Origin of the sequence: Aquabacterium sp., from assembly GCF_049274795.1 — a bacterium.
In the GTDB taxonomy this organism is placed as follows: domain Bacteria; phylum Pseudomonadota; class Gammaproteobacteria; order Burkholderiales; family Burkholderiaceae_C; genus Aquabacterium.
Map to the genome: position 1 here is coordinate 1 of NZ_JBASTH010000070.1, position 56,474 is coordinate 56,474.

Here is a 56,474-nt window from a genome sequence, read left to right on the forward strand (position 1 = left end):
AGCGTGAGCCTGACCCTGCGCAGGCGCCCATCGGCTCGGCCCACATGCGCCCCGACGGCACCCTGGAACTGCGCCTGAGCGCCGAAGGCCCCGGTGGCATCCGTGGTGAAGCCTTCTTCACCGTCGCGCCAGGCGATCCCCGCTATCCTGGGCTGGTCGACCACCTGGGCGGCATCGGGCCCGGTGCCTACGCGGCCGTGCCGCCGATGACCTCGGGCCTGCTCTGATCTGGCCGGAAAACCCGCAAGGGTGTCCCATTTTCATGGGAAATCGGCCGTCATAGGGCTTTCTCATGACAGGGGCATAGCGATTCCCAATCAGGCGAATTTGTTCAATCAATTCGCCATATGGCATGCGCTGGCCTAAGATTCATCCATCACTTCTTCACACCACCAACTGGATACAAGCCATGAGCCTGATCAACACACAAGTGCAGCCCTTCAAGACCGAAGCCTTCGTGAACCGCGGCGGCAAGGGTGAGTTCATTACCGTGACCAACGAAAGCCTGAAGGGCAAGTGGTCCGTCCTGATCTTCATGCCGGCTGCCTTCACCTTCAACTGCCCGACCGAGATCGAAGACGCCGCCAACAGCTACGAAGAGTTCCAGAAGGCCGGTGCCGAGGTCTACATCGTGACCACCGACACCCACTTCTCGCACAAGGTGTGGCACGAGACCTCCGACGCCGTCGGCAAGGCCAAGTTCCCCCTGGTCGGCGATCCCACGCACCAACTGACCAACGCCTTCGGCGTGCACATCCCCGAAGAAGGCCTGGCCCTGCGCGGCACCTTCGTGATCAACCCCGATGGCGTGATCAAGACCGCTGAAATCCACAGCAACGAAATCGCCCGTGACGTGGCCGAAACCGTGCGCAAGCTCAAGGCTGCTCAGTTCACCGCCGCCAACCCCGGCCAGGTGTGCCCTGCCAAGTGGAAGGAAGGCGCCAAGACCCTGACGCCTTCGCTGGACCTGGTCGGCAAGATCTGATCGAGCCTTCGATCCGTTGAAACTCCGGTGCTGAGGCTTCACCTCGACATCACGAACCCCCAGGGGTTGTCCCTGCAGGCCCACAAGGCCTGCCGGGGAGCCCCGCCTCAGCCCTTCGCAGGCCTCCCATCACACCCCGGGAGGCCAGCTGCCAAAGTCGCTTGAACCGCGCACCATCATCTAGAAGAAAGGATGCACACCATGCTGGACGACACCCTCAAGGCCCAACTCGGCGCCTATTTGGAGCGGGTAACGCAACCCTTCGAGATCGTGGCCTCGCTGAGCGACTCTGAGAGCTCCCGCGACACCCTTGAGCTGCTGCAGACCATCGTGGGCCTGCGCAGCGACAAGATCACCCTGCGCACCGACGGGCAGGACGCGCGCAAGCCGTCCTTCACGCTGCAGCGCACGGGCACCGACACGCAACTGCGCTTCGCCGGCCTGCCGCTGGGCCACGAGTTCACCTCGCTGGTGCTGGCGCTGCTGTGGACCGGCGGCCACCCGCCCAAGGTCGAGCAGCCCATCATCGACCAGATCAAGGCCCTGGACCGCGACCTCGACTTCGAGGTCTACATGTCCCTGACCTGCCACAACTGCCCGGACGTGGTGCAGGCGCTCAGCCTGATGGCTGTGCTCAACCCGCGCATCAAGACCACCGTCATCGAAGGCGGCACCTTCCAGGAAGAGGTCGAACGGCGCGAAGTCATGGCCGTGCCCATGGTCTACCTGGACGCCCAGGTGTTCGGCTCGGGCCGCATGACCATCGAAGAGATCCTGGCCAAGGTGGACACCGGGGCTTCCGATCGCCTGGCGACCGAGTTGTCGGCCAAGGCCCCCTATGACGTGCTGATCGTCGGTGGTGGCCCGGCTGGCGCTGCCGCCGCCGTGTACGCCGCCCGCAAGGGCATCCGCACCGGCGTGGCCGCCGAGCGCTTCGGCGGGCAGGTCAACGACACGCTGGCCATCGAGAACTACATTTCGGTGCTCGAAACCGACGGTCCCAAGTTCGCCATGGGCCTGGAAGCCCACGCCCGTGCCTACGACGTGGACATCATGAATCTGCAGCGCGCCGAGAAGATCATCCCGGCCGCTGAGCCGGGTGGCCTGATCGACGTGCAGCTGGCCAATGGCGCCACGCTCCAGGGCAAGACGGTGATCCTGTCCACCGGCGCGCGGTGGCGCAACGTGAACGTGCCCGGCGAGCAGGAGTACAAGAACAAGGGTGTGGCCTACTGCCCGCACTGTGATGGCCCGCTGTTCAAGGGCAAGCGCACGGCCGTGATCGGCGGCGGCAACTCGGGTGTCGAGGCCGCCATCGACCTGGCCGGCATCGTGGCCCACGTGACGCTGATCGAGTTCGCCGACCAGCTCAAGGCCGACGCCGTGCTGGTCAAGAAGCTGCAGAGCCTGCCCAACGTGACCATCCACACCAACGCCCAGACCACTGAGATCACGGGCGAAGGTGGCAAGGTCAACGGCCTGAAGTACAAGGATCGCGCCACGAATGTGGAGCACCTGGTGCCGCTGGAAGGCGTCTTCGTGCAGATCGGCCTGGTGCCCAACACCGAGTTCCTCAAGGGCACGGTCGAGCTTTCTCGCTTCGGCGAGATCATCGTCGACGCCAAGGGCGCGACCAACGTGCCGGGCGTGTTCGCCGCCGGCGACGCGACCACGGTGCCCTACAAGCAGATCGTGATCGCGGCGGGTGACGGGGCCAAGGCGGCGCTGTCGGCCTTCGACCACCTGATCCGCCACAGTTGAGGCCTCAGGGTCTGTACGCAGGCCCTGCATGAAAAGAGCCCGGTCGCAAGCCGGGCTTTTTTCACTTTGGAGGCCCTGAAGCACATTGTCTAGGGTTATCCCGAATAACGATGTCCGTTATTTGGTGATCGAAAACATCCAAAGCGGACAATCCGTGCAGAAAACACAGTGCTTTCCCTGAACTGAGGGGGAGGCACGCCCCCGGCCCTGTTCCGATAATTGAATCATTCACCTGAATTGCCGAGAGGAGGCATCCGTGTTCAAGAACTCCAAGTCGATCGCGCTGGCCCTGACCCTGGCTGGCTCCCTGGCGGTGTCGGGCGCGCAGGCTGCCTCGGCCAGCTTTGATTTCTACAAGAACGGTGGCGGGCTGGGGGATTCCAGCTCCACGTTGCTGAGCTTCACCTCCAATGGCGTCGGTGTGACGATCACGCCCGTGTCCACCAGCGACAGCGCCAAGGTCACCTACCGCTGGGACGGCATCGGCGTGAGCACGGGCTTTCTGGAAGCTGGCGAACTCAACAGCTCGCTGCTGAACTCGCCCGGCGATGCCCTGCTGCTGTCGTTCAGCGAAGCCGTCACGCTGGACAAGATCGCCTTCTCGCAATGGGAGAACGGCCTGTTCGGCGCACTGGACAAGGCGACCATCACCACCGGTGGCCAGACCTACGCCCTGAGCAACTCCCTCAATGACAACGGCCTGCTGGTCAAGACCTTCTCGCTGGGTTCCGTGATCCCGGCCGGACAGTTCTTCCTGCTGCAGGCCACCGGGGATGTCTCGGCCTTCCGTCTGGCCGGTCTGAACGTCACGACCGTTGCCGCCGTGCCCGAAGCCAGCACCGTGGCCATGTTCGGCCTGGGCCTGCTGGGTGTGGCCACCGTGGCCCGCCGTCGCATCAAGGGTTAACCCTCAGCGTTGAACGTTCCTCGGGTTATGCCGGGGGGCGTTCAATGGAATGCAATAGAATTCTTTGGCTTATTCGGACATTTTTGTCCTGAAACGTGGGTTTTGCCCCCTGTCTGCGGGGGGCGCCGCAGACACCCCCTCGGCATAATTTTCCTCAAATCCCTTCAAGGCGCGAGGAGAAGCCCATGTCCCAGTTCATCAAGTCGAGCCTGCTGGCCACCGCCGCAGTGCTGAGCCTGGTCGCTTCCAGCGCCCATGCTGAATCCTTCAACTTTTACCAGTCCAAGACACTGAGCAATTTGGTGGATACCAACTCGAGCGTGATCAACGTCACCTCGGGCAACATCGGCTTGGCGCTCAGCGCCGTGTCGACCAGTTCGAGCGCCAAGGTGACGCGCCGCTGGGATGGTGTCGGCGTGAACTCGGGTCTGGGCGATCTCGGTGACCTCAACAGCACGCTGTTGAGTTCCAACACCCTGCAGCTGACCTTCAATCAGGTCGTGTCGCTCAACTCCCTCGGCTTCTCGTCGTGGGACAACGGCATTTTCGGTATCGGCGCGGACAAGGTGTCCATCACCACCGGCGGCAAGACCTACAACCTGAGCTCGAACGATGGCAAGTCGCCCATCACCACGTTCAGCCTGGGTAGCCTGGGCCTGCAAGGCAAGACTTTCCTGATCACCGCACAGGGCGTCACCTCGTCCTTCCGCCTGGCCAACGTGAACGCCACGCTGGCGGTTCCGGAAGCCGGCACCTCGGCCATGCTGGGCCTGGGCTTGGCTGGTATCGCCCTGGTGGCATATCGGAAATCCCGCAAGGCCTGATTCAAGGCCAAGTCCGTGCAGGGAGCGCCTGCCGTGCCAAAGAGCCCGCCACTGGCGGGCTTTTTTCATGGTTTTGCCACTCGGTGCGGTCATCCATAACTCAATCCGCCGCGTTGATCTCCGAAGACAGGGCCGTGTCCCTGTTGCTTGATGATTGACGGAGCTAGCGCGATGACCACCATTGCTTCTTCCCAGGATCTGCATGCCAAGCTGATGGCCCCCGAGGCCATGAAGCGTGTGCTGGCGCTGCACGCCGTGGAAGTCGAGGCCGACAAGGCCACTGCCACGGCCGTGGCCAAGGCTTTCAACGATTTCGCAGCCCGCGGCATCCCGTTCTACTCGCCGCAGGATCCCCACTACCAGGAATGGGTGGGCAAGGCCGTGGGTTACTGGGAGCAGCTGCACGGTGGCGCCAAGGCGCCCCGCCGTGCCGCCGCCAAGCGCCACGCCTGAGTGCTGACCCCCACCCTGCGGGCCCGCCCGGTGTGTGGCGGGCTTGGCATGCGCCGGGTGCCGGTCTGCCGTATGCTCCCAGTGAGCCCTGACGGTACCTACTGGCCATGCATGCATTTCTTCTTGCCCATATCCAGGTTCTGGAACGGGGCTGGCTCTCGTCCAACAACATCGTTTTCGCCCAGGCGGACGTGCCCACGGTGGTCGACACCGGCTATGTCTCCCACGGCGAGGCCACCGAGCGCCTGCTGGACGAGGCCCTGGGCGGGCGCCCCCTGGCCCGCATCGTCAACACCCACCTGCACTCTGACCACGCTGGCGGCAACGCGCGCCTGCAGCGCCGCCATGGCTGCCGGGTCGTCATCCCGCCGGGCCTGCGCGAGGCGGTCGATGCCTGGGACGAGGAGCGCCTGAGCTATACCCCGTCCGGGCAGGAGTGCGAGCGCTTCACCTACGACGAGGTGCTCGCCATTGGCCGGCGCATCGAACTGGGTGGCCAGGAGTGGGATGTGCTGCCCGCCGGCGGGCACGATGCCGACATGGTGATGCTGTGGAACCCGCACGAAGGCGTGCTGATCTCGGCGGACGCACTGTGGCGCAACGGTTTCGGGGTGATCTTTCCGGAACTGGCGGGCGAATCGGGTTTTGCCGAGCAGCAGGCCACGCTGGATTTGATCTCGCAGCTGGCGCCGCGCGTGGTGATCCCGGGCCATGGCGCGCCCTTCACCGAGGTTCAGGATGCGCTGTCGATCGCGCATGCCCGCATCCGCTGGCTGGCCGAGGACCCGAAACGCAATGTGGACAACGCCCTCAAGGGCCTGGTGGCCTTCAAGCTGCTGGACCGGGGGCGCATGCCGCGTGCGGAGGTGCAGACCTTGATCGAGCGCCACCTGTTGACGCAGCGGGGCATCCGGGCCGTGATCGGCGACGACACCGAACCGCTGACCGATTGGGTGATCAGCCAGTTGGTGCGGGTGGGCGCCGCGCGGTTGGAGGATGGCGCCTTGGTGGCGGGCTGAGGGCGCTTCCCGGGCAAGCACGCCGCCCGGCTGGCGGACAATGTCGGCCTGGCTCTTCTGTTGCCACCTTCATCACTTCTTCTGGCCGTTGTGTGCCGATTGTCTTGCCGTGACGTCTTCTCCCGCCTCTTCCGAATCAGCCGATCCTGCCCTGACCCGCTTCATGGGCCTGCTGTCGCGCGCATTGACTGAAGGGCGCTGCGAGAAGCTCATGCTGGCCAGCTACCACGGCGATGAGCCACAGCTCGAGCGCGTACTGGCCCGCCCGATCGAGCTGCGCGGCCAGCCCCACCTGAGCCTGGTGTGGCGCTACAAGACGCGCGACATCACCAAGAACCTGCCGCTGGACGAGGCCTTGGCCACCTTGCCAGGCCTGCTGGGCCCTGCGGGATTCCGCAACGCGCACCTGCACACACCCGGTGAAGAGGTGCAGCTGGCCTTCAGCAAGAAGGGCAAGGGCTCGGTGCGGGTGGGCAAGGTGGCGGGCGCCGCGGATGCCGAGGCCGACGAGGCCAAAGCTTTGCCGGGCGGACACAACCGCGAAAAGCACCGCTACCTCGAACTCTCGCGCCCCTTCCTGCGCGAGCTGGGCGTGACGGATGGGCAGGGCCGCCTGGTGCCGGCCATGTCGCGCAAGTGGAAGCAGATCAACAAGTTCGTGGAGGTGCTGGCCGGTGCGCTGGCCGCATCGCCTCTGGCTGAGGCCAGCGAGGTGAACGTGGTCGACTTCGGTTCCGGCAAGGGCTACCTGACCTTCGCAGTGCACGACTGGCTGCGCCACACCCGTGGTGTCGACGCCCGCGTGACGGGCGTGGAGCTGCGCCAGGATCTGGTCGCCCTGTGCGGCGGCGTGATCGAGCGCCTGGGCCTGCAAGGCATGGCCTACGAACAAGGCGATGTGCGCGATTACCACCCGGCCGCGCTCAACGTGATGATCGCGCTGCACGCCTGCGACATCGCCACGGACTACGCCATCCACCTGGGCATCCGCGCCGGGGCCGAGATCATCCTGTCCTCGCCGTGCTGCCACAAGCAGGTGCGCCCGCAGCTGCTGAGCCCGCATCCGCTGCGCCCCATCCTGCAGCATGGCATCCACCTGGGCCAGGAGGCCGAGATGCTGACCGACGGCCTGCGCGCCCTGCTGCTCGATGCGGCGGGCTACGACACGCAGGTGTTCGAGTTCATCTCGCTGGAGCACACCAACAAGAACAAGATGATCCTGGCCGTCAAGCGCGCCAAGCCGCGCGACAACGCCGAAGTGCTGGCGCAGATCCGCGAGATCAAGGCCTTCTACGGCATCCGCGAACAGGCGCTGGAAAGCCTGCTGGTCGCCGATGGGCGGCTGGCGGCATGATCTGCGCATGAGCGCCCAACGCCTGCTGCTGCTGGAAGACGATCCCGCCATCGCGCGGACGGTGGCCTATGCGCTGGAGCGCGAAGGCTTCGCCGTCGACCACGTGCTGCTGGTGCGCGAGGCCGCCGCCAGGCTGGCGCAGGCCCGCCATGGCTATGCCCTCGCGATCATGGACGTGGGCCTGCCCGATGGCAGCGGCCTGGACCTGTGCCGCGACCTGCGCCGTGGTGATGCCGCGCAGGCCAGCGCCGCCGCCGACAACCGCGCCCTGCCCATCGTGATGCTGACGGCGCGCGGCGAAGAGCTCGACCGCGTGCTGGGCCTGGAGCTGGGCGCCGACGACTACATCACCAAGCCCTTCAGCCCGCGCGAGCTGTGCGCCCGCGTGCGCTCGCTGCTGCGCCGGGCCGCGCTGTCGCCCGCACAGGCGGTTGCGGCGCCTGCCCATGGTTTCGACTGCGATGACGCTGCCCAGCGCGTGAGCTATGCCGGCATGCCCCTGCCGCTGACCCGCCGCGAGCTGGGCCTGCTCAACGCCCTGCTGCGCACGCCCGGTCGCATTTGGAGCCGTGAGGCCCTGCTGGACACCGTCTGGGGCCAGGATGCGGACAGCACCGACCGCACGGTGGACACGCACATCAAGACCCTGCGCGCCAAGCTGCGTGAGGCCTGTGGCGACGTGGAACTGATCGTCACGCACCGGGGCCTGGGCTACGCCATCGACCTGAGCCGGCTGCCTGCGCCATGAAGCTCGGTCTGCGGCTGCTGCTGGGCTTCTTCCTGATCACCGGCATCGCTGCCTTCTTCGTGCTGCGCGTGTTCTCGGCTGAGATCCGGCCCAGCGTGGCCCGGGTGGTGGAAGACATGCTGGTGGACACGGCCAACATCCTGGCCGAACTGGTCGAAGATGATCTGGCGGCCATGCCACCCGGCGGCACGCTCGAAGCCAGCCCCTTCGCCCAGCGCGTGCGCGATTACGCCGAGCGGCCCGTGGATGCGCGCATCTGGGGCATGAGCAAGCAGTCGCTGGATTACCGGGTGTACGTGACCGATGCGCAGGGCCGCGTGGTGCTGGACACCGGCGCGCGACCCGGTGGCGTGGCCGTGGGCCAGGATTATTCGCGCTGGCGCGACGTGGCGCTCACCCTCAAGGGCCAGTACGGCGCGCGCGCCACGCGCGAGGTCGAGATGGAAGGCCGGCCTTCGGTGCTCTACGTGGCCGCCCCCATCCGCCAGGGCACGCACACCATCGGCGTGCTGACCGTGGCCAAGCCCATGAGCACGGTGCAGAAGTTCATCGACCGGGCCGAGCGCGAGATCCTGGTCAAGGGCCTGTGGCTGATGGGGCTGTCGCTGGGCGTGGGCGTGCTGGTCACGGCGTGGATCGTGTGGTCCGTGCGGCGCCTGCGGCATTTCGCGCAGCATGTGGAGCTGGGCCAGCGCGGTGGTGAGCGTGTGCAGGCGCCGGTGCTGTCGGGCGAGCTGGGCGATCTGGCCCGCGCGATGGAGGCCATGCGTGATCGGCTGGAGGGCCATGAGCACGTGGAGGACATGGTGCGCGCGCTCACCCATGAGCTCAAAAGCCCGCTGGCCGCCATCGGTGGTGCGGCCGAGCTGCTGCATGATGATCTGCCCGCCGCTGATCGCCAGGCCTTCGCCACCCAGGTGCAGGAGCAGGCGGCCCGCATGCAGCGCCTGGTCGAGCGCTTGCTGGAGCTGTCCAAGCTGGAGCACCGCCAGCGTCTTGAACACCTGGCCGTGGTGGACGTGGCCGACAGCCTGGACACCGCTTTGGCACAGGCCAGGGGCCGCGCCGAACAACGCGGGCTGACCCTTCAGTGGCAGCAGCGTGACACCGCGCCCGTCCTGGGCGAGCCCGAGTTGATGGTGCTGGCCATGAGCAACCTGCTGGACAACGCCATCGAGTTCTCGGCCCCCGGCGGCCGCATCGACCTGACGGTGCGGTGCGATGGCCCACAGGCCCTGCTCACGGTGCGTGACCATGGCCCCGGCGTGCCTGACTACGCCCTGGCCCGGCTGGGCGAGCGCTTCTATTCCACACCCCGCCCTGCCGAGGCGGGCGAGCCGCCGCGCAAGGGCTCCGGCCTGGGCCTGGCCATCGTGCGGCAGGTGATGCAGCTGCACGGTGGCACGGTGGCCTGGGCACCGGCCGAGCCGGGCCTGGCCGTCATCCTGCGCTGGCCCCTGGCCCCGCCGGGCGGACCTTCCGCCAATCCCCGCTGAGCACTTCACCCTCGCTTCACACAGCTCATCAAGACCTCACCGTCGGTTCCGACACTGGCCGTGTTTCATGGGAACACACAGGAGAACACGATGAGATTTCCCTTGTTGAGCAAGTCGGTCGCGCTGGGGGCGGTGGTGGCCGGGCTGCTGGTGGCGCTGGGCTCGGTGCGCGGCGTGGTCGAGGAGCGCCAGGAACGCCGTGACGAGGCCGAACAGAATGTGGCCGACAGCCTGGCCGCCAGCCAGGTGCTGATGGGCCCGGTGCTGCTGCGCCGTTGTACGGAGACCTGGCCGGTCGAGCAACGCGAAGGCCCCGTGCTCAAGGTGCTGACCGAACGCCGTGACTTCCGCCTGGTGCAGGCGCCGCAGACCCTGAAGGTGGACAGCGGCGCCCGCATGGCACCCCGCTACCGTGGCCTGTTCAAGGTCAACGGTTATGAGATGACGGCCAAGGTCGACGCCCAGTGGGCCGATCTCAAGGGGCTGCAGGCCGTGCCCGAACACACGGGCGGGCAGGTCAGCTGCGATGCGCCGGTGGTGTCCATGGTGCTGGGCGATGCGCGCGGCATCCGCACCGTGCGCGTGAATGTGCAGGGGCAGACACTGGCCGTGAACCCGGGCTCGGGCAATCCGGTGCAGCGCAAGGGCTTTCACGCCCAGATGCCCGAGGCGATGCTGACGGCGCCAGGCCCCTTGCGGGTCTCGCTGGCGCTGGAGCTGGCCGGCACGCAGTCGCTGGCCTTCGCGCCGGTGGCCGACAGCACCGAGGTGACGCTCAAGTCCGAGTGGCCGCACCCCTCTTTCGGCGGGCGCTTCCTGCCGGCCGAGCGCGAGGTGGGCAGCCAGGGCTTCCAGGCCAGCTGGCGCATGACCTCGCTGGCCACCACGGCCCAGCAGGAGCTGATCAAGGGCGCGCCCCTGTGTCCCGTGGGCGTGGTGATCCCTGTGCGTGATGAGGACATCTCTGCGGCAGGCCAGCCGTCCACCGGCTGCATCGAGACCTTCAACGTGTCCTTCATGGACCCGGTGAACCCTTACGTGCTGTCGGACCGCGCCAGCAAGTACGGCCTGCTCTTCATCGCGCTGACCTTTTTGGGCGTGATCCTGGTGGAGGTGCTTAACCGCCTGCGCGTGCACCCCATCCAGTACCTGCTGGTGGGCTCGGCGCTGATCGTGTTCTTCCTGCTGCTGGTGAGCCTGTCCGAGCACCTGCCGTTCGCGGTGGCCTATACGGCCGCGAGCAGCGCCTGCACGGGGCTGCTGATGTTCTATGGCAGCCATGTGCTGGGCGGCTGGCGGCGGGGCCTGGTGTTCGGCGCGGCGCTGGCGCTGCTCTACGGCACGTTGTACCTGCTGCTGCAGATGGAGCAGACCTCGCTGGTGCTGGGCTCGGTGATGCTGTTCACGGTGCTGGCGGCCATCATGGTGGTGACGCGTCGCCTGGATTGGTATGCGCTGATCGAGGGTGTGCGGGGTGCGGCCAATGCGACCCGGCCGGAGCCTGTCACCCCAGCGGGCTGGCCGGGTGACAAGCCTGTGGCCCACAAGCCGCCTGGCGCTTGATGCCTGCTTGATGCATCAGGCTGAATGAAGGCAGGGCCACCCAGGTGGCCCTGTTGGCTTTGGCGCGTGCGCCAAGGCTGAGGCTCAGCCCGGCAGCCCCTGCAGGCACACGCGCCAAAACGCCTGCCCATAGCCCGAGGCCGGATCCTGCGGGAACACGCGCAGCCCGATGTGCAGGCCCAGCTGCCGGTAGCTTTCCCACTGGGCCTCGTCGAAGAACTGGTCACCCGTGGTCTGCTGCGGGAAGCCGTCGTGCGTGCTCTGGTAGTGGCTCAGGTCCACGGGGACGTCGCTGATCAGGACGGGCTTGAGCAGCACGATGCGCGCGACCACGCTGCCCGGCGGGCGCGGGGGCTGGGCCGCATCACGGCTGGTGGCCAGCACATCGAGCAGGATGGCGCAACGCGTGCCGGCCGGCGGCAGGCTGCCATCGGGGCGGCGGCGGAAATCGGCCGGGCGGCCGAAGCGCTCGGACAGCAGCGGATCGTCCGCGGCTTCTTCATTGACGCGGATCTCCAGCCCGTGGTCGATGCGGGCCAGGCGGATCAGGTTGGCCAGGTCGCGGAAATCGTTGTCCACGTCCTGTCCGCAGTCGCACAGCACGATCAGGCGCACGCCGCGGTCGCGCTCGGGCTTGAGCAGTTCGTAGATGCCGGTGTTGTCGAAGTGCCCGCCATCGGACAGGTACTGGTAGGCGCGGTGGCTGCCGTAGAACAGGCCGCGGATCTCGTCGATCAGATAGGTCTGCGTGGTGAACACGCGCCGCACCCAGTGGCTGCGCATGCCCTTGTGCTCGGGCACGCCGGGCCACCAGCGGCCCAGGCGCAGGTTGGCGAAGCCGATGATCAGCGAGAAGCCCAGCCCGCTGTTGCGCCCCAGCCCGGTGGAGATGGCTGCGCCTGACACGCCGATCCATTCACCGAAGTTCAGCGGGTAGCTCAGCTCGTTGCGGGGGCCGTGCATGCGCATGGCGTAGGCGCCCTGGTCCAGGTAGTAGCCCTTGGGCGCGATCACCAGCGGCTTGCCCTTGCGGTCGCGCTGCACCAGCTGTTCGCCGGGGCTCACCGTCTGGTTCACGCAGACGTTGACGAAGTGCACCGGCGCCAGCGGATTGGCGTAGGGTGCGATGGTGTCCAGGCTGTCGCCCTCAATGGGCTCGGCCACATCACGGTGGCGGCTGCGTGCATCGGCGCAAAAGCGGCGGTGGTTGGTGGCGCCCAGGTAGGCCCGCGTGAGCCGTGCGGCGTACAGGCTCTGGAAGGTCGACAGGTTCAGAAAGCCCGGAAAGCGCCCCACCACCAGGGCCAGGCCCATGGCCACCAGCAAGGTGCCCAGGGCGTAGCACAGCAGGGCGTGCACGGTAGTGGGATCGCTCAGGCTGGCCGCGACCGTGTAGGGCTCGAAGCCGAACCACACCACCTGCAGCAGCAGCATGCCGAAGGCCGAGGCCACGGCGATCCACAGGGCGATGCCCAGCAGGCCGGCGATCAGGTCCAGCGGCAGGCGCTCGACCAGGGCCACGGTGGACTTGTCGGCCAGTTTGAGCAGGCCTGTGCGCAGCAGCCACACCAGGCCGCCCAGCACCGCGCCGCCGATCACGCCGGATTGCACGTGCCAGCCCAGCCAGAGGGTCTGCGCCAGGGTCTCGATGGCGGCCAGCAGCCCGATCACGATCAGCACCATCAGCGACTGCGCCAGGCAGCGCGTGAGGATGACGCGCTGGCGCGCGATGCTGCTGTCGCGCAGCGCGATGGCACTGAGGCCGTAGATCACCACCGACCAGGCCGCGAACACCCCGCAGCCCGACACGATGAGGCCCAATGGCCAGCGCGGCCCTTCCGACCACCCCACGCCCAGCCCGCCGACCAGGATCAGGCCCACGGCGATCACCCCGCCCAGGAAGGAGGCCCAGGTCACGGGCAAAGGTTTCATGGCGATCGGATCGCCATCCTGCGCGGTGCGGCGGCCCTTGTCGCGCGCCGGGTGGCTGAACCAGAAGGCCATGCCCACCGGCCCCAGGGCCACGACCACCACCACGGCGCACAAGGCCCAGGTGGGGCTCCACCAGATGCCGCGGCCCTGCGAACCGGCGGCGGCGCACAGCTCGGCCTCCCATTGGGCATAAGCAGGAAAGGTCAATGCCAGGGCCAGCCGGATCGACAGCAGCAGGGCCAGGCCCATCAGGATCACGGTGCCGGTGGCATAGTGGGTGGCCATCCAGTTGCGCAGCGCCACGCCCATGCCGTAGAGCACGTCGCCCGTACCGTGAGGGGCCAGGTAGCGGCCGTTGTCGCGCAGCCAGGCCAGCGCGGCGCGGCCGGGGTGGGCCGGATCGTACCGGGTGGTGGTGTGGATGCGGGCTGGCGGTTCGTCCTGCAGGGCGCGGTAGGCGCGCCAGGTGACGGCGGCCGGGTCTTCGCCGGGGCCCTGGCCGGACAGACGCCCGGGCACGAACAGGCTGGTGAAGAAGCTGCCGATGTAGCCTCCGCCGCTGACGGTGGACAGGTAATCGAACTGGGCGATCAATGGGTCGATCGTGCCGGCGCGCAGGGGCTTGGTGGTCGATGTACCTGGCGCAGCCTGCGGGCCGCTGGTCGTTTGTGCGGGCGATGGCGTGGCAGGAGGTGTGGAGGGCAGCGTGGGTGAGGCCGCAGGGGCCGCCGTGCCACCGCTGGACGCCAAGGGCCCCGGGTTGTGCGCCAGCGCCTGCAGCGCGCCCAGGCAGAAGGTGGCGCTGCGAATGCCGCCGCCCGACAGCGCGATGCCCCATTGCGCCTGGTCCTGTCCGTGAGGTCGGACGATGTTCAGGGTCTGCCGGCGCTGGAGGGCGCGCTCGCGTTCCTGCTGCGGGCTGGGCGGTGTCTCGGGTGCTGCCATGTCATCTCCGGTGATCCCTGATGCTAGGCGGGGAGCGGGCCTGGCCTTATCCCTAGATTGAGGTCGCCGACAGCCGGAAGCGAAGGGCGTGGCCAGCCCGGGGCTCTGTTAGTGTGGTGCGGCCATAACCCGCTCCTAGGAAATCACCATGTCAGATGGAATCACCAGCCAGGACGTGGTCCTGCTCGTCAAGGTCCTGACCAAGATCGAGGAGAACTTCCTCGAGCGCCTGAGCCCCGAGGAGCTCAAGGGCTTCAAGAAGCTGCAGACGGTGTCCGATGCCTTGCTCACCGATGTCGAGAAGGCCGGCAAGGGCGGCAAGGCCCCCAACCGCACGGCCTACGACGCGGCCTTGAAGACGGCCTCGGCCTTGCTCAAGGAGGTGAGCGCCCGCAAGACCAAGCCGGAGGTCAAGCAGGAGGCCAAGCCGGGCAAGGTTGAATGGGAGGTGACGGGCTTCGACGATGAGGGCGACTGCGAGGCCGCCGCCAAGGCCAGCGGGGCCTCGGTCAAGAAGGGCTTCGACCGGGACAAGGCCAAGTACCTCAAGCGCGACATCAAGGAAGGCGACCTGGGTGTGCTCTACGAGACCAACCTGACCACCGAGGGCGACAAGTACTCGCTGTTCTTCAAGTACGTTCGCCAATCCGAGGGCAAGGCCTCGATGGTAGGCGTGGCGATCGGCAGCCACAGCGGGACAGGCAACAAGTACTACGTCGTCAAGAAGGACGGCGGCAAGTCCAAGAACCAGGTGTCCGCCATGAAGAAGCTCTGAGCCAGGTGCCCGGGGGCGGTCAGCCCGCCAGCCGCCGCTGCAGGTGGAAGGGCCGTTCGCTGATGCCGCAGCAGAAGGCGCCGATCCAGGGGCGCAGGGCCTGGGCCAGGGTCCTGCCTTCGGCATTGAGCGCATCCAGCCGTTCGGCGGCGGCCTGAGCCTTGCGGCGCAGCGCGGCCTCATCGACCGTGAGCAGGCGGCCGTGCTCGACCACCAGCCGGCCGCCCACCAGCACGTGCGTCACGGCCGCACCGTTCTCGCCATGCACCAGTTGGCGCAGCGCATGGCGCAGCGGCACGTAGATGGGCTGGGCCAGGTCCAGCAGCACGATGTCGGCCTGGTAGCCTGGGGCCAGCTTGCCCAGGCGATCACCCCAGCCCAGCGCATGCGCGCTGTTGACGGTGCCCATGTGCAGCGCCTCGCCGGCGTTGACCCAGCGGGTTTCGTCAGAGCCCACGATGCGTGACAGGTAAGCTGCCAGGCGCGCCACCTCGAACAGGTTCTGCGTGTCCGAGGTGTTGGCGCCGTCGCTGCCCAGGCCCACGCGCAGGCCGCGCTCCAGCATGCGGCGCACGGGCGCCACGCCCGAGCCCAGGCGCAGGTTGCTCAAGGGGTTGTGGATGGCGGTGACGCCGGCGGCGGCCAATTGGTCGATGTCGTCGTCGCTGATCCAGATCGAATGCGCCACGCTCAGGCGCTCGCTGAGCATGCCCAGGCGCTTGAGGTGCGAGACCAGGCTCATGCCGTAGCGCTGCTCGCCGAACACGGCCTGCTGCTTGCTCTCGGCCAGGTGGATCTGCATGGGCAGGCCGAACTCGGCAGACAGCTGCTCGCAGTTCTGCATGAAGGCATCTGAGCAATGCAGCGGGATGGTGGGCGCGATGCCCAGGCGCACGCGTGTGGGGTCGAAAGGCCAGCCTTGCGCGGCAGTGCGCACATTGGCCAGGCAGGCCTCAGGGTCGGCGGCGCGGGCTTGGGCGGCCTGGGCCTTGAGCGACGCGGGCAGGCTGTCGAGTAGCTCGGGGTAGGCCTGGTAGAGCGAGCGGTCGGCCATCATGGGCGCGACCACGGCGCGAATGCCCACGGTGTCGTAGGCATGGGCCACGGCGTGCAGGCCGGCCACGGTGGGCAGCGGGAACTCGCTGGTCATGTCGAACAGCGCGGTGCAGCCCTTCTTGAGCAGTTCGGCGGCAGTGAGCGTGGCGCTCAGGGCCAGGTCATCCAGGCCGCGCTGGCCGTTGATGGAGGGCGAGGCGGCGAGGAAGCCTTCCAGGCCCGTGTCGGCCACGGCACCACGGCCCAGGCCGCCGTGGGCGTGCGTGTGGCCGTTGACCCAGGCGGGCATCACCAGGCGGTCGCTGGCATCCAGGCGTTGCAGGCCTTCAAATGCATCGAACTGGCCAGGCGCGCCGATCTCGGCGATGGCGCCGTCGATGATCAGCAGGTCGGCGGGGCGGGCCTGGGTCTCTCCATCAGGCAGCACGAGGCCGCCGTGGATCAGCAATCGTGGGGTGGTCATGGTGGGGCGTGGGCTGTTCGCGAGCAGGGCTGATGTGGTGGCTATGCGGTGATGCGGTGCTGATCAGGCCAGCTCGAACACCACGTCCTGTGCGCCTTCCCACAGCGTCTTCACGCCCAGGGCGCGCAGGTTCTCCTTGCTTTCGGTGATGGTGAGGAAGTGATTGCCGGCCAGTTGGCCCATCTTGCTGGCGAAGCTGCAGCTGCCGTAGGCCAGGATGATCTCGGTCTCGCTGTAGCCACCGGGGTAGAACAGGATGTCGCCCACCGAGGGGTGGCTGGTGTGGTTCTCGAAGCCCACCTTGCGGCCATCGTTTTCTAGCACGAACTCGCCTAGCGGCACCCAGCAGCCTTCACCGCTCCAGCGCACGTGGATGAGCTTCTGGTGATAAGGCAGCAGCTTGAGGAAGGCGGCGACGGTGTCGGGCGCGTCGGGGTGGGTCTCGGCCAGGAAGCTGTGGCCACCGGCGGTGATGCGGATCTTGGGCATGAGGAAGCTTGTAGAAAAAGAGAGGATCAGGAACCGGGCTGGCCGATCCATTTGGTGACGGTGGGCGCGCGCCAGGCGGCCAGGCCGTCGAGCAGCGCATCCGGCCGGCCTTCGACCACGATCATGTCGCGGTGCTCGGGCTTCAAGAAGCCCTCGTCGGTGGCGGTGGTCAGCATGGCGCGCATGGGCTCGTAGAAGCCGCGCGTGTTGAGCACGCCGCAGGCTTTCACGTGGTCGCCCAGCTGCGTGAGCGTGGCCACCTCGAACAGCTCTTCGAGCGTGCCCAGGCCGCCGGGCAGCGCGATGAAGGCATCGGCCAGTTCGGCCATGCGGGCCTTGCGTTCGCGCATGTGCGGCGCCACCTCGTGGCGGCTCAGGCCCGGGTGCAGGTGGCCGCGGTCGTGCAGGCGCTGGTTGATCACGCCGACCACGGTGCCGCCCGCGGCCAGGGCTGCATCGGCCACCACGCCCATCAGGCCTTTGCTGGTGCCGCCGTAGACCAGGGTGATGCCACGTGCGGCGATGGCCGTGCCCAAGGCCTTGGCGGCCTCGGCGTAGTCGGGCGAGACGCCGAAGTTGGAGCTGCAGAAGACGGCGACGTTGCGCAGCGGGGGGAGGGTGTTGTTGTCGAGTTCGCTCATCGGTGGTGTGGTGGAACTAGGAGGCCATGCCCAGATCGGTCTTGCGCTGGGCCCAGCCCGTCATGCGGCGCTCGACCAGCGAGGACAGAGCGTACAGCGCCACGCCCAGCACCGCCAGGATCAGCAAGCCCGCGAACACCATGGGCACGTCGAAGTTGCCGCTGGCCAGCATCATCACGGTGCCGATGCCCTTGTTGGCGGCCACCGTCTCGGCCAGCACCGTGCCCACGAAGGCCAGGGTGATGGCGATCTTGAGCGAGGCGAACAGGTAGGGCAGCGCGCGCGGCAGAGCCACGTTCCACAGGATGTCGCGCTTCTTGGCGCCCAGCACGCGCAGCACGTCTTCCAGCTCGGGTTCGGTGCTGGCCAGGCCCGTGGCCACGTTCACCACCACCGGGAAGATGCTGATGACCAGCGAGGTGAGGATGGCCGGTACCGTGCCCGCGCCGAACCACACCACGAAGATCGGCACCACGGCCACCTTGGGGATGCTGGAAAAGCCCACCAGCAGCGGGTAGGCCACGTCATAGGCTGTGCGTGAGGAGCCGATCAGCAAGCCCAGCACGATGCCCACCGCGACGCCCAGGGCAAAGCCCACGAGGGTGGTGTAGAGCGTCTGCACGGTGTGCGGCCACAGCAGCGGCATCTTCTCGAACAGCACGTGCAGGATCTGGCTGGGGCGGGGCAGGATCAGGTCGGACACGCCGGTGGCCACGCAGGCCAGCTCCCACAGCAGGAAGAAGCCGATGAAGGCCGAGCCCGAGAGCAGGCGTTGTCGCAGCAGCGGCGAGATCATGGGGGTGGTGTTGCTCATGCGGCTTTCCTCGCGGGCGTGGATTCGTTGTCAGCGCTCGCTTGCACGGCATCACCGGCGGTGCGGGCCTCGGCGATGCGCATCCGCAGTTCCTGCACCAGGGTGGAGAAATCAGGCGCGTAGCTCATGGGCAGGGTGCGCGGGCGCTCGAAAGGCACTTCGCGGTCTTCAAGGATGCGGCCGGGGCGCGAGCTCATCACGCAGATGCGCGTGGCCAGATACGCCGCTTCGCGCAGGTCGTGCGTGACCAGCAACACCGTGGGCTTCTTGTCCATCCACAGTTGCTGCGTCAGTGACCACAGCTCTTCACGCGTGAAAGAGTCAAGCGCGCCGAAGGGCTCGTCGAGCAGCAGCAGTTGCGGTTCGTGGATCAGTGCGCGGCACAGCGAGGCGCGCTGCAGCATGCCGCCTGACAGTTGCCAGGGGCGCTTGTCGCCGAAGCCTTTCAAACCGACTTGCGCCAGCAGGGCTTCGGCGCGCTCGGCGTATTCACCGCGCTTCTTCTTCGCGTAGTCCTGCCGGAAGGGCTCGACGATCTTGAGCGGGATCATCACGTTGTCGCGAATGCTCAGCCACGGCAGCATGGTCGGGTTCTGGAAGGCCAGGCCGATGCGGATCTTGCCCGACTGCTGGCTGCTGGGGCTTTCGCGCCCGCCCACGATCAGTCCGCCCGAGCTGGGCTGCAGCAGCCCGGCCACGAGTTTCAGGATGGTGGACTTGCCGCAGCCGCTGGGGCCGACCAGCGCGACGAAATCGCCCTGCTCGATGCGCAGGTTGGTGCGGTCCAGCGCGATCGTGGCATTGGCCTGCGCGCCGTAGCGCACGGTCACGTCGGCCAGGTCGATGAAGGCTTGGGTCATACGGTGTCCTCTACATGCAAGATGGCGGCCACGGGGCCACCGCCGGCCGGGCCCTGGTGCTCGGCGCCGCCCGAGACGTACAGCGCGGTGTGGCCGGCAATGGAGGCCAGCACGCCGCCCACCACGGCGCGGGCGTGGCGCGTGGCGTTGATGTCGGAGTCGTTGAGCATGGTGTGGCGCTGGCCGCGCACCAGGCCGTCGGGGCTGGCCTCGGCCTTGGCCAGCAGATTGACCAAGCGGCCCGACAGGGCCTCGTCGTCCTCATCGGGGTCGATGGCGAAGCACTCGCGCAGCAGGCCGCGCACCGAGGCGGCATCGACCGCGTCGCGCATCACCGTGTGGGCGATGCGGTAGGGCGATGCAGCGCCGGGCGCCTCGCCCAGCACGATCACCACGTTGTGGTCCAGCTCGATGCCGGCCGAGGCCGAGGCGCGGCCGGAGTACAACGACCAGTCGCGTAGCACGGCGGCATCGTTCATCTTGGTGGCGGGCACTTCTTCGAGCGCCAAGGCCACGCCCAGGGCCGAGGCGCCGCGCGAATAGCCCATGGATTCGTAGGTGTCGCGCGTGGCGGGCTCGATCTTTTGTGAAAGTGCCTGCTGCACTTTGGTGGAGGTGAGCAGCGGGCATTTGACCTGCACGAAGTGCACATCCTCTACGCGCTGGATGCCGGCCTGCAGCATCGCCTCGCGCACGGCTTTGGCCGTGGCCTCGATCTGCGCCGTGCGGCCGATCTCGTGCGGTGCGAAATCACGCGTGTGCGCGGTGCCGATCACCAGGCGCGGTGCGTTGTGGCGCACGGGCGCGGCATCTTCAAGCCAGCGGCGCGTGAACACGGTGAAGTGCGGCGACAGCACGCCCTCGGTGCCGCCGGACATCACCAGTGCCACGCGCTGTGCAGCCTCCGCAGGCGTGCAACCCAGGTGCGGTGCCAGCAGGTGGCTCCAGGCCATGCTGGCGTACTCGCGCGTGTGGTCGTTGACGCAGCCATTGCCTTCGGTCTTGCCCATCACGGCGACGATGTCGGCCGGCACCAGCGTGCCCGCGTCGATCAGGGCCTGCACGCCCGAGAGGTCACCCGGGCCGCGGCAGTCGATGCGGTGCACGCCGACGAGCTGCGGGCGTGCGGCCGCGGGGGCCGGCTGATTCATGCGGCCTCCTTCGGCGCGGGCGGCACGTAGCCGCTGCCCTCGAAGGCGCTCAGGTCTGTCGGCACGGCCGTGCGCGGCACACCGGCCGGCGTCTTCAGCACGGCGCTGGTGTAGTGCTCGGTGTTGCGCGGCTTGGGCGTGGGCATGCGCTGCACGCCCTTGACCGACTGGCCCCAGCCCGAGGCATCCACCACCAGCTGGCCGTCGCGCATCACGAAGCGGCCGCGCACCAGCGTGTGGATGGGCGCGCCATGCACGGTGCGGCCGTTCCACGGCGAAATCTTGCTGATGGATTGCAGGCGCCCTTGCGACAGCACGGCGCGGCGGTCCATGTCCACCACGGCGATGTCGGCGTGTGCGCCCACGGCCAGCACGCCCTTGGTGCCGTACAGGCCCCAGGCCTTGGCGGGCGCAGCAGCGCTCCATTTCACGTAGTCCATCAAGGTGGCGCGCTGGCGGTTCACTTCGGTGAGCATCAGCGGCATCTGCGTTTCCACGCCGGGGAAGCCGCAGTCGCATTGCCAGATGCTTTCGCGTGTCTTCTCCTCGGGCGTGTGCGGCGCGTGGTCGGTGGCGATCATGTCGATCGTGCCGTCCATCAGCGCGTCCCACAGCGGCTGGTTGTGGCGCTCTTCGCGGATGGGCGGGTTCAGGCGCAGGATGCCACCCAGGCGCAGCATGTCGTTGGTGTTGAGCAGCAGGTACTGCGGGCAGGTTTCCACCGTCACGTCCACGCCGCGCAGCTTGGCCGCGCGCAGCACGAACAGCGAATCGGCCGCGCTGTGGTGGGCGATGTGCACGCGCGCACCTGTCCATTCGGCCAGGGCCAGCACGCGGCCGATGGCCTCGATCTCGGCCACGGCCGGGCGTGAGGCCAGGTGGGCCAGCGGGTCGGTGCGGCCAGCTTCTTGCAGCCGGTGCTGGCGACGCGCCATGATCGACGAGTTCTCGGCGTGCACCACGGTGCGGATGCCCAGGGGCGCGAGCTTCTCGAAACCTTCCAGCAGCGCGCCATCGGTGGGTGCGGGCAGGTTGCCGAAGGTGTTGCCCACGAAGGCCTTGAAGCTGGTCACGCCGGCGTCCAGCAGGTCTTCCAGCCGGTCGATGGTGTCGTCGCCCAGCAGGCCGTGGATGCCGTAGTCCACGTAGGAGGACTCGGCTGCCTTCTGCTTGAGCCGCAGCGCTTCGATCGTGCCCGTGGGCGGGTTGGTGTTGGGCATCTCGAACACCGTGGTCACGCCCCCGCAGGCGGCGGCAGCGGAGCCGGTCTTCCAGGTTTCCTTGTGGGGGTAGCCCGGGTCACGGAAGTGCACGTGGCTGTCGATGGCGCCGGGCAGCAGGTACTGGCCGTCGGCGCGCAGCTCTTCCCGCGCGGATGGCATCAGGTCGTCATGGCCGATGGCCACGATCTTGCCGTCAGCAATGGCGATGGAGGCGTCGATGATCTGCTCGGGCGAGACGATCTTGCCGCCGCGGATGACGAGGTCTGCGTTGCTCATGATGGATCGCTCCTTACAGCATGGCCCAGCCGCCATCGACGGGCAGGTCGACACCGGTGATCTGGCGTGACACGTCGCTGGCCATGAACAGGCAGGCGTTGGCGACGTCTTCATCGAGTGTCACGCGCTTGAGGGCGTAGTCGTCGGCATGGCGCTTCATCGCTTCTTCCAGCGTCATGCCCAGCTTGGCGGCCATGTTGGCGCACACCTTCTCGCGGAAACGCGGGCCATCGACCATGCCGGGCGCCACGCAGTTCACGTTGACGTTGTGCGGGCCGGCCTCCAGCGCGAAGCTCTTGGTGATGCCGCGCAGGCCCCACTTCGAGGCCGAGTAGGCCACGCGGCCCGCGCGTCCGCGCATGCCGAAGGTGCCGCCCACGTTGACGATCTTGCCGCCACCCTGCTCGATCATCGCGGGCAGCACGGCGTGCATGGTGTTGAAGCAGCCGGTCATGTTGAGCTCGACGATCTCGTTGAACTCGTCCATGCTGGTCTCCCAGCCGGTCTTGCCGATGGGGCCGGAGCCGCCGGCCACGTTGACCAGGATGTCGATGCGGCCGAAGTGTTCCAAAGCCTGTCGGGCCAGGGCCTCGGTCTGCTGGTCATCGACCAGGTTGCAGGGCACGACGATGGCGGGCACGCCCATCGCACGGGCCTCGTCGGCCACGGGCTCGATGGCGGCGGTGTCACGGCCAGCCAGCACCAGGCGGCAGCCTTCCTGCGCGAAGGCCAGCGTCACGGCGCGGCCCATGCCCTTGGCGGGACCGGTGATCACGGCCACCTTGTTGTTGAGTTTCAGATCCATGGTGTTTCCTTCAGAGCGGGGGCGGGATCGTGCGACTGTTCAGCAGCGGGGCTTAGAACAGCTTGCTGGGGCGCTGGTCGCGCGGGGGCAGGAAGCTGCGGTTGAACACCTCGCCAGGGGTGGGCGTGCGGGCCAGTTGGTTGGCATCGACCAGGATCTCGATGCTGCGCTCCAGGCGCTTGTCGTCCACGTCGCCCAGGCCGATGCGGGCCACCTCAGGGTGGCTCATGTCATTGCGCAGGGCCGACAGCAGGCGCTCCTTCTCGACCTCACGCTTGAGCAGGGGCTCGCGCTTCATCACGGCGTCCATCGCCATTTCCGGGTCGGCCAGCACGTCCTTGATGGCGCGGTTCAGGGCCTTCACGAAGCCGGCGACGGCCTTGGGGTTCTCCTGCACGAACTTGCGCGAGAAGAACACGGCGTTGGAGTACAGGTCCATGCCGTAATCACCGTAGCGGATGAAGCGCAGGTCCTTGGCGGCATCGATGCCCATGGCCTTGGCGCTGAAGGTCACCGTGTTCACATAGCCGAAGGTGGCATCGACCTGGCCGCGCATCAGCATCTGCTCGCGCAGGTTGGGCGCCATGTTGGTGATGTTGACCTTGCTGGTGTCGACCTTGGCGATCTTGGCCAGGGCGGGGAAGAGCTTGAGGGCGCCATCATTGGCCGGGCCGCCGATGGTCTTGCCTTCCAGGTCCTTCGGGGTCTTGATCGGGCTGTCCTTCTTGACGATCAGCGTGAAGGGCGGCGTGTTGTAGAGCATGTAGACGCCCACGGGTGCGTCGGCCGGGCGCTTGGCGGCCAGGTCGATCACGGCGTTCAGATCGCCGAAGCCGGCGTCATAGGCGCCCGAGGCCACCTTGGGGATGGAGGCGGCCGAGCCTTCGCCCTGGTCGATGCTCACGTCCAGGCCTTCGGCCTTGAAGTAGCCCTTGTCCTGCGCCACGAAGAACCAGGCCTGCGAGCCTTCGAACTTCCACTGCAGCACGAACTTGATCTTGGTCTGGGCCTGTGCGGCCAGCGGCATGGCCGTGAGGGCGAAGGCGGCGGCCAGCGCGGCGGCGGGGGCCGCCAGGGGGCGCAGGGCGGCACGAAGCGAGAAGGATGTCATGCGTGGAACTCCGTTGGGTGAGAGGCAGAAAGGGAAGGCGTGAGAGAAGTCGGTTGCAAGAGCACCGGCGGCTGCGGGGTGGTCAGCACGCCGTAGCTGCCGGGCAGGCGGTTGCGCAGCATGTCGACGCCGGGCTCCATGCACTTCTGGCGCGCGAGCGCGAGTTCGGCATACAGCGGCATCACGGCACCCCAGCGCGGGTTGGCGGGCGCGTTGACGTTGAGGTCCCAGTGGGGCAGGCCGCTGGGTGGCACGACGAACGAGCCGCCGGGGGCAGGTGCATCGGCGCGGTTGGCGCAGACCAGGTAGACACGGTTGTCGGCCGCCTTGGTGGCGGTGAGCAGGCGGCGCTCATCGGGGTGCGACCAGGCCGAGGCCCAGACCACGATGTCGGCGCCCTGCAGGGCCAGCACGCGGGTGCTTTCGGGGAACAGGCCGTCGGCGCCCAGCAGCATGCCGATGCGGCCGCGCGGCGTGTCGAACACCTGCAGGCCGGTGCTGGCAGGGGCGGCCCAGCTGCGTTCGTGCGCACCCAGGTGAACCTGGTGCTGGCGCCCGATCACGCCTTGCGAGCCGATCAGGAGGGCGCTGGAGTGCAGGCCGTGGGCATCGGCCTCGACGCTGGGCAGCACGACCAGCGCATCGTGCTCCGCGCACAGGGCATGCAGGGCATCGATCAGGGCCGGGGTGCGCTCGGCCAGGGCGCGGGCGGCAGTGGCATCCAGCACGGGGCGGTCGGCACCGGCGTACAGCGGCAGCGCCAGCAGCTTGGTGCCGAGCAGCGCGGCATGGCGGGCCATGGTCAGCAGGTCGTCCACGCTGTGCGTGCGGTCGGCATGGGCCTGCACCGCACCGACCTTCACGCAGCAGGCTTCGGGCCGCAGCGTCTTCGCCAGTGCGGGTGCCAAGGGTGTGTTCTCGAAAGGCTGGGTCAGCAGCGTGTAGGCCTGGGGCTGGCGGTCGGCCCACTTGCCGGTGCCATCGGCCCAGCAGGCGCCTGGCGTATCCAGCTCGATCTCCGCGCAGGCGATGCCTTCGGTGTCGTTGGCGATGCGGGCGCGCACCTCACCCGTGGGCGCCACGATCAGGCTGCCGCCCGGGTAGTAGATGCTGCGCTCCACGCCGGCCTTGGTGGCGGCCAGGAACCACACGCCGTTTTCCATCGCGCGGGCCGGCACCCACTGGTCGGCCTGGCCCATCACGAAGAAGTTGGCCATGTCCAGGATGACCTCGGCGCCGTTGGCGGCCAGGCAGCGCGAGACCTCGGGGATGCGCCCGTCGAAGCACACCAGCATGCCGATGCGGCCCAGGGCCGTGTCGAACACCGGCATGCCCGTGTCGCCCACCGAGAACCAGTTCTGGTCCTGCGCCGGCAGGAACTGCTTGCGATAGCAGCCGATCAGCTCGCCTTGCGGGCCGAACAGGATCGCGCTGTTGTAGATGAGGCCGTCATCGCCCAGCTCCGTCAGGCCGGCACCGATGTGGATGCCGTGCGTGCGTGCGAGCTCGGCCAGGGCCTGGCCGTAGGGGCCATCCACCGGCTCGGCCAGTGTGCGGGCGTGCTCCAGGGAATTGAACAGGTAGCCGCTGTTCATGCACTCGGGCAGCACCACGAGCTGGGCGCCTTGCCGCACGGCCTCGTCGACATGGCGGCGCGTGCGTTCGATGTTGGCGGGCAGGTCACCGAGGTCGGCGTAGGTCTGCACGACGGCAGCGCGGAAACGGCGGGGGCTCATGCGCGGGCTCCTCGTCGTGCAGGGGCCTTCTTGGCCGTGGAGGCGGCCAGGGCGCTGCCCACGGCCTTCGCGGTGGTGTTGAAGCCGTGCAGCTGCTGCACCAGGAAGTGGATGGCCCGGCTCACGTAGGCCGGCGACGGCGTGCCACAGGCGTCGGTGAGCAGCAGGTTGTCGTAGCCCAGGAAGCCTGCGTCCTGCAGCGAGGAGAACACGCAGCGGTCGGTGTTCACGCCGGCCCACAGCAGGGTCTGCACGCCGCCCAGGCGCAGCAGGCTGTCCAACTCGTTGTCCTGGAAGCCGCTCAGGCGGTGCTTGTAGACGATGATGTCGGTGGGCGCCACGGCCAGCTCGTCGATCACCTGGGCGCCCCAGTGGCCGGGCACCACGCTCGGGCCGTGGTCCAGCGGCGAGGCCTCGGCGTAGCCGACGGCGTCCAGGCTGCGCTTGCCCTTGTAGAGCACGGTGGGCGGCAGGTTCAGGCGGTCGGCCCGCACGCCCCAGTTCAGCCACACCACGCGGCCACCGGCGGCGCGCCAGACGGGCAACAACTGCGCGATCGCCGGGATGGGCTTGCGCATGGGGCCGACCTTGATGCCCTTCTGGCCGAACCAGCCCTGGGGGTGGCAGAAATCGTTCTGCATGTCGACGATGACCAGGGCCGCCCGTGCCAGGTCGATCTCGACCGGCTGGGGCTGGGCCTCCAGGCGCAGCGGGCGCGGGGCCAGCGGGGCGCGTACCAGGCTGAGGTGGTCGTCCTGCTGGGTCCAGGCGTTGTGCGGCACGGGGCCGAAGGCCGGGGCCTTCGCGGATGCCTTGGGCGTGGTCTTGCGGGTCATCGCCGTGGGCCCGTCACTTGAGCTTGAACTGGCGCTCGGCCAGCGGCGGCAGGAAGCGGCGGTCGAAGACCTCGCCGGGCGCGGGCTGCCTGCTCAGGTCGAAGGCCTGGGCCACCTGGCCGATGGCACGCTGCAGGCGTTCGTCCTGCACGTCGCCCACGCCGCTGCGCTGGGCTTCGGGCGTCAGCACCACCTGGCGCAGGGCGTAGAGCAGGCGCTGCTTTTCCAGGGCCTTGTTGACCAGGGGCTCGGCCTTGCTCAGGGCGGCGATGGCCGCGTCCGGATCGGCCACGGCGTCGCGCAGGCCCTTGTTGATGGCGCGCACCAGGCCGGCCACCACCTGTGGCTTGTCCTTGATCAGCGCGGGCGAGACCAGCACGCCGTTGCCGTACAGCGCGATGCCGTGGTCGGCGTAGTGGAACCAGCGGATGTCCTTGTCCGGGTCCACGCGCTGGCCCACCAGGTTCATGTAGCTGGTCACCGAGAACACGGCCGAAGCCTCGACCTGGTCGTTCAGCAGCATCTGCTCCTGCAGATTGGGCGCCATGTGGCTCCACTTCACCTTGCTCGCGTCGATGCCGTTCAGCTCGGCCAGGGCAGGGAACATCTTCATCGCGGCGCCGCCGGCCGGCGAGCCGATGGTGCGGCCCTCCAGGTCCTTGACCGTCTTGATGGGGCTGCCCGCCTTGGTCATGATCGCGAAGGGCGCGCGGTTGTAGATCATGTAGACCATGACCGGCACCGTGCCGGCCGGGCGCGTGGCGGCGTTCTGGATGATGGCGTTGATGTCGCCGAAGCCGGCCTGGTAGCTGCCGGCCATCACCTTGGTCACCGTGTTGGCCGAGCCGTCGCCGGTGTCGATCTGCAGGTCGATCTTTTCCTGGGCGAAGTAGCCGCGCTCCTGCGCCAGGTAGTACCAGCTGTGCACGCCCTGCAGCTTCCAGTCGAGCACGAACCTGATGGGGGTGGTCTGCGCCTGGGCGGCGGTGGCGCCCAGCAGGGCCAGGGCGGTGGCGGCCGCGAAGCGGTGCAGGGTGGCGCGCCGGGAAGGGGTGGACAGTGTGGTCTGGGCTGCTTGGGCAGAGGTGCGGGTCAGGGACACGGGTAAAGCTCCGTCATCGTCGATGAACGGGGTATTGCATTGGCCGTGCCGGATGCGGTGCCCGGGGCGTGCTTAAGTCATGCTTTTTCGGGCGTTCTGCGTTGCCGAAAGGGCAACGGTTGGCGGCAAGGCCTGTGTTCACGGGGCGTGCGGAGCCATCGGCCTTGCGGCAGCCCCTGCGGTTGCATCAGCAGAACCGTTCGATCTCAGGCCCGGTCTGTCCGAAAGCACCCCGTCGAGCCCTCCGGGCCGGCCGGTGCGATGCCCCAAATTGGTTCTTTTCTGTATCGGAGGCGGGCTGATCGTGGTGCATCGCCGTTGCCGTTTTGTGTGCACGGCGGCTTGTGCTGTTGCTGTTGCGGCAACGATGGCCGCGCGTGCCATGGCATCGAAACTGCTCGCTGACGTCCGCATGAACCACCTTCGATTCCTGCGCTACGTCGATGAAGTCGCGCGCGCCGGCTCCATCCGCCAGGCGGCCGAACGCCTGCACGTGGCGCCTTCCGCCGTCAACCGCCGCATCCTCGATCTGGAGGACGAGCTGGGCACGCCCATCTTCGAGCGCCTGCCGCGCGGCATGCGCCTGACGGCCGCGGGCGAGCTGTTCGTGCGCTACATCCGCGGCCGCACGGCCGAGCTGGATGAAGTGCGCTCGCAGATCGAGGAGCTGAGGGGCCTGCGGCGCGGGCGGGTCAGCCTGGTGGCCAGCCAGGCCCTGGCGCCCGTCTTTCTGCCCGGGGTGGTGGCGAGCTTCCGCGAGGCGCACCCCCTGGTCGTGCACCAGGTGCGCATCGGCGACCACCTGCAGGCGCTGGACGCCCTGCGCGCTTTCGAGGCCGATCTGGCCCTGGTGTTCAATCTCGCGCCCGAGGCCGACATCGAGGTGCTGGCCGAGTTCGAGCAGCGCCTGGTGGCCGTGATGCACCGCGACCACCCGCTGGCCGCCCGGCCCAGCGTGCGCGTGCGTGATTGCGCCGACTACCCGCTGATGCTGCCCAACCGCGACATCGGCGGGCGGCAGTTGCTGGAGAAGTTTCTGGTGCGCAGCTCCGTCAAGCTGCGGCCGGTGGTCGAGAGCAACTCCTTCGAGTTCCTGCGCGGCTGCCTGTACCACGGCCAGGCCGTGTCCTTCCAGATCGCCATCGGCACGGTGGAGGATGGCGGCGAGCTGGTGGCCCGGCCGCTGGAGGACCGCAACTTCCCGCACGGGCGCCTGGTGCTGGCCGGACTGCGCGGGCGGCAACTGCCGGTGATCGCGCATGCCTTTGCCGAGCACTTGAAGGTGGCCTTGCAAGGGCTGGGGCAGTTGGCGGCTTGATCTGCGCGTGCTGATGGCGCCGATGCCGTGCGACGCGCGTGGCGCAGCCTGGGGGCCCGTGGCGCGATACTCCTGCCATGCCCACGCTGCGCCCTCTTGCCTCTTCGTCGTCCACCGAGCCCCCGGCCGAGCCTGGGCATGACACCGCCGAAGCCAACAAAGACGCTGCTGCCGACACGCAAGCACCTGCCACTCCCCGCCCACGCGGCACGCCAGCGGATCCGCAGAAGTACGCCGTCATCGCCGCCCCCAGCGCCATCGACGGCCTGGGTGCCTTCGCGGCCGAGTTCATCCCCGCGCGCCGCAAGATCGGCGAGATCCGCGGCGAATCCATCCTCACCACCGAGGCCTATGCCCGCGCCCGGGCCGCAGCCCGTGAGGGCGGCCGCATCTACATGATCGCCCTGTCCGAGCGCCGCACGCTGGACGCCACCGCGGGCACCGACGTGCTGCGCCATGTCAACCATGCCTGCGAGCCCAACACCGTGCTCAAGGTGCAGCAGGGCCGCGTGGCCTTCTACGCGCTGCGCGACATCCAGCCCGGTGAGGAACTCACCGCGCGCTATGGCCCCACCCACCATGGCGGCAAGCTGGTGTGCCGCTGCGGCTCGCCGCGTTGCATCGGCCGGCTTTGACACGGATCAGCCGCTGGGGTGTCCGCCAAGGCCAGCCCTGTAACGCCTCTCCACGACTGTTGCATCCTCTTGTCCCAGGATCTAGGGGGCCTGGGTTGACGCTGGCCGCCGCCCTGCCTAGCCTCGTTGTTGGGTCGGCAACCCAAAAATCCCGCTGAGAGGCCATCCATCCTTCAACCGGAGAAGACACCATGCAGGAACTCGACAAGTCCCAGGCAGAACACGTGGGCGGCGCGCGCATCCGCCCGCCCGTCACCACCCTGGCCCTGGGTGAAGAAGGCGGTGGCGTGACCACCAAGGCCCTGGGCGAGGAAGGCCCGATCTATACCACGCTCGCCCTGGGCGAAGAGGGCGGTGGCGGCGCCACCACCAGCAGCACCGGCGGCGCCTTCGGCTCGTTCTGAGGCGCAGATGAGGGCGGCTGCCTCGATGCTGTTGATCGCCGGAGGCCAGGCCGATCCCAGCCTGCACGCGCTGGCCGAGGCGGCTCAGGCCCTGGGCTGCCCCTGGGTGGACCTGCGTGTGCCCACGGGCAGCAGCCCGCCCTTTCACTGGGATCTGGAGGCTGATCCTTCCCCGGATGCGCCTCAACCACCTTCACCGCCCTGGGGCGACGGACCGCCACCACGCGGCGCCTTCATCCGCCAGGACGTTTTCGCGCCGCTGGACGACCCGCGCCCCGAGGTGTCCACCCGGGCCCTGGGCTGGTACAGCGCCGTGCAAGGCTGGTTGCTGGCCCACCCCGAGGTGCGGCTGTTCAACCGCGACATCACCCCGGTGCCGTTCAACAAGCCGGCCGCCCTGCTGCGTGCCCGCGCCAACGGCCTGCGCGTGCCGCCCACCTGGGTCAGCAACGATGCCGCGCAACTGGCGCCGCGCCTGAGCGAGGCCTGCATCGCCAAGCCCGTGGCCGGTGGCGGCCTGTGCCAGACGCTGGACGAGGCCCTGCAGGCCGCGCCGCGTCCCGTACATGGCCAGCCCGCCTTCCTGGCCATGCCCGCGCTGGTGCAGCCCCGCCTGGTGGCGCCCGAGCTGCGCATCTTTGTCGTCGGGGCCCAGACCTTCGCCTTCGAGGTGCGCAGCCCCTCGCTCGATTACCGCGCCCTGCAGGATGCCGACGTGCAGCCTGTGCCCGTGCCCTCGCGCGCGGCCCAGCCGCTGCATGCGCTGATGCGCGAGTTCCGCATGGATTTCGGTGCCGCCGACTTCAAGACCGACCCTGACGACGGCGACCTCGTCTTCCTAGAGCTCAACACCTCGCCCATGTTCGCGCGCTTTGATGCCGCCTGCGGTGGTGCGCTGTGCCACGCCATGGCCGAGCACCTAAGCAGCGGCGCCTGAGCCCACGGTTCAGGGCCCGTGCGCAAGGCCCGTGGCCTCTGAAAGCACGCCAACCCCCGCATTCGAGGGGGTGCCTGACGCCATCTCCGCACGTCTTTGCACCCCATCTGGGCACAAACCCGAAGGGGCGATGTCGGGTCGTGTCCGGATACTGGTCCGCAGTGCCACGCAACAGTCCCAGAGACATTCCAAGATGCTGTCACTGCAAGAACAGGCCGGCCTGGAAGACCAGGTGCGCGCCGCCCGACTGCGCATGCTGCTTGACCATGTCGAAGTGGCCTTGCTGGCTTCGGGCGTGTTCGCGGCCATCGTGGCCTGGCTGATCCATCACCTGGTGCCCGAGGCGCGGCTGTGGCCCTGGCTGATCATCAAGCTGGCGTGCCTGCTGCCGCGTCTGGCGCAGGCCAAGTGGCTGATGCGCCGCATCGGCGAGCCCGGTGTCGATGTGGCGCGGGGGCGCCAACTGATGCTGGTTTTCATTGCGCTCGACAGCCTGGCCTGGGGCGCCGTCTGCTGGTGGCTCACCCCCCTGTATAACCTGGATCTGGCCGTGGTCACCATCAGCTCGCTGATGGGCCTGGCCGCCATCGGCGCCTTCATGAACTCGGTGGACACGCGCGCCGTGGCCTGCTTCACGCTGCCCATGCTGCTGCCCAACATCGCCTATGTGCTGTGGCGCCAAGATTCGCTGGGCCTGTTCGGCGCGGTCTCCATGCTCGGCTTCATGGCGGTGATCATGCTGGAGACGGTGCGCAGCCAGCGCCGCATCACCGAGCTGCTGCGTCTGCGTTTCATGCACGAGCATGTGGCCGGCGAGCGCGCCCGTGCGCTGGAGCAGGCCCGCCACCACAGCGATGCGCGCAGCCGCTTCCTGGCCACCGTGAGCCACGAGATGCGCACGCCGCTGCACGGCATCCTGGGCCTGGCCCGTGTGCTGCAGCAGGACAAGCCCCGTGCTGACCAGCGCCAGCGCCTGGCGCTGATGGAGCGCTCTGGCGAGCACCTGCTCACCGTGATCAACGACATCCTCGATTTCTCCAAGATCGAGGCCGGCCGCATGAGCATCGAGGCGCGGCCCTTCGAGCTGGGCGAGGTGCTGGACGATGTCACCGGCGTGTTCCAGGTGCTGGCCCAGCGCAAGCAGGTGCCGCTGCGCCAGTTGCGCCATTGGCACGGGCCCTGCCCGGTGGTGGGCGATGCCGCCCGCGTGCGTCAGGTGCTGCACAACCTGCTGGGCAATGCCGTCAAGTTCACCGATCACGGCAGCATCCAGCTGATTGCGCGCCGCCATGACGATGGCCTGGTCGAGCTGCAGGTGCGCGACACCGGCGTGGGCATCGCCGAGGCCGACCGCGAGCGCATCTTCGATGCCTTCACCCAGTCGCACGCGGCCTCCAGCGCGGTGCTCGACCGCCAGCATGGCGGCACCGGGCTGGGCCTGGCCATCGCGCGCCAACTCTGCCGCTCGATGGGCGGCGATCTGGTGTGCGACAGCGCCGTGGGCGTGGGCTCGATCTTCCGGGCCACGATGATGATGCCGGCGCAGTCCGACGTGGCCGGGCCCGAGCAGGATCTGCAGGCGGGCAGTGATGGCCAAGCCCCGGCCGAAGGCGGCCTGACCGGCCTGCGCGTGCTGCTGGCCGAGGACAACGCCGTCAACATCCTGGTGGCCGAAGCCGTGCTGGGCCACCTGGGCTGCGAGGTGCACACCGTCACCGACGGGCAGCAGGCCGTGGCCTGGCTGTCGCAGCACCGCTGCGACGTGGTGCTGATGGACTGTGCCATGCCGGTGATGAACGGGCTGGAGGCCACGCGCGAGATCCGCCGCATGGAGCAGGCCAAGGGCCAGGCCCGCGTGGCCATCGTGGCCCTCACGGCCAACTCCCTGCTCGATGAGCGTGCGCAATGCCTGGCGGCGGGCATGGACGAGCACCTGGCCAAGCCCTTCGGCCCCGACGACATCCGCGCCGTGCTGGAGCGTGTGTTGCTCCAGCGCGCCGTCCATGTGTCCTAATGGCATCCATGCGCCATGAGGCGCCCCACAAGAACGACCGAGGAGACCCCGCTTGAACGTGATGAAGACCGTGTGCGCAGCAGCCCTGCTGGCGCTGCTGGCCCCCCTGGCCCAGGCCAAACAACGCATCTGCATCTACGACCCGCTGGGCACCAGCGGTGAGGGCTACAGCGCCGCCCGTGACTACGTCATCGCCATGCAGCGCCATGGCGTGGACCTGGAGATCAAGGCTTTCATCGACGAGCGCGTGGCGGTGGAGGATTTCCGCACCGGCCAGTGCGATGCCGTGAGCGCCACGGCCTTGCGCACGCGCCAGTTCATCTCCTTGCCCACCGCGCTCGATTCGGTGGGCGCCTCGTCCATCGTCAAGCAAGGCAAGCTGGACCTGACGGCCAGCTACGAGGTGGTGCGCCGCTTCATCCAGACGCTCAGCTCACCCAAGGCGGCCGAGCTGATGAACGCCGGCAACTACGAGGTCGGCGGCATCATCCCGCTGGGAGCGGCGTATGCCTTCGTCAATGACCGCAGCATCAGCACGCTGGAGGCCGCGGCCGGCAAGCGCGTGGCCGCGATGGATTACGACAAATCCCAGGCGGCGCTGATCCAGCGCGTGGGCGCGCGCCCCGTGGCGGCCGATGTCACCAACTTCGGCACCATGTTCAACAACGGCAATGTGGACGTGATCATCGCGCCGTCCATCGTCTACCGGCCGCTGGAGCTGCACAAGGGCATCGGCAGCAAGGGCGGGGTGTCCAGCTTCCCGCTGGCCATGCTCACCTACCAGATGGTCTTCAAGAAGGACAAGTTCCCGGCGGGCTTTGGCCAGAAATCGCGTGACTACTGGCTCGCCAACTACGACCGCGTCATGGAGATCGTGGCCCGCTCCGACAAGGAGGTGCCGGCCAAGCTGTGGATGGAGCCGACGCCGGCCGATGCCGAGCGCTATGTGGTGCTGATGCGCGAGGGCCGCATCGACATGGCCGAGAAAGGCCTGTACGACAAGCGCGGCCTCAAGCTGATCAAGAAGATCCGCTGCAGCGTCTACGCCGAGGCGGCCGAGTGCGCCCAGGCCACCGAGAACTGGTGAAGCACATGGGGCGGTCTGCCCCGGCCGCAAACAACAACGCCCGCATCATGCGGGCGTTTTTCCTGGGGCTGCAGCCGGCGGGTCAAGCCCAGGCCGGCGCGCCAGGCACCGGGATCAGGCCAGGGCCTTCAGGTCGGCGTCAACCTTCTGCAGCAGGTCGTCGGTGATCAGGCCACCGGAGAACTTGGCGACCATCGACAGGGCGAAACCCTTGCCCATGCCGATTTGCGGGTGGGTGGAGATGCCGGGCAGGTGCTTTTCCAGGATGGCCTTGGTTTGTTCGTTGTCCAGCAGATCGCCAAGCTTGGATTCGATCGAGAAGCTCATGGATTTGTCTCTCAGGTAATGGTGGATAAAACACGCGGACAGCCGGGAGCTTCCTGCGCAGGCTAAAGCATAACTCGCCTCGCTGGCATTTCAAACGAACGTTGGGCCCCACGCGGGCAGGGTATTCGGGCGTGCGGACGTTTGCGGAAAACGCCTGACGCACCTGCCGATCCACAACCCCCTGACGGTGCCCGAGAGGCCTGGGAAAACCCCTTGGGCCGACCCAATGCGGTGCACTTATCCCCACCGCGCGCAGAGCGAGCGTGATGGCGGACGCCTTGTCAAGAGGGCCTGGAAACACACGGAGATGTGTCGCAAGTGATTGATTTGAATCAATAAATTGAACACTGATGCCTGAGGGGTGTTTGGGGGAAACCCCAGGGACATCGTTGCACACGCACAGGTGTGCATATTTTTCCCACAAAGTTATCCACAGGCTGTGGGGCGATGTGCGGGCCAATCGAATCAAGCACTTAGAGGCCATAGCTGGGCCGTGACTTTGAGGCCGTCGGCTAACTGCCGCGGTGGGCGCCGGCGGGGCCCGTCGCGCTCATGAAACAATGCAGGCCCGGGCCCGGTGCGAGCCGACTCGGCGTCAGTCAGGGAGTTCGGCCATTTCGTGAAGGACTACACACCCTGTAAGGTAAATGGAAACTAGGGTAAATACTTAAAATTCAGAATCCAGACCTCGGTTATCCCCATCTTGGACATCCCATACCGCCCAGAGTCGGTGCGTACGTCCGGGATTGCAGAAACACCCGCAAAGTGTGCTAAGTAATTGATTTATATAGAGCGAACGGGCGTGCTCAAATCTGAGGCAATCTAGCCCAAACGACCACCTGACAAGCAGTTAGCGCGTGTTTGCAAGCCTTGCCCACAAAGTTATCCACAAACCCCGGGGATAAGGGGGAAGCTCCTTTGGATCAAGGACTTAGCGCATTCTTTTCATCGATTTGTAGGAATAACGGAGACAAAACGTAGGTGCCTGCCAAGCCCCGCTCCCCGGCCCCAGAGCCTGCCGCTGTACCGGACGCCGCGCCCGAGGTGCGGGTGCGCGTGCTGGTGGAGGCCCCGCAGCACAGTGGCCTGACCGGCCCGCTGAACTACCTGGCCCACCAGCTTCTGCTGCCGGGTACGGTGGTGCGCGTGCCGCTGGGGCGCCGCACTGTCACCGGTGTGGTGTGGGATGCGCTGGCCGATGAGGCCGCGCAGGCCTGGGACCTGGCACAGCTCAAACCGGTGATCGAGGTGCTGCCCGATCTGCCGCCTCTGCCCCTGGCCTGGCGGCAATTGATCAAGTTTGCGAGCGCTTACTACCAAAGAGGCCTCGGTGAAATGGCGATGATGGTGCTGCCACCGGAGCTGCGTCAGCTGGATGCCGTGCAGTGGGCGCGGCGCTTCAAGCGCCTGAACAAGGCCCTGGCCCAGCCGGCCGATGCCGTTGACGCGCCTGAGGCCCTGCCCGAGCTCACGCCGGAGCAGCAGGTGGTGCTGGACGCGCTGGCACCCCCCGCATCCCTGCTGCCGAGCCCAGGCGGCGGGGCGGCGGCGCCGTCATCGACCTTCCTGCTGTGGGGCAGCACCGGCAGCGGCAAGACCGAGGTCTACCTGCGCCAGGCCGACCGTGCCCTGCAGGCCGGCCGCCAGGTGCTGCTGATGGTGCCGGAGATCAACCTCACGCCCCAGTTGGAAGCCCGCGTGGCGGCGCGCTTCGCCGGCCGCCACATCGTGTCGCTGCACAGCGGCCTGACGCCGGCCCAGCGCCTGCGCAACTGGATGCTGGCCCACCTGGGCCTGGCCGACATCGTGCTGGGCACACGCCTGGCCGTGTTCACGCCCATGCCGCGCCTGGGGCTGGTGGTGGTCGATGAGGAGCATGACCCGTCCTACAAGCAGCAGGACGGCGCGCGCTATTCCGCCCGCGACCTGGCCGTGTACCGGGGCCTGCTGGAAAAGGTGCCCGTGATCCTGGGCTCGGCCACGCCCAGCCTGGAGACCTGGTTCAACGCCCTGCCCGTGGCCGACGGTGGCGCGGGCCGCTACCAGCGCCTGACCATGCCCTCGCGCGTGGGCCAGGGCAGCATGCCGCGCGTGCGCCGGCTGGACCTGTCACGCGAGCCCAAGCCCCGCCCCGGCCAGGAGGCGCCGCCGCTGGCCCAGGCCCTGCTGGACGCCATCGCCGAGCGCATCGAGCGTGGCGAGCAGAGCCTGGTGTTGCTCAACCGGCGTGGCTATGCCCCGGTGCTGCAATGCAGTGACTGCGGCTGGAAGAGCGAGTGCCCGCAGTGCAGTGCCTGGCGCGTCTTCCACAAGGTGGACCGCACTCTGCGTTGCCACCATTGCGGCCTGACCGACCGCGTGCCGCGTGCTTGCCCGAACTGTGGCAACCTGGACATCCACCCCGTGGGCCGAGGCACCGAGAAGCTCGAAGAGCAACTGGCTCAGGCCCTGCCCGCCGCCCGCGTGGGCCGCATCGACGCCGACGTGACCAAGCTCAAAGGGGCGCTGGAAGACAAGCTGGCCAGCGTGCACGCTGGCGAGGTGGACATCCTGGTGGGTACGCAGATGGTGGCCAAGGGGCACGATTTCCGCCGTATCACCCTGGTGGCGGCCGTGAACCCCGATGCGGCGCTGTTCGCCAGCGATTTCCGCGCGGCCGAGCGCCAGTTCGCGCTGCTGCTGCAGGCGGCCGGGCGCGCCGGGCGCGATGCCAGCGTGGCCCACAGCAGCGAGATGTGGGTGCAGACCTGGCACCCCGATCACCCGTTGTATGCAGCCCTGGCCCGCTATGACTACGAATCCTTTGCCAGGCAGCAGCTCAAGGAGCGCCAGTCGGCGGGCCTGCCGCCCTACGCTCACCTGGCCATGCTGCGCGCCGAGGGCAAGACGCAGGAGGCCGCGCAGGGCTTCCTGGAAGATGCCGCGAAACTGGTGGAGGAACTGGCGGCCGAGCTGGGCGGCATCCTGCTCTACCCGCCGGTGCCCACGGCCGTGCAGCGCGTGGCCAACATCGAGCGGGCGCAGATGCTGATCGAGGCCGATTCCCGCCCCGCCTTGCAGCGCCTGCTGTCACGCTCCACGGAAACTTGGCTGGCCCTGGCGCAACAACACCGCCCGCGCGGGTTGGTGCGCTGGGCGGTGGATGTGGACCCGCTGGCGATCTGAAAAGAGGTTCAGCCCAGCAGCGCTTCCATGCCCTCGCACAACTCGCTCATCGGCGGCATGTCGGCCAGGAACTTCTTGGGATCGAGCTTGAGCGCCGTGGCCACTTCGGCCGGCACCGTGGCGGCCAGCTCGCTCTCGCTCAGGCCGTTGTGCTCGGCACGGGCGCGCCAGGCGGCCAGGTGCAGCACGGCCGCGATCGGGTCCACGGGCTTGCTGGTCAGCGGCTCGGGGAACTTGGCGATGGCGTCGGAGAAGGCGGTGGGGAACTTCCACTGGCGGGCCAGCTCGGCGCCCACGGTGGCGAAGTTGTAGCCGAAGGAGGCCTTTTCCATGTCCAGGCGGCGCGGGTCCATCGGGCCGGCCTGCTTGTCCAGCTGCAGCATGGGCTCGGGCATGCCGGCGTGCATCACCAGCTGGCCGATGCCATGCATCATGCCCACGGTGAAGGCCAGGTCGGCGTTGTGGCCGGCGGTCTTGGCCAGCCAGCGCGACACCACGGCGGCGTGCAGGCTGTACTTCCAGAACTTGCCCAGATCCATGCCCGGCATGGCCTTGAAGCCGCTGGTCAGGCCCGAGCTGATCACCAGCGTGCGCACGGTGACGAAGCCCAGCATCATCACGGCGTCATCGACGGTGCCCACGGTGCGGGACACGTGGTAGTAGGCCGAGTTGGCCAGGCGCAGCAGGCGCGCGGAGAGCACCGGATCGGCCTGGATCTTCTTGGCGATCTCGTCGATCGAAATGTCCTCGGCATTGAAGCTGTCGATCAGCTCATGGACGATCTTGGGCACGGCCGGCAGGGCCTGGGGTTGCTTGAAAAGGGCTTCGAGCTGCATGAGTCAGCCTCCAAATTTGATGAAACCAATACGCCACCGATCCCCCGCAGGACGTGGCAGAGTTCACTGAATATCGACCCGCCGGGAGCACGACTTGAGCATCCCAGATCGTGGGAATTTCAAACAACGGAAATAAAGGGTGCGAAACCGCACAGTTTGTTCGCTAGGACGGACGGGGAAACCCCGGGTCAGCCGTCATGCTGAGGGATCCAACGAGGAGCGCACGATGAAGCAGCAAGCGGCCCTTGGGGCGACAGTGGGCGTGACCGGGGCGACAACCGGGACGTCCAGGCCGATGACTCGGCGCGGGTTGGGCCAGGTGGTCGGCCTGGCCATGGGGTGTGCGCTGGCGCTGGCCGATCTGGCGGCGGGCCTGCAGGTGGCCTCGGCCCAGGTGCCCGCGCGCAACCTGCTGGTGTCGTGGCGGGTGGTGTCCTCGGTGGATGCGCAGCAGTCGCGCGCCGGGGTGCGCCAGGGGGGCCTGGTGATCGATAGCCGCCGCGGGGTGATTGGCCAGGGCGGGGTGGAGTTGTCCACCCGCCAGCTTGAGCGCGATCAGCAGACGCACCAGCAGATACTGGTGCTCAACGGCCGCAAGGCGCGGCTGGATCTGCGCCAGCAGCGCCCGATCACGCAGTGGCAGTGGGTGGCCCAGTTGGGCTCCAGCGGCCAAGGTGGCGCCGGCGGCTGGGGCAACGGCCAGCAAGGTGGCCAGGGCGTGCAGCCCCAGGTCGGCCTGGTGGCGCAGACCCTGTGGGTGGACGCTGGCCAGGGTCTCACGGCCACGCCGCGCTGGTCTGGCGGCAAATCTGCCACCGTCGAGCTGGAGGCCGAAGCGCCAGCCCACCCCGATCGCCCCTTCACGCAGGACGCCCAGGGCACGCCCCCGGCGCGCCTGGTGGTGCAGACCGCGCTGAGCGTGCCGCTGGGCGAATGGGTGCCCGTGGCCCAGACCAACCGCCAGGAAGAGGTGCAGCGCCGCGGCATGCTGAGTACACAGAGCGTCAGCAGCGACGAGCAGGCTGTGCTGGAGATCCGCGTCAGCCTGCCGTGAGGGTGTTGCAAGGGGCTTGAGGCTTCTTGCTACAGTCAAAGGCGCATCAGTTCAAACGGAGACACATCCTCATGCCCACCCCCCTGGACCAGCTGAACCAGGCCACCCGTGCCCTGATCGAGAACGTCAAGCGCGCGGGCTTCCCGCCCATGAGTTCCCTGCCGGTCGACCAGGCCCGGCAGGCCTACCGCATGGGCGTGGGCGTGAGCACGATCCAGCCGGTGGCGCTGCCCCGGGTGGAGGACTTCACCATCCCCACCCCGGATGGCTACGCGATCCGCGCGCGCCTGTGGGCGCCCGCCACGGAGGCCGGCCTGCCCGTGCTGCTCTATGTGCATGGCGGCGGCTTCGTCGTGGGCGGCATCGACACCTGCGAAGCCATGTGCCGTTCGGTGGCGGCGCAAAGCGGCGTGGCCGTGGTCGCCATCGAGTACCGCCTGGCGCCCGAGCACAAATACCCCGCCTGCCTGGACGACACCTGGACAGCGCTGCAGTGGCTGGCCAACCAGGGCCACACCCTGGGTCTGAACGGCAGCCGCCTGGCCGTGGCCGGTGACAGCGCGGGCGGCACCCTGTCGGCCGCCGTGTCACTGCTGGCACGCGATGCCGGCATCCCCGTGGCGCTGCAGGGCCTGATCTACCCCTCGGTGCAGGTGGGCGTGGCCACGCAATCGTTCAAGACCTACGCCTCGGCCGGCCTGATGCTGGACCAGGCCCTGATGAACTGGTTCGAGGCCCAGGCCACCGGCGGCGACCTGAAGGAGCCCTGGCACCGCCAGCCCCTGATCGCGCCCAGCCATGCCGGCGTGGCCCCGGCCTGGATCGCCCTGGCCGAATGCGACCCGCTGGCCGACGACGGCCGCCTCTATGCCCAGGCGCTGGAGCAAGCCGGCGTGCCGGTGCAGCTCACGGTGTACGCGGGCACGGTGCATGACTTCATCAACATGGGGCGCTTCCTGCCCCAGGCGGCCGAGATGCACACCGCCTTGGCGCAGGCCGTGCAACGCGCCCTGTTGCCGGGCTGAGCCAACCCGGGGAAATCACCGGCCCTGTGACGACATTTCGTTGCACAGGGCCCGGCTGATCCGGCACGGGGCTTGCAAGGCAGGCGTCAACCGACGCTGTCATGAGTGCCCTGCCTTCACCCGCCCTGCTGGCCAACGGCCAGCCCCTCAGTGGTTCCAAGCCACCCCTGGTCGCGCCCGAGCGCGTGGCCGAGGTGTGGCGCGACCGCCTGAACCTCCTGCTGGAATCCACCGGCGAGGGGGTGTTCGGCATCGACATGGACGGGCGCTGTACCTTCATCAACCGCGCCGGGGCCCAGATGCTGGGCCACGACCCCGAGGAGGTGCTGGGCCGCGACATGCACGCCCTGGCCCACCACACCCACCCGGACGGCCAGCACTACCCGGCCGAACAGTGTCCGATCTTCAATGCCTTCCGTGCCGGCGTGCACTGCCGCATCGACAGCGAGGTGCTGTGGCGGCGTGATGGCACGGCCTTTCCGGCCGAGTACTCGTCCTACCCCATCCTGGACGAAGGCGTGGTGCACGGGGCGGTCGTCACCTTCGTGGACATCACCAAGCGCAAGCTCCACGAGGAGCAACTGCGCGCCGCGCACGAACTGCTCGAACGCCGCGTGGCCGAGCGCACCCGCATCGCCCGCGAGATCCATGACGAGCTTGGCAGCCTGCTCGTCGGGTTGAAGATGGACGTGAGCTGGCTGGAGAAACGCCTGGACGACAGGCTCAACCTGCGCTGCAAGTGCCAAGACATGCGCGGCCTGATCGACATGGCGGTGGACAACGTGGGACGCATCATCACGGACCTCAGACCTTCCATCCTGGACCACCAGGGCCTGTGGGCCACGCTGGAGTGGCAGGCCCAGGATTTCGCCGACAGCGGCGAGCTGCGCTGCCTGTGGTCCATGGACATCGCGCCCAACCTGACAGCGCCCGAAGGCCCGCTGGCCACCGCCGTGTTCCGAATCTTCCAGGAGCTGCTGAGCAACGTGGCGCGCCACGCCAATGCCACCCAGGTGGAGATGCGCATCAGCGCCACGCCCAGCGACATCACCCTGCTGGTCAAAGACAACGGCCGGGGCGCCCCGCCCAGCGCCTTCGACAGCACCGATGCCTACGGCGTGATGGGCATGCGCGAGCGCGCCGGCCACTTCGGCGGCTGGCTGCACATCGACAGCCAGCTGGGCAGCGGCACCACCGTGATCCTGACCATGCCGCTGTACCAGCAGGGGCAGGCCGTGCCGCTGGAGGGGGCTGTCTCATGATCCGCGTGCTGCTGGTCGACGACCACCACATCGTGCGCCAGGGCCTGGGTGGTCAAGACGGCCGGCTGGGCGCTGATCCGCGACAAGATGCTCAACAAGGAGTTCGACGCCACGCACTTCCTGTCGCCGATGCCGCTGTCGATCAGCATGGGCCTGGGCTCCACGGCCAAGCCCATGCACGTGGCCACCATCCTCAACACCCTGTCGGGGCTGGAGCAGGCCAGCGAGGGCCATGTGTTCATGGATGGGCACGAGGTGAACGCCCCGGGCCTGGAGCGCAGCGAGTTCTTCACGGGCTGCGAGGCCATCAAGGCGTTCCTGGCGCGCAAGTGGGCCAGGGAGCACCAGTACAAGCTCAAGAAGCGCCTGTTCGCCTTCAGCGGCAACCGTATCGGCGTGTGCTTCGAGTACGAGGACCACGACGACCAGGGCCAGTGGTGGCGGGCCTATGGCAACGAGAACTGGACCTTCGATGAGCGCGGCCTGATGGCCCGCCGCGAGGCTTCCATCAACGACGTGCCCATCGATGCCTCCGAACGGCAACTCTGACCCCTCTCTTTTTTGAAACAGGAGCAACAAACATGAACCGCGAAGACGTGACCGACCTGATCGTGCAGGCCAAGGTGAAGAAGGGCCTGAAGTGGGCCGACGTGGCCACCAAGGTGGGCCTGAGCAAGGAGTGGGTGACCGCCGCCTGCCTGGGCCAGATGACGCTGACCTCTGAGCAGGCTGGCGTGCTGGCCGAGGTGTTCGACCTGCCCGACGAGGCCAAGCTGTGGCTGCAGGAAGTGCCCTACAAGGGCGCGCTGCCCACCAGCGTGCCCACCGACCCGCTGATCTACCGCTTCTACGAACTGGTCAGCGTGTACGGCACCACCTTCAAGGCGCTGATCCACGAAGAGTTCGGCGACGGCATCATGAGCGCCATCGACTTCAAGATGGACCTGCAGCGCGAGCCCAACCCTGCTGGCGACCGGGTCAGCATCGTGATGTCCGGAAAATTCCTGCCGTATAAAACGTACTGAAGCAGGGCTTGCGTGGTCCGGGGACCGCGCAAGGTCCGCGCCATGGCCGGTAAGCCCTTTTGTTGGTGAAACCTTAAAAGGAGCACATGCATGGCCCGTGGTCTGTCCCTCTCTTCTTCCGTCATCCGCCGCCGACGACGTCATCTGCCTTTGACGAAGGCGCCGTGGCGGCCGAGTGGCGTGATGCTGGCCTGCGTGGCCGGCCTTGCTGCCGTGTCGGCGCAGCCATTGGTGCACGCGCAAACATCTGCAGTTGCAGCCGCACCAGCGGCATCCTCAGCCACGCCCGATGACAAGCCCCGTTGGCGCGGGCAGGTCGGTGCGTCGATGGCCGCCACCTCGGGCAACACCGACAGCACGACGCTGTTGCTCAACATGGACCTGAACCTCAAGCGGCCTGACGACAAGACGACGCTGACGGGGTATGTCAACGAGGGGCGCACACGGACGGGGGATGGTGATCGCCAGACCAGTGCGGCACGCTGGGGTCTGAGCGGCCAGTACGACCATGACCTCACGCCCGACTGGTTCGGCTTCACGCGCCTGGGCTTCGAGCGTGACCGTGTCACCGAGCTGTCGCTGCGCACGCTGGTGGGCGCTGGTCTGGGTTACCACGTGCTCAAGGGGCCGAAGCACACCTTCGACGTCTCAGCCGGTCTGAGCTACACCGACAGCCGCTGGAATGTGGATACGACGATCGACGACAAGACGGGGCGGCATTTCACGAGCGTGGGCCTGTTGCTGGCGGAGGAGTCATCCCACGAGCTGACGGACACGGTGACCTTCAAGCAGCGGCTGGAGGCCTATCCCGGTCTGACGGGGGCGAAGTCGCGGTTGTTGCGGTTCAATGCTTCGTTGAACGTGGCGATGACCAAGGCTTTGTCGCTGTCGGTGGGGCTGGTGCACAACTACGATGGCAATGCGGCTGAGGGGCGGGAAAAGAATGACACGGCCTTGTTCACAGGGGTGAACTTGAAGGTGGGGGGCTAGGCTCTTGTCCTTGGCTTGCGTCCTTTCCGGGCGCTCCCTCGACAAAGCGCTCAAACCATCGCAAGACACGGAAATGCAGCCGTTACTTCACAGCCGCCCGCTCATCCCCCATCCCCAGGATCCGTGCCGGATCACTCGGCGTGCTGGCGGTATCGCGAGGCCACAAGGCCCACACCCGCAGTGGCTGCTTGGTCCGCCCCGCCTGCGTCAACGCCTCATCCCCCCAGCCCCAGAAATAGTCGGCCCGCACGGCCCCCACGATCGCTCCGCCCGTGTCCTGCGCCACCACCAGCCGCTGCAGCGGGCGTGAGGGCGCTGCCGTCGCGCTCCAGGCCTGTGGCTCCGTGCTGTCCAGCCACACCGGCGTGCCATAGGGCACCGCATCACGGTCCACGGCGATCGAACGACCGGGCGTCAACGGAATGCCCTGCGCCCCCACCGGCCCCTGATCAGGCTGTGTCAAGGGCTCTTCCCGGAAGAACACCACACGCGGGTTCGCGCGCAGCATCTCTGCCACGCGCTGCGGGTTCGCTGCCGCCCAGCCCCGGATCGATCCCCAGGAGGCCTGGTCCAGCGTCACCGCGCCTTGGTCCACCAGCCAGCGGGCCACCGATTGATAGGGCTGGCTGTTGTGCCCCGCGAAGGCCAGCCGGATCTGCCTGGGCTGCCCGTCGGGCGTCAGGTCATCCAGCACGCGGATGCGGGTCGAGCCCTGCACCTGGATCATCAACGCGTCCAAGGGATCGGCCACATACATCAGTTCGCGCCCGATCAGGGAGGCACGGGCCTCGGGCAGGATGTCCAGCTCGGCGCGGGTGTAGTGGGGCTTGCGGGTGGCCAGATCCACCGGCGGGCGGAACAGTGGCGTCTGGAAGGCGCCCACCGGCTTGCGCATGCCGTCCACCTGCGGCTCGAAATAACCCGTCAGCAAGCCCGTGGTCTGCCCTTCGTAGTTCTGCACCTGCCAGGGGCGCAGGTTGGCTTCCAGCCAGCGGCGCACGGCCTCGTCGCCGGCCTCTCGGCCCCAGCCTGCGCCCAGCGTGCGCGCTCGTGTGCATACCGGCAGCCAGTCGCCCGTGGCGCGCTGGCAGCTGCGCCACAGCGCGCTCCAGGCTTCGCCCACGCGGTCCTGCGTCCAGCCGGGCACCGAGGCCCAGTCGGTGGCCACCCAGCGTGCGCGTGCGCGGTCCCAGGCCAGGCTGCCATCGGGCTGGATCTCCGGCGAAGCTGAGGGTTTGTGCAAGCCAGGCACGGGGGGCTGTGGCTGCGTGGGCGGGATGGGCGTGGCCGGCTGGTGCGTGGGCAACTGGCCGCAGGCGGCCAGGAATGCTGCGATGATGAGGGCCAGAGAGGCGCGCACCCGGGGGTGCGGCTGGTGATTGCTGCGGAGACGACGACCGATCATGTGGCTGATTCTGCTCGAAGCGCTGGCGGCGCTGGCGCTCTTGGTGTTCTTCGTGTGGTGGACGATGTTCTCGGGGCGCCGCAAAGGCGAGCCGCCTGCCCAGGTGGCCTCGCCGCCCCCGTCACCCCCGCGTGATGAGTCGGGGGGCGACACGCCGTCCTAGACAGGGTGGCGGGGTGGCTTGCGTCATCAGGCGCGGGGGGGCTTGCCCTCCGGTGTTGATGAGGGTGCGGCCTCCGCGGCGTTTTCCAGCTGCACCAGGGCCTGGGCCCGCTCGGCGGCCTCGCGTGCCTCCTGGCGCTTGCTGGGCGGCAGCACGAAGCTGAAGGGATGGCGCAGGAAGCGCCGGCCCATGGCCTTCCACAGACGCGAGCGGTCTTTGACTCGCACGCCGCGCGAGCGCAGCGCCACGCGCAGGGCCAGCGCGAAGCTCACGCCCACGTTGAACAGGCCCGTCAGCGGGATGGCGGCCATGCACCACCAGAACAGCGGATCGTTCAGCGCCGGCAGGCCCAGGGTGCCCAGTGCCGCGGCGATCTGCCCGGTGGACAGCGTCACGTGGCGCACCTCCAGCGGCAGCCCGAAGAAGGCGGCGATGGGGGGCACCAGCCCCAGCGTCAGGCCCAGCGACACGTTGGCTGCCAGCCCGGACACATTGCGCCGCCACCAGGCCGCCCAGCGCGCCGCGCGTTCGGGGCCCAGCAGGGCCTGGCTGCGCGGGTGCCATTGCATCGCGCTGTCGATGCGGTGCCAGACGAACCAGTTCTCGAACCACCCCGCGAAGATGCTGGAGGTGAACAGCAGGATGCCGGTGAAGGCGGCGAAGAACACCGAGGGGCCCAGCAGTGTCAGGCTTTCCAGCGTGTGGTGGGCCTTCTCGTCGCCGATCAGGGGGTGGCCCAGCAGCCACCAGGCCAGGGCCTGGATCGCCAGCACCGCCGGGAACACCAGGGCCAGGTTGCCGATGATCCCCGCCATCTGCGAGCGGATCAGGTGGACGACCTCGTCGGTGAACCCGGCCGCGCCTTCCTCAGTGTGGGCATCGCCCAGCTTGGCCGCCATCGCGGGCGCCGTCATCGCAGGCTGCTTGGTGGCCACGCGCCAATGCAACAGGTAGATGATGACGAAGCTGGTGGCGTAGTTGATGCCCGCGGCAAAACCACCCCAGAAGGCGGAACCGGCCAGGGCCAGCAAGAAGAACTTCAGGAAGGTGGTGCCGGCCAGCACGATGCCGCCGCCGGCCGCGCGGCGCAGCATGTCGAAATAGGCGGCGCGGGTGCGGGTGATGTAGTGCTCGCCGGTTTCGGCGTTGCGCTCGGCCACCAGCCGCGCCAGCAGCGAGTAGTGGCGGGTGAACAGCGCACGCAGGCTGCGGCGCTCGGCGCTGTCCTGGATCAGGCCCAGCACCAGGGCGCGCATTTCGCGGTGCGGCTTGGGCGCCAGCAGGCAATCCAGCACCTGTTCGATGCGACGGCCACGTGCACGCAGCTGGTCGATGTGGAACACCACGTCCACCGAGACGCCGTAAGCCTCCAGGTGGTTGTGCACACCCATGGCCAGTTGCATGCAGTGGTCCAGCAGGCCGCGCACGTACTGGGCCTGCTGCAGCACGGCCGCACGGCGTTTTTCATCCGGCTTGGCGGGGAGCTGCGGGCGTGACAGGTCCGCCGTGGAGGGAATGGTGTCGTCCGCATGGGCGGGCAGCGCGGGGGCTTCCGCTTCAGCGACGTCTTCCAGCAGGTCGTGCAGATCTTCCGCGGCGCGGGCCAGTTGGCCGAAGGTCTGCGTGACCTCGCGGCTGGGGCCATCACCCATGCGCAGCCGCAGCTCGGGCGATACACCGGCGGCACGTACCTGGCTGGCCAGGATGCTCAGCGCCTCCATGAAGGGCTGGCGCCAGCCCAGGGGGCTGTCCTCGGCATAGTGCCAGGCCTGGCTGAACAGGTCGCCCAGGCGCTCCATGGTGGCGTCGTCGAGCTTGGAGATCCAGATCGGGTCACGGTCGACATCGAACAGCAGCCCGAACAGGGTGGACAGCTCGCGCGTCTCCGGGCTGGAGGGCAGCATGCGCCGGCGCAGGCGCTCGCTGAACTCGCTCATGAAGGCGGCGCGCGGGGCGAAGCCGTGGTCGGCCAGCAGGCTGCTGAAGTGCAGATCCCGCAGGCAGGCGGCCAGCAGGGCCACCACGCGGCGTCGGGCCTTGGGGTGGTCGCCCACATGGCGCACCACGTACTGCAGGCCGGAGACGGATTCGCCCTGGCGCACCCAGCGCAGCACTTCGATCAGCCACAGGTGGCGTTGCGCGGCGGATCCTTGATGGGGGGCGTTTTCCAGCAGCTGATCGATGCTGACGGGTGGGTTGGCGTGTGAAAACAGTCGAAATGCCATGTAGGGGCCCGCTCAGTGCAGCGACTGCGCGCGGGACAGCACGAAGGCCGGGATGGGCGCGTCGAACCAGCGGGCATCCTCGGACATGCAGAAGTAGGTGCCTTGCATCGTGCCCTGGGGCGTGTTCAGCCGTGTCCAGCTGGTGTATTCGAACTGCTCGCCGGGCTGCAGCAGGGGCTGCTGGCCGATCACGGCCAGGCCACGCACCTCTTCGATGTGGCCGGTGGCGTCGGTGATGACCCAGTGGCGGCCGACGAGCTGCGCCGGCACATCGCCCGTGTTGGCGATGGTGACGGTGTAGGACCAGGCGTACTCGTGCCGGGTCGGGTCGCTGTGCTCTTCAAGGTAGTTGGGGACCACGGAGCAGGTGAATTGGGCTTGGCTCATGGGTTGGGATTCTAGGCAGGCCCGCCAGGCGGGATCTGAACAATACCCCACGGGGTCATAGGGCTGTCATCCAGGCTTGGCACGCTGGCGTCCGTCACACATGTCACGAAGGGGAGCGTTGATCATGGACCGTCGTCGTTGGCTGGCGTCGCTGGGCGCTGCGGGTGCGGGTTTGTCGTTGACCTGGTGGTCGCCCATGGTGCGGGCGGTGCAGTGGCTGTCCACGGGCGAATGGCCCATCGATGCCAACGCGCTGCGCACCGATTCGGCGCGGGTGTTCGACCTGTCCGTGGCCTCCGCGGACCCGAGCCCCACCGGCGTGGTGCTGTGGACGCACATTGCCGACATGGCCGTGCGCCCGGGCGAGCCCTTGTACCTGCAGGTGGCGCTGGACGAGCGCTTCCAGACCCTGCTGCTGCAGGCCCGCATCGACGCCCAGGAGATCACCCCCGAGCGTGACCACACCGTCAAGATCGACCTGGACGGCCAACTGCCCACAACGCAGGGTGGCGGCCCCTTTTTCTACCGCTTCATCTACGACGCCACCGTGAGCCGCACGGGGCGTTGCCGCACCCTGCCGGCCAGCAGCAACCTCAAGCGTTTGAAACTGGGCCTGCTGACCTGCCAGGACTACACCAACGGCTACTACGGCGCCCTGACTCACGTGGCGCAGGACGACACCATCGACTTCGTGCTGCACCTGGGCGATTTCATCTACGAGACGGCCGGCGATCCCCGCTTCCAGAGTCTGCCCTATGCCGACCGTACCCTGGTGCTGCCCTCCGGCGGCCTGGTGGCGCTGGACCTGGCCGACTACCGCTTCATCTACCGCACCTACCGCTCCGACCTGCAACTGCAGGCCGCGATGGAGCGCCACACCTTCATCTGCGTGCCCGACGACCACGAGACGGCCAACGACTGCTACTGGGACTACGCCCGCGACACCCTGGGCGCGCCCGACCACCCCTACACCACCGACCCGCAGTACGGCAACGATGCACGCCTGCTGCGCCAGCTCAAGCTCGATTCGCAGCGCGCCTGGGCCGAGTACGTGCCCGCCCGCGTGGCCCACAACCCGCAGGCCACCCACCCGCACGAGGCGCTCAAGGTCTACCGCCGTTTCACCTTCGGCCGCTTCCTCGACCTGTTCATGATCGAGAACCGCAGCTACCGCAGCCCGCACCCTTGCGGCGAGGGCGATGTGCTGCAGCGTTATGTGCCGCTGGGCTGCACCAAGCTCAACAGCCCCGAGCAGACCCTGCTGGGCGCCACCCAGCGCCAGTGGCTGATCGATGGCCTGACGGGCTCGCGCGCGCAGTGGAAGCTGATGGGCAACCAGACCTTCTTCGGCCGCCTGGCGCTGACTTTCCTGGGCGCGCAGATCGTGCCGCTGAACGTGGACGCCTGGGACGGCTTCGCGGCCGAACGCCGCGCCATCACCGGGGCCGTGCGCGAGGCCGGCGTGCGCAATTTCCTGATCGTCACGGGTGATCTGCACACGCACATTGCCAGCAACGTCAAGCACAACTACGGCAACCTCAACCCGCTGGATGTGGACAACCTGGTGGGTGCCGAGTTCATGACGCCCTCCGTCACCTCGTCCAACCTGGGCGAGATGCTGGGCGCCAAGCTCACCGCGCAGCAGCGCCAGTTGCTGTTCCAGGGCCTGGCCACGCCGGCCGTGCGTCTGAACAACCCGCACATCCAGTTCTTCGACAGCACGCGCCAGGGCTACTCCACCCTGGAGCTGACCGACAGCTTCGCCGAGTGGGTGGCCTACGCTGTCGACAAGGGCGTGAGCCAGGGCCTGCCGGCGCGCACCTGCATCGCCCGGCAGCGCAAGTACACATCCATCCCCTGGCTGATCGGGCAGACGACCTGGGGCTACTGACGGGGCAGGAGCGGGGCGGCCCCAAGTTTTCTACAATGGGCACTCTCGCCCCACCCAGCCCCCAAGAGCCCCGCCATGGCCACCTACCGCATCGCCCCCAGCATCCTGTCCGCCGATTTCGCCCGCTTGGGCGAGGAAGTGCGCAACGTCATCGACGCCGGCGCCGACTGGATCCACTTCGACGTGATGGACAACCACTACGTGCCCAACCTCACGTTCGGGCCCATGGTGTGCCAGGCGTTGCGCAAGCACTCGGTCAAGGCCGACGGCACCAAGGTGCCCATCGACGTGCACCTGATGGTGCAGCCGGTCGATGCGCTGGCCACGGCCTTCGCCAAGTCGGGCGCCGACATCGTCACCTTCCACCCCGATGCCTCCACCCACGTGGACCGCACCCTGCAGCTGATCAAGGCCGAGGGCATCCAGGCCGGGCTGGTGTTCAACCCGGCCACGCCCGTGGACGTGCTGGAGTGGGTGATCGACAAGGTGGACGTGGTCCTCCTGATGAGCGTGAACCCCGGCTTCGGCGGCCAGAGCTTCATCGACAGCACGCTGCGCAAGGCCGAGAAGGTGCGCAAGATCATCGACGCCTCGGGCCGCGACATCCGCCTGGAAATCGATGGCGGCATCAAGGTGGACAACATCCGCCGCGTGGCCGATGCGGGCGCCGACACCTTCGTGGCGGGCAGCGCCATCTTCGGCCAGCCCAGCTACAAGGCCGTGATCGACGCGATGCGTGAGCAACTGGCACGCTGAACTGCCCCTGTTGCGCACAGCCCTGTCTGCTGGCCCCTTCGTGGTGCTGACGGGCGCGGGGCTGAGCACGGGCAGCGGCATCCCGGCCTACCGCGATGCCGAGGGCCGCTGGGCCCACCCCGCACCGGTGCAGCACCAGGCTTTCATGCGCGATGAGGCCGTGCGCCGCCGCTACTGGGCGCGCAGCTTCGTGGGCTGGCAGCGCTTCGGGCAGGCGCAGCCCAATGCCGGGCACCACGCGCTGGCCGAGCTGGAGCGCCAGGGCCATGTGCACACGGTGATCACGCAGAACGTGGATGGCTTGCACCTGGCGGCGGGCAGCCATGCCGTGATCGAACTGCACGGGGCCTTGCGGCAGGTGGTGTGCATGGCCTGTGGCCAGCGCCATGAACGCACGCAGGTGCAGACCTGGCTGCAGGCGCTGAACCCCGGTTTTGATCCGGGCCGCATGGACACCGTCCGCACCGCGCCTGATGGTGATGCGCACCTTGAAGAAGATGTCTATGGCGACTTCAAGGTGCCGGGCTGCCCCGCTTGCGGCGCGGGCCTGCTCAAGCCCGACGTCGTGTTCTATGGCGACAACGTGCCGCGCGAGCGCGTGGCCCAGGCCATGGCTTGTGTGGCGGACGCTGCGGGCCTGCTGGTGGTCGGCTCCTCGCTGATGGTGTATTCAGGCTACCGCTTCGCCGAGCAGGCGGACCGGCTGGGCAAGCCCGTGATCGCCATCAACCAGGGTGTGACGCGGGCCGATGGCCTGCTGGCCTTCAAGATCGAGGCCGATTGCGCGCAGGTGTTGCACATGCTGGCCAAGACTTGACCCTGGTGATGACGCTGGGGCAGCGCGCCGGTCTATGCTTGCCATGAGGAGACGCAGGAGACCCGCATGACACAGCCCAAGGAATACACCCCCGACGCCCCCACCCGCGACCAGATCGATGCCACGACAGGCGTGCAGGTGCTCGAGTTCGGCACCAACTGGTGCGGCATATGCGCCGCGGCGCAGCCCGTGATCACGCAGGCGCTGAGCAAGCAGCAGGAACTGACGCATCTGAAGATTGAAGACGGCCCTGGGAGGCCGCTGGGGCGCTCGTTCAAAGTGAAATTGTGGCCTACGCTGGTGTTTCTGGTGGATGGGCAGGAGGTTGCGCGGGTGGTGCGGCCGACGGATGTGAAGGCCATTGAGGACGCACTGTTACGCTTGGAGGCTGATTGACAAATATCTGGGGCGGCAATGACCGGGATGTTCGACTATTGGGGGAAAGCGAAACCGGTTGACGGAGGCTCTTCGGCCTGGCATCTGTTGCCCTTTCATAGCCTGGATGTTGCTGCTGCGGGCACTGTTTACATCGAGCGCAGCCCCCAAATTCGTGCGCTACTCCAGTACCGACTGGGCTTGCCTGAGGCGCAATTGCTGCCATGGATAGGGTTTTGGCTGGCTTTGCATGACCTGGGCAAGTTTGCGACCACCTTTCAAGGCCAGCGTGAAGACATCCTGCAGAGGGTGCAGCAGCGGATCTGTCGTCATCAATACAGTGAGCGACATGACACCCTGGGCATGCTGCTGTGGCTTGCATTGCAAGAGGATGCTGCTGCAGAAGCCTGGTTCGGGCCAGCCACCGATGATCTCCTTGAAGGGCTGTGCTTCTGGGCACGGGCCATGACGGGGCACCACGGACAACCCCCTAGAGAGTTTGCCAAGGCGCTGGATCCTCACTTTCAGTACCCGTTCGATCAGCGTGCTGCACTCGAATTCGTGCAAGCCATGCGCGGCATGTTCCTGTCTGACATCGACTTTGAACACCCCTGCTTTGCTGACCCGCGTCGATTCCTGAACGTCAGTCGCCAACTGTCCTGGTGGCTGGCTGGCGTGGCCGTGCTGGCAGACTGGATTGGGTCCAACCAGTCGCATTTCCCCTACCGCAGCCAAGCGCAGGATCTGGCCACTTACTGGCAGACAGCCCGGCAGGCTGCTGGGCGGGCCTTGAGCGAAGTGGGCGTGCTGCCCGTGCCTGCCCGGCCAGCCATGGCCTTTCATCAGTTGTTCCCGCATATCCAGCACCCCTCGCCGCTGCAGGCGTGGGCCAGCCAGGTAGCGTTGTCGACCGGGGGGCAAATCCATTTGCTGGAAGACGTCACGGGTGCTGGCAAGACCGAAGCCGCCATGATGCTCACCCACCGGCTGATGAGCCAGGGGCTGGCCGAGGGCTTCTACATGGGGCTGCCCACCATGGCCACGGCCAACGCCATGTATGGCCGGCTGAGCAGCTTCTATGAATGCCTGTTCGATGGCATGGCCAGCCTGTCCTTGGCCAATGGCCAGAGGGACTTGGTGGCAGCGTTCGCTGAATCGGTGCTGCAGCCAGGGCAGACCGAGCGCGATGGGCATCAACTTGATGACACCGCGACAGCGCGCTGCACCGCCTGGCTGGCCGACCACAACAAGCGTGCCCTGCTGGCGCCCGCCGGCGCTGGCACCATCGACCAGGCGCTGATGGCCGTACTGCAAGGCAAGCACCAGTCGTTGCGCCTGCTGGGGCTGTTTCGCAAGGTGCTCATCGTGGATGAAGTGCATGCTTGCGATGCCTACATGCAAGGCGTACTTGAACAGGTGCTGCGTGCCCATGCGTCGGTGGGCGGCAGCGCTATCTTGCTGTCCGCCACCTTGCCGCAGCGCATGAAGCAGGCGCTGCTGGATGCTTTCGCGGAGGGTGGCGGCCAGCTTGTGCCGGCTTCGTCCGAGACGCGCTACCCCCTTGTGACGAGTTGGTCGTTCGCTGAGCCTGGCCGACTTGACTCGCTGGCCATGCCCACGCGCGCCGATGTGCAGCGCACGGTGGATGTGCGCTATCTGGCCGACATTGATGAGGTGGTGGAGGGCATCCGTGCCGCGCTGGCCGAGGGGCGCTGTGTGTGCTGGATGCGCAACACGGTGGCCGAAGCGCTGGACGCCCATGCCCGGTTCGCCGCCGAGTTGACGCCAGACAGGCTGATGTTGTTTCATGCCCGTTTCAGCCTGGGTGACCGGCTCGACATGGAGGGGCGCATCCTGCAGCACTTCGGGTCGCAGAGCACGCCCTCGCTTCGACAAGGGCGATTGGTGATCGCCACCCAGGTTGCAGAGCAATCTCTCGATGCCGACTGGGATTTGGTCGTGAGTGATCTCGCACCCATTGATCGCCTGATCCAGCGTGCCGGCCGGCTGCAGCGGCATCGTCGGAGTGGGGCTGGAGAGCGCTTGGCAGATCCGTCTCAGCCCGATGGACGGGGGCGTGCGTGCCTGTGGGTGCACGGGCCACGCTGGCAGGAATTGCCATCCGCCACCTGGGTCAAGGATGCTTTTCCGAAATCGGCAAAGGTCTACCCACACCACGGGCAACTGTGGTTGACGGCTCGCCTGTTGCAGGAAGGCCAGTTGCGCATGCCCGAAGACGCCAGGCGTCTCATTGAGAGCGTGTTCGGCCAGGACGCGGAACTGCCTGCCTCGTTGATGCAGAACGCGGTGCAGGTCGAAGGCAAAGCCATGAGCGAGGCCTCCGAGTCGCAGAGCAACACGATCAAGCTTGCCAGTGGTTATCAGCGCGGCATCACGGACTGGTGGGACGATGCCCGCACCCCCTCGCGCCTGGGCGAGCCCAGTGTGGATGTCGTGCTGGCCTGCTGGGAGGGTGGGCGTCTGCGGCCGTGGGATGCCTCACGGCCTGAGCACGCCTGGGCCTACAGCACAGTGCGCGTGCCTCAGCGGCTGATCGCCGAAGCCGCAGAACCTGAAGACGAAGAGGCACTGGCGGCCTGGCGACAGGCGCAGTTCAGCCTGCCTGATCAGGGCAAGTGGTCCATCCTGCTGGCCTTGCGGTCAGGCGACTTCGGCTGGCAGGGGGCGGCCCTGATGAAACAAGGGGATCGCCAGATCCGTCGCGACTGGGTCTATGACCCGCTCTCCGGCCTGAAGCCGTTGTCGTCCTGACGCCAGGACCGTAGCGCTCAAGTCGATTGGATCTCTGCCAGCAGTTCGGGGTGTCTGTCGAGCACCTTCAACAATTGCAGCAAGGCCAGTGGCGGCGTGGTCTTGCCTGTTTCATAGCGAGAGAAGGCGTTGACACCCCCCCCGAACAGCTCTGCGGCTTGTCGTTGGTCCAGGGCCAGTTTCTTGCGAACGCGGGCGATCTCGGATGGATCAAAGTGCTGTTCATTGACCTGCTTTTGAAAGGCCCCGATCCATGTGCTGAAGCGGTCGCCTTGCGCCGCATCGAGGATGGCCTCGCCGCAGGCTGGGCAGAAATCACCCGTGATCTGCGGCACGAGGCCTTGCTGACCCTTGTAGTTGTAAGGCAGATCGCGGGTGTCGCGCACCAGTTCGGCGCCACCACAGCTTGGGCATTTCATGGTCACAGCTCCTTGAACGACACGATCAGCAGGTCATCCACCACGGTGAGTTTCAAATAAACGGCCAAACCTGTGGTGGTGTGGGTTCGGTAGACGTCCTGCCAGATCCGGTGATCCGCGTGGGTGGTCATGCTCTTGTGGAAATGGGCGGATGTCAGGGCCATCACCACCTCGCACATGCCGGCCACAGTGTCGATGCCGAGTGCGCGAGCGCCGATCAGGGCGCTGGTGGTGGTGCGCACCTGACCGGCCTGCACCAGCGCTTTCACGACATGCAGCTTGCAATGAGGTGTGCTTTTTTCCACGCTGAAAACCCCTACATTTTTAACCAAATTGGTTATTTTTTCAAGCCGACCCCGATGCGACTCCGCGGTAGCGGCATCCCCAAGGATTTGGGGAACGGTTGGGTCCCGACACCAACCACGGGGCATCCCAAACTTTGATTCGGGAAGCAGACATTGTCCTGCAAAATGAGTTGACAGACACTAACCACTTATGTAATAAATAGCGTACTAAAAATCGCATCGAAAATGGGGAGCCGGTATGTCGCTGTTGACTGAACCATGGATGCCCGTGCGCACCCGCGCAGGCGAACGGCGCTGGATCTCGCCGGAGCAGTTGTCCGATCCGGAGGTACTGGCCTTTGACGCTGACCGTGCCGATTTCAATGGCGCACTGGCCCAGTTCGCCATCGGCCTACTGGCTACGTTCGTGCCGGTGCAAGACACATTTGCCTGGCGGGCCTTGTTCAAAACGCCGCCTCCGCGCACTGACCTGCAGGCCTGGTTTCAACCGGGCGTTGACGCGTTTGTGTACGACGGCGACGGAGCGCGGTTCATGCAGGACAGGGTGCTGGGCGAGTCGGGCGATGTTGGGGTGGCCGCATTGCTCGTCGACTCGCCGGGTGAGAACACCATCAAGAACAACAGCGATCATTTCGTCAAACGCGGTCGCGTCGAGCGGCTATGCCCGCATTGTGCGGTGATTGCCCTGCTGACACTACAGATCAACGCACCCGCCGGCGGTGCCGGTCATCGCACGGGCTTGCGCGGCGGTGGGCCCTTGACGACGCTGCTGGCCTGTCAGCCACCGAAGTCGCTGTGGCATGACCTCTGGCTCAACGTCATCGAGCCGCCTTATCACCACGACCATGGCGGCGATGCGAAGAAGGTGGATGATCACTTCACCTTTCCATGGCTAGCCGACATCACAACCATCCAGCCTGACAAGGGCGAAACCGCGCCCAAGCAAACCCACCCTTTGCACATCTTCTGGGCCATGCCTCGCCGCATCCGGCTTGATTTTCAGGCCACGAGCAGCGGAACCTGCGACCTGTGCCATCGTGCCAGCGACAGGCTGCTCAGTCAGTACAGCACCAAGGCCTATGGCTTGAACTACAAAGGGCCATGGGACCATGTGCTCTCCCCCTACTACCAGACCAAGGAGGGATGGCTGCCCCTGCATCCTCAACCCGGAGGCTTTGGCTATCGCCACTGGCTACCGTGGGTGCTGGGCTCCGGTGACGACAAACAAAAGCAGCGGCCGGCGCGCGTTGTGGAGCGCCATGCGCTGTCCCGGCGACAGAGCACCGTGGGGGGGCAATTCCAGATCTGGGCCTTCGGTTTCGACATGGACAACATGAAGGCCCGCTGCTGGTACGAGGCCCGCTTGCCTCTGTACAACCTGGATGACTGTGCCGCATCGGACTTGCGGCGCCTTGAGGTGGTGATCAATCGCTGGCTGGAGGGCGCACGCTTTGCCCGCTATGCCCTGAGCAGCGCCGTCAAGTCGGCGTGGTTCAAGCTGGATGCACGGGGTGACTTCAGCCTGGTCGATGCCCGGTTTTGGGCACAAACGGAA

Annotated in this window: 52 protein-coding genes (1 of these 52 running past the window's edge); 32 read left to right on the forward strand and 20 right to left on the reverse strand. The window is 67.4% G+C overall.

Annotated elements, in window-relative coordinates; all coding sequences use genetic code 11:
* From WAQ08_RS10080 to creD, 11 genes are all read left to right on the forward strand, one after another.
* Positions 1-227: hypothetical protein (locus WAQ08_RS10080; protein ID WP_422191441.1), on the forward strand; the 227-nt coding region annotated here is incomplete at its 5' end.
* A 182-nt stretch (positions 228-409) separates the two neighbouring features.
* Positions 410-985 carry an alkyl hydroperoxide reductase subunit C gene (gene ahpC, locus WAQ08_RS10085; RefSeq protein ID WP_422191442.1) on the forward strand — a complete coding sequence of 192 codons (576 nt, stop codon included), beginning with the start codon at positions 410-412 and terminating at the stop codon, positions 983-985.
* Positions 986-1,186: 201 nt separating this feature from the next.
* Positions 1,187-2,746 (forward strand): alkyl hydroperoxide reductase subunit F, encoded by a 1,560-nt coding sequence (gene ahpF, locus WAQ08_RS10090; RefSeq protein WP_422191443.1) that lies wholly within the window; start codon positions 1,187-1,189, stop codon positions 2,744-2,746.
* 256 nt (positions 2,747-3,002) lie between these two features.
* Positions 3,003-3,653 (forward strand): PEP-CTERM sorting domain-containing protein, encoded by a 651-nt coding sequence (locus tag WAQ08_RS10095; protein WP_422191444.1) that lies wholly within the window; start codon positions 3,003-3,005, stop codon positions 3,651-3,653.
* Between the two features lie 185 nt (positions 3,654-3,838).
* Complete coding sequence (locus WAQ08_RS10100) at positions 3,839-4,477, forward strand: PEP-CTERM sorting domain-containing protein (protein WP_422191445.1); 639 nt, start codon at positions 3,839-3,841, stop codon at positions 4,475-4,477.
* A gap of 171 nt (positions 4,478-4,648) precedes the next feature.
* Positions 4,649-4,930 (forward strand): hypothetical protein, encoded by a 282-nt coding sequence (locus tag WAQ08_RS10105; RefSeq protein ID WP_422191446.1) that lies wholly within the window; start codon positions 4,649-4,651, stop codon positions 4,928-4,930.
* A gap of 107 nt (positions 4,931-5,037) precedes the next feature.
* Positions 5,038-5,949 carry an MBL fold metallo-hydrolase gene (locus WAQ08_RS10110; protein WP_422191447.1) on the forward strand — a complete coding sequence of 304 codons (912 nt, stop codon included), beginning with the start codon at positions 5,038-5,040 and terminating at the stop codon, positions 5,947-5,949.
* A 109-nt stretch (positions 5,950-6,058) separates the two neighbouring features.
* Positions 6,059-7,303, forward strand: a complete 1,245-nt coding sequence (locus WAQ08_RS10115; protein ID WP_422191448.1) for a class I SAM-dependent methyltransferase — start codon at positions 6,059-6,061, stop codon at positions 7,301-7,303.
* 7 nt (positions 7,304-7,310) lie between these two features.
* Entirely contained in the window at positions 7,311-8,051 is a 741-nt protein-coding gene (gene creB / locus WAQ08_RS10120) for a two-component system response regulator CreB (protein ID WP_422191449.1), read from the forward strand.
* The gene (creC, locus tag WAQ08_RS10125) at positions 8,048-9,547 is read left to right on the forward strand and encodes a two-component system sensor histidine kinase CreC (RefSeq protein WP_422191450.1); all 1,500 of its coding nucleotides are present in this window, start codon (positions 8,048-8,050) and stop codon (positions 9,545-9,547) included. The genes creB and creC overlap by 4 nt, the downstream gene beginning before the upstream one ends.
* A 90-nt stretch (positions 9,548-9,637) precedes the next feature.
* Positions 9,638-11,110, forward strand: coding sequence for a cell envelope integrity protein CreD (creD, locus tag WAQ08_RS10130; RefSeq protein ID WP_422191451.1), 1,473 nt, complete (start codon positions 9,638-9,640; stop codon positions 11,108-11,110).
* A gap of 84 nt (positions 11,111-11,194) precedes the next feature.
* Here creD and WAQ08_RS10135 read toward each other — a convergent pair whose 3' ends face one another.
* On the reverse strand, positions 11,195-13,987 hold the full coding sequence (locus WAQ08_RS10135) for a hypothetical protein (protein WP_422191452.1): 2,793 nt from the start codon (positions 13,985-13,987) through the stop codon (positions 11,195-11,197).
* Between the two features lie 148 nt (positions 13,988-14,135).
* Here WAQ08_RS10135 and WAQ08_RS10140 point away from each other — a divergent pair, with 148 nt between their 5' ends.
* Positions 14,136-14,762 (forward strand): hypothetical protein, encoded by a 627-nt coding sequence (locus WAQ08_RS10140; protein WP_422191453.1) that lies wholly within the window; start codon positions 14,136-14,138, stop codon positions 14,760-14,762.
* Positions 14,763-14,781: 19 nt separating this feature from the next.
* Here WAQ08_RS10140 and WAQ08_RS10145 read toward each other — a convergent pair whose 3' ends face one another.
* The 12 genes from WAQ08_RS10145 to WAQ08_RS10200 form a co-directional block, all read right to left on the reverse strand.
* Positions 14,782-16,281, reverse strand: a complete 1,500-nt coding sequence (locus WAQ08_RS10145) for an amidohydrolase family protein (protein ID WP_422191454.1) — start codon at positions 16,279-16,281, stop codon at positions 14,782-14,784.
* A 63-nt stretch (positions 16,282-16,344) separates the two neighbouring features.
* Positions 16,345-16,770, reverse strand: a complete 426-nt coding sequence (locus WAQ08_RS10150; protein ID WP_422191455.1) for a DUF3830 family protein — start codon at positions 16,768-16,770, stop codon at positions 16,345-16,347.
* A gap of 26 nt (positions 16,771-16,796) precedes the next feature.
* Positions 16,797-17,411, reverse strand: a complete 615-nt coding sequence (locus tag WAQ08_RS10155) for a TIGR00730 family Rossman fold protein (RefSeq protein ID WP_422191456.1) — start codon at positions 17,409-17,411, stop codon at positions 16,797-16,799.
* Between the two features lie 16 nt (positions 17,412-17,427).
* Positions 17,428-18,225, reverse strand: a complete 798-nt coding sequence (locus tag WAQ08_RS10160; protein ID WP_422191457.1) for an ABC transporter permease — start codon at positions 18,223-18,225, stop codon at positions 17,428-17,430.
* Positions 18,222-19,085, reverse strand: a complete 864-nt coding sequence (locus tag WAQ08_RS10165) for an ABC transporter ATP-binding protein (RefSeq protein WP_422191458.1) — start codon at positions 19,083-19,085, stop codon at positions 18,222-18,224. Before WAQ08_RS10165 ends, WAQ08_RS10160 begins: the two co-directional genes overlap by 4 nt.
* On the reverse strand, positions 19,082-20,236 hold the full coding sequence (locus WAQ08_RS10170; RefSeq protein ID WP_422191459.1) for a ring-opening amidohydrolase: 1,155 nt from the start codon (positions 20,234-20,236) through the stop codon (positions 19,082-19,084). The genes WAQ08_RS10165 and WAQ08_RS10170 overlap by 4 nt, the downstream gene beginning before the upstream one ends.
* Complete coding sequence (gene allB, locus WAQ08_RS10175; RefSeq protein ID WP_422191460.1) at positions 20,233-21,735, reverse strand: allantoinase AllB; 1,503 nt, start codon at positions 21,733-21,735, stop codon at positions 20,233-20,235. The genes WAQ08_RS10170 and allB overlap by 4 nt, the downstream gene beginning before the upstream one ends.
* Before the next feature lie 13 nt (positions 21,736-21,748).
* The gene (locus tag WAQ08_RS10180; RefSeq protein WP_422191461.1) at positions 21,749-22,540 is read right to left on the reverse strand and encodes an SDR family NAD(P)-dependent oxidoreductase; all 792 of its coding nucleotides are present in this window, start codon (positions 22,538-22,540) and stop codon (positions 21,749-21,751) included.
* A gap of 52 nt (positions 22,541-22,592) precedes the next feature.
* A complete protein-coding gene (locus WAQ08_RS10185) occupies positions 22,593-23,651 on the reverse strand; it encodes an ABC transporter substrate-binding protein (protein WP_422191462.1) in 1,059 nt (352 codons plus the stop codon).
* Positions 23,648-25,387: a carbon-nitrogen hydrolase family protein gene (locus tag WAQ08_RS10190; RefSeq protein ID WP_422191463.1), complete on the reverse strand. Its 1,740-nt coding sequence runs from the start codon at positions 25,385-25,387 to the stop codon at positions 23,648-23,650. Before WAQ08_RS10190 ends, WAQ08_RS10185 begins: the two co-directional genes overlap by 4 nt.
* Positions 25,384-26,223, reverse strand: a complete 840-nt coding sequence (locus WAQ08_RS10195; RefSeq protein ID WP_422191464.1) for an isochorismatase family cysteine hydrolase — start codon at positions 26,221-26,223, stop codon at positions 25,384-25,386. Before WAQ08_RS10195 ends, WAQ08_RS10190 begins: the two co-directional genes overlap by 4 nt.
* Positions 26,224-26,236: 13 nt before the next feature.
* The gene (locus tag WAQ08_RS10200) at positions 26,237-27,325 is read right to left on the reverse strand and encodes an ABC transporter substrate-binding protein (protein WP_422191465.1); all 1,089 of its coding nucleotides are present in this window, start codon (positions 27,323-27,325) and stop codon (positions 26,237-26,239) included.
* A gap of 412 nt (positions 27,326-27,737) precedes the next feature.
* Between WAQ08_RS10200 and WAQ08_RS10205 the strand changes: the two genes are divergently transcribed.
* The 6 genes from WAQ08_RS10205 to WAQ08_RS10230 all read left to right on the forward strand — a co-directional run bounded on the left by WAQ08_RS10205 (position 27,738) and on the right by WAQ08_RS10230 (position 33,720).
* On the forward strand, positions 27,738-28,643 hold the full coding sequence (locus WAQ08_RS10205) for a LysR family transcriptional regulator (RefSeq protein ID WP_422191466.1): 906 nt from the start codon (positions 27,738-27,740) through the stop codon (positions 28,641-28,643).
* Positions 28,644-28,720: 77 nt separating this feature from the next.
* Entirely contained in the window at positions 28,721-29,278 is a 558-nt protein-coding gene (locus WAQ08_RS10210; RefSeq protein WP_422191467.1) for an SET domain-containing protein, read from the forward strand.
* Positions 29,279-29,469: 191 nt separating this feature from the next.
* On the forward strand, positions 29,470-29,682 hold the full coding sequence (locus WAQ08_RS10215; protein WP_422191468.1) for a hypothetical protein: 213 nt from the start codon (positions 29,470-29,472) through the stop codon (positions 29,680-29,682).
* Positions 29,683-29,707: 25 nt separating this feature from the next.
* Entirely contained in the window at positions 29,708-30,619 is a 912-nt protein-coding gene (locus WAQ08_RS10220) for an ATP-grasp domain-containing protein (protein ID WP_422191469.1), read from the forward strand.
* Between the two features lie 193 nt (positions 30,620-30,812).
* Positions 30,813-32,633 (forward strand): response regulator, encoded by a 1,821-nt coding sequence (locus WAQ08_RS10225; RefSeq protein ID WP_422191470.1) that lies wholly within the window; start codon positions 30,813-30,815, stop codon positions 32,631-32,633.
* Positions 32,634-32,694: 61 nt separating this feature from the next.
* Entirely contained in the window at positions 32,695-33,720 is a 1,026-nt protein-coding gene (locus tag WAQ08_RS10230) for a putative solute-binding protein (protein WP_422191583.1), read from the forward strand.
* A 114-nt stretch (positions 33,721-33,834) separates the two neighbouring features.
* Here the strand turns inward: WAQ08_RS10230 and WAQ08_RS10235 are convergent, their stop codons facing one another.
* Entirely contained in the window at positions 33,835-34,047 is a 213-nt protein-coding gene (locus WAQ08_RS10235; RefSeq protein WP_422191471.1) for a hypothetical protein, read from the reverse strand.
* A 1,044-nt stretch (positions 34,048-35,091) separates the two neighbouring features.
* Between WAQ08_RS10235 and priA the strand changes: the two genes are divergently transcribed.
* A complete protein-coding gene (priA, locus tag WAQ08_RS10240; protein ID WP_422191584.1) occupies positions 35,092-37,212 on the forward strand; it encodes a replication restart helicase PriA in 2,121 nt (706 codons plus the stop codon).
* An 8-nt stretch (positions 37,213-37,220) separates the two neighbouring features.
* Here the strand turns inward: priA and WAQ08_RS10245 are convergent, their stop codons facing one another.
* Complete coding sequence (locus WAQ08_RS10245; RefSeq protein WP_422191472.1) at positions 37,221-38,048, reverse strand: HDOD domain-containing protein; 828 nt, start codon at positions 38,046-38,048, stop codon at positions 37,221-37,223.
* 226 nt (positions 38,049-38,274) lie between these two features.
* Here WAQ08_RS10245 and WAQ08_RS10250 point away from each other — a divergent pair, with 226 nt between their 5' ends.
* The 6 genes from WAQ08_RS10250 to WAQ08_RS10275 all read left to right on the forward strand — a co-directional run bounded on the left by WAQ08_RS10250 (position 38,275) and on the right by WAQ08_RS10275 (position 43,404).
* A complete protein-coding gene (locus tag WAQ08_RS10250; protein ID WP_422191473.1) occupies positions 38,275-39,102 on the forward strand; it encodes a hypothetical protein in 828 nt (275 codons plus the stop codon).
* A gap of 71 nt (positions 39,103-39,173) precedes the next feature.
* Complete coding sequence (locus tag WAQ08_RS10255) at positions 39,174-40,127, forward strand: alpha/beta hydrolase (protein ID WP_422191474.1); 954 nt, start codon at positions 39,174-39,176, stop codon at positions 40,125-40,127.
* A gap of 101 nt (positions 40,128-40,228) precedes the next feature.
* A complete protein-coding gene (locus tag WAQ08_RS10260; RefSeq protein ID WP_422191475.1) occupies positions 40,229-41,389 on the forward strand; it encodes a PAS domain S-box protein in 1,161 nt (386 codons plus the stop codon).
* Positions 41,390-41,437: 48 nt separating this feature from the next.
* Positions 41,438-41,938, forward strand: a complete 501-nt coding sequence (locus WAQ08_RS10265) for a DUF1348 family protein (RefSeq protein ID WP_422191476.1) — start codon at positions 41,438-41,440, stop codon at positions 41,936-41,938.
* A gap of 32 nt (positions 41,939-41,970) precedes the next feature.
* Positions 41,971-42,414: a cyanase gene (gene cynS, locus WAQ08_RS10270; protein ID WP_422191477.1), complete on the forward strand. Its 444-nt coding sequence runs from the start codon at positions 41,971-41,973 to the stop codon at positions 42,412-42,414.
* Between the two features lie 90 nt (positions 42,415-42,504).
* Positions 42,505-43,404, forward strand: a complete 900-nt coding sequence (locus tag WAQ08_RS10275) for a DUF481 domain-containing protein (RefSeq protein ID WP_422191478.1) — start codon at positions 42,505-42,507, stop codon at positions 43,402-43,404.
* Positions 43,405-43,486: 82 nt separating this feature from the next.
* Here the strand turns inward: WAQ08_RS10275 and WAQ08_RS10280 are convergent, their stop codons facing one another.
* Positions 43,487-44,809, reverse strand: a complete 1,323-nt coding sequence (locus tag WAQ08_RS10280; protein WP_422191479.1) for a murein transglycosylase A — start codon at positions 44,807-44,809, stop codon at positions 43,487-43,489.
* Between WAQ08_RS10280 and WAQ08_RS10285 the strand changes: the two genes are divergently transcribed.
* The gene (locus tag WAQ08_RS10285) at positions 44,808-44,972 is read left to right on the forward strand and encodes a hypothetical protein (protein WP_422191480.1); all 165 of its coding nucleotides are present in this window, start codon (positions 44,808-44,810) and stop codon (positions 44,970-44,972) included. The two genes, WAQ08_RS10280 and WAQ08_RS10285, sit on opposite strands and share 2 nt — an antisense overlap.
* A gap of 26 nt (positions 44,973-44,998) precedes the next feature.
* On the opposite strand, the gene WAQ08_RS10290 is transcribed toward WAQ08_RS10285, so the two are convergent.
* Together WAQ08_RS10290 and apaG are read right to left on the reverse strand one after the other, a co-directional pair.
* On the reverse strand, positions 44,999-47,197 hold the full coding sequence (locus WAQ08_RS10290) for a site-specific recombinase (RefSeq protein WP_422191481.1): 2,199 nt from the start codon (positions 47,195-47,197) through the stop codon (positions 44,999-45,001).
* Positions 47,198-47,209: 12 nt separating this feature from the next.
* Positions 47,210-47,584: a Co2+/Mg2+ efflux protein ApaG gene (gene apaG / locus WAQ08_RS10295; RefSeq protein WP_422191482.1), complete on the reverse strand. Its 375-nt coding sequence runs from the start codon at positions 47,582-47,584 to the stop codon at positions 47,210-47,212.
* A 124-nt stretch (positions 47,585-47,708) separates the two neighbouring features.
* Here apaG and WAQ08_RS10300 point away from each other — a divergent pair, with 124 nt between their 5' ends.
* From WAQ08_RS10300 to cas3, 5 genes are all read left to right on the forward strand, one after another.
* On the forward strand, positions 47,709-49,475 hold the full coding sequence (locus tag WAQ08_RS10300) for an alkaline phosphatase D family protein (protein ID WP_422191483.1): 1,767 nt from the start codon (positions 47,709-47,711) through the stop codon (positions 49,473-49,475).
* Positions 49,476-49,550: 75 nt separating this feature from the next.
* Positions 49,551-50,231 carry a ribulose-phosphate 3-epimerase gene (gene rpe / locus WAQ08_RS10305; RefSeq protein ID WP_422191484.1) on the forward strand — a complete coding sequence of 227 codons (681 nt, stop codon included), beginning with the start codon at positions 49,551-49,553 and terminating at the stop codon, positions 50,229-50,231.
* Positions 50,212-51,048, forward strand: a complete 837-nt coding sequence (locus WAQ08_RS10310) for an NAD-dependent protein deacetylase (RefSeq protein ID WP_422191485.1) — start codon at positions 50,212-50,214, stop codon at positions 51,046-51,048. Before rpe ends, WAQ08_RS10310 begins: the two co-directional genes overlap by 20 nt.
* A gap of 66 nt (positions 51,049-51,114) precedes the next feature.
* A complete protein-coding gene (locus WAQ08_RS10315; protein ID WP_422191486.1) occupies positions 51,115-51,444 on the forward strand; it encodes a thioredoxin family protein in 330 nt (109 codons plus the stop codon).
* Between the two features lie 27 nt (positions 51,445-51,471).
* Positions 51,472-54,195, forward strand: a complete 2,724-nt coding sequence (cas3, locus tag WAQ08_RS10320) for a CRISPR-associated helicase Cas3' (protein WP_422191487.1) — start codon at positions 51,472-51,474, stop codon at positions 54,193-54,195.
* A gap of 17 nt (positions 54,196-54,212) precedes the next feature.
* On the opposite strand, the gene WAQ08_RS10325 is transcribed toward cas3, so the two are convergent.
* Both WAQ08_RS10325 and WAQ08_RS10330 read right to left on the reverse strand, forming a co-directional pair.
* Entirely contained in the window at positions 54,213-54,614 is a 402-nt protein-coding gene (locus WAQ08_RS10325; protein WP_422191488.1) for a type II TA system antitoxin MqsA family protein, read from the reverse strand.
* 2 nt (positions 54,615-54,616) lie between these two features.
* Entirely contained in the window at positions 54,617-54,919 is a 303-nt protein-coding gene (locus WAQ08_RS10330) for a type II toxin-antitoxin system MqsR family toxin (RefSeq protein WP_422191585.1), read from the reverse strand.
* 238 nt (positions 54,920-55,157) lie between these two features.
* Here WAQ08_RS10330 and casA point away from each other — a divergent pair, with 238 nt between their 5' ends.
* Positions 55,158-56,474: the 5' portion of a type I-E CRISPR-associated protein Cse1/CasA gene (gene casA, locus WAQ08_RS10335; RefSeq protein ID WP_422191489.1), read on the forward strand. Its footprint extends 321 nt past the window's final position; 1,317 of the gene's 1,638 nt are visible here — the first part of the coding sequence; its start codon is at positions 55,158-55,160; its stop codon lies off the right edge, out of view.

Excerpts from the sequence above, each read along its gene's own strand:
- WAQ08_RS10105 (WP_422191446.1), top strand. The coding sequence starts at position 4,649 with ATGACCACCATTGCTTCTTCCCAGGATCTGCATGCCAAGCTGATGGCC.
- WAQ08_RS10140 (WP_422191453.1), top strand. The coding sequence starts at position 14,136 with ATGTCAGATGGAATCACCAGCCAGGACGTGGTCCTGCTCGTCAAGGTC.
- WAQ08_RS10285 (WP_422191480.1), top strand. The coding sequence starts at position 44,808 with ATGTGGCTGATTCTGCTCGAAGCGCTGGCGGCGCTGGCGCTCTTGGTG.
- cas3 (WP_422191487.1), top strand. The coding sequence starts at position 51,472 with ATGTTCGACTATTGGGGGAAAGCGAAACCGGTTGACGGAGGCTCTTCG.
- WAQ08_RS10300 (WP_422191483.1), top strand. The coding sequence starts at position 47,709 with ATGGACCGTCGTCGTTGGCTGGCGTCGCTGGGCGCTGCGGGTGCGGGT.
- WAQ08_RS10210 (WP_422191467.1), top strand. The coding sequence starts at position 28,721 with ATGCCCACGCTGCGCCCTCTTGCCTCTTCGTCGTCCACCGAGCCCCCG.
- rpe (WP_422191484.1), top strand. The coding sequence starts at position 49,551 with ATGGCCACCTACCGCATCGCCCCCAGCATCCTGTCCGCCGATTTCGCC.
- WAQ08_RS10250 (WP_422191473.1), top strand. The coding sequence starts at position 38,275 with ATGAAGCAGCAAGCGGCCCTTGGGGCGACAGTGGGCGTGACCGGGGCG.
- WAQ08_RS10315 (WP_422191486.1), top strand. The coding sequence starts at position 51,115 with ATGACACAGCCCAAGGAATACACCCCCGACGCCCCCACCCGCGACCAG.
- allB (WP_422191460.1), bottom strand. The coding sequence starts at position 21,735 with ATGAGCAACGCAGACCTCGTCATCCGCGGCGGCAAGATCGTCTCGCCC.
- WAQ08_RS10290 (WP_422191481.1), bottom strand. The coding sequence starts at position 47,197 with ATGGCATTTCGACTGTTTTCACACGCCAACCCACCCGTCAGCATCGAT.
- creD (WP_422191451.1), top strand. The coding sequence starts at position 9,638 with ATGAGATTTCCCTTGTTGAGCAAGTCGGTCGCGCTGGGGGCGGTGGTG.
- WAQ08_RS10205 (WP_422191466.1), top strand. The coding sequence starts at position 27,738 with ATGAACCACCTTCGATTCCTGCGCTACGTCGATGAAGTCGCGCGCGCC.
- WAQ08_RS10235 (WP_422191471.1), bottom strand. The coding sequence starts at position 34,047 with ATGAGCTTCTCGATCGAATCCAAGCTTGGCGATCTGCTGGACAACGAA.
- WAQ08_RS10145 (WP_422191454.1), bottom strand. The coding sequence starts at position 16,281 with ATGACCACCCCACGATTGCTGATCCACGGCGGCCTCGTGCTGCCTGAT.
- WAQ08_RS10325 (WP_422191488.1), bottom strand. The coding sequence starts at position 54,614 with ATGAAATGCCCAAGCTGTGGTGGCGCCGAACTGGTGCGCGACACCCGC.
- WAQ08_RS10155 (WP_422191456.1), bottom strand. The coding sequence starts at position 17,411 with ATGAGCGAACTCGACAACAACACCCTCCCCCCGCTGCGCAACGTCGCC.
- WAQ08_RS10245 (WP_422191472.1), bottom strand. The coding sequence starts at position 38,048 with ATGCAGCTCGAAGCCCTTTTCAAGCAACCCCAGGCCCTGCCGGCCGTG.
- WAQ08_RS10135 (WP_422191452.1), bottom strand. The coding sequence starts at position 13,987 with ATGGCAGCACCCGAGACACCGCCCAGCCCGCAGCAGGAACGCGAGCGC.
- WAQ08_RS10190 (WP_422191463.1), bottom strand. The coding sequence starts at position 25,387 with ATGAGCCCCCGCCGTTTCCGCGCTGCCGTCGTGCAGACCTACGCCGAC.
- creC (WP_422191450.1), top strand. The coding sequence starts at position 8,048 with ATGAAGCTCGGTCTGCGGCTGCTGCTGGGCTTCTTCCTGATCACCGGC.
- WAQ08_RS10225 (WP_422191470.1), top strand. The coding sequence starts at position 30,813 with ATGCTGTCACTGCAAGAACAGGCCGGCCTGGAAGACCAGGTGCGCGCC.
- WAQ08_RS10275 (WP_422191478.1), top strand. The coding sequence starts at position 42,505 with ATGGCCCGTGGTCTGTCCCTCTCTTCTTCCGTCATCCGCCGCCGACGA.
- WAQ08_RS10110 (WP_422191447.1), top strand. The coding sequence starts at position 5,038 with ATGCATGCATTTCTTCTTGCCCATATCCAGGTTCTGGAACGGGGCTGG.
- cynS (WP_422191477.1), top strand. The coding sequence starts at position 41,971 with ATGAACCGCGAAGACGTGACCGACCTGATCGTGCAGGCCAAGGTGAAG.
- WAQ08_RS10100 (WP_422191445.1), top strand. The coding sequence starts at position 3,839 with ATGTCCCAGTTCATCAAGTCGAGCCTGCTGGCCACCGCCGCAGTGCTG.
- ahpF (WP_422191443.1), top strand. The coding sequence starts at position 1,187 with ATGCTGGACGACACCCTCAAGGCCCAACTCGGCGCCTATTTGGAGCGG.
- WAQ08_RS10260 (WP_422191475.1), top strand. The coding sequence starts at position 40,229 with ATGAGTGCCCTGCCTTCACCCGCCCTGCTGGCCAACGGCCAGCCCCTC.
- WAQ08_RS10280 (WP_422191479.1), bottom strand. The coding sequence starts at position 44,809 with ATGATCGGTCGTCGTCTCCGCAGCAATCACCAGCCGCACCCCCGGGTG.
- WAQ08_RS10170 (WP_422191459.1), bottom strand. The coding sequence starts at position 20,236 with ATGAATCAGCCGGCCCCCGCGGCCGCACGCCCGCAGCTCGTCGGCGTG.
- WAQ08_RS10255 (WP_422191474.1), top strand. The coding sequence starts at position 39,174 with ATGCCCACCCCCCTGGACCAGCTGAACCAGGCCACCCGTGCCCTGATC.
- WAQ08_RS10215 (WP_422191468.1), top strand. The coding sequence starts at position 29,470 with ATGCAGGAACTCGACAAGTCCCAGGCAGAACACGTGGGCGGCGCGCGC.
- creB (WP_422191449.1), top strand. The coding sequence starts at position 7,311 with ATGAGCGCCCAACGCCTGCTGCTGCTGGAAGACGATCCCGCCATCGCG.
- WAQ08_RS10180 (WP_422191461.1), bottom strand. The coding sequence starts at position 22,540 with ATGGATCTGAAACTCAACAACAAGGTGGCCGTGATCACCGGTCCCGCC.
- WAQ08_RS10220 (WP_422191469.1), top strand. The coding sequence starts at position 29,708 with ATGCTGTTGATCGCCGGAGGCCAGGCCGATCCCAGCCTGCACGCGCTG.
- WAQ08_RS10230 (WP_422191583.1), top strand. The coding sequence starts at position 32,695 with ATGAAGACCGTGTGCGCAGCAGCCCTGCTGGCGCTGCTGGCCCCCCTG.
- WAQ08_RS10160 (WP_422191457.1), bottom strand. The coding sequence starts at position 18,225 with ATGAGCAACACCACCCCCATGATCTCGCCGCTGCTGCGACAACGCCTG.
- ahpC (WP_422191442.1), top strand. The coding sequence starts at position 410 with ATGAGCCTGATCAACACACAAGTGCAGCCCTTCAAGACCGAAGCCTTC.
- WAQ08_RS10165 (WP_422191458.1), bottom strand. The coding sequence starts at position 19,085 with ATGACCCAAGCCTTCATCGACCTGGCCGACGTGACCGTGCGCTACGGC.
- apaG (WP_422191482.1), bottom strand. The coding sequence starts at position 47,584 with ATGAGCCAAGCCCAATTCACCTGCTCCGTGGTCCCCAACTACCTTGAA.
- WAQ08_RS10150 (WP_422191455.1), bottom strand. The coding sequence starts at position 16,770 with ATGCCCAAGATCCGCATCACCGCCGGTGGCCACAGCTTCCTGGCCGAG.
- WAQ08_RS10185 (WP_422191462.1), bottom strand. The coding sequence starts at position 23,651 with ATGACATCCTTCTCGCTTCGTGCCGCCCTGCGCCCCCTGGCGGCCCCC.
- WAQ08_RS10195 (WP_422191464.1), bottom strand. The coding sequence starts at position 26,223 with ATGACCCGCAAGACCACGCCCAAGGCATCCGCGAAGGCCCCGGCCTTC.